Source organism: Streptomyces sp. NPDC093111 (assembly GCF_040683955.1).
Taxonomy (GTDB): domain Bacteria; phylum Actinomycetota; class Actinomycetes; order Streptomycetales; family Streptomycetaceae; genus Streptomyces.
Genome location: NZ_JBFBNW010000010.1, coordinates 115344 through 172272 on the forward strand (window position 1 = coordinate 115344; position 56929 = coordinate 172272).

The window sequence follows — 56929 nt, forward strand, 5'->3', positions numbered from 1 at the left end:
CGGCCGCCCTCCGCAAGGAGCTCGCCGACTGCGAGCAGAACGGCCCGGGGGACACCCCCGACGACCACGCCATGTGGGGCGTCCTGCGGTACGTACCCGGCAGCGAGGACGAGCCCGGGGACACTCCCTAACCTCCCACCGGCGGGTGGCCGGCGTCCGAGGTGCCGAAGGCGTCGAGGTAGCCGGCGAGGCCGTCGCCGCCGGTGCCCGCCCAGCCCACGTAGCCGTCCGGGCGGATCAGGAACAGGCCCGTTCCGTACGGCTCGTACGCGGCGAGGTGGGCCGTGCGCACGGTGTCGTCCGTCAGGGGCGGCAGCGGGACGCCGACCGCGAGCAGCGTGAAGTGCGGGCCCCGGAAGACGTCGAAGAGCCGGCCGGCGCCGTACGGGCCGTCGGGAGCGCGGTCGCCCGCGCGCAGGGCGCCGTCGGCGAGCCCGGTCCTGGTCTCCCTGGTGAGCGGCGAGTCCCGGTAGCCGAGCCCCAGCTGCTGGACCTCCTCGCCGCGCTGGGTGTTCGCGCCCTCGGAGCTCGCCCGGTGCAGGCGGGTGCTGATGCCGAGGACGTCGGCGGCGACGGGCAGCCGCTCCGCCTCGTACGAGTCGAGCAGTGCGGCGGGCGCCCCGTGCCGCAGCACCCGGCCCAGCTTCCAGCCGAGGTTGTACGCGTCCTGGATGCTGGTGTTGAGTCCCTGCCCGCCCGCGGGGGAGTGCACATGCGCCGCGTCGCCCGCGAGGAGGACCCGGCCGTCCCGGAACCGGTCCGCCATCGCCGCGCGGGCCCGGAAGTCGGAGGCCCACACCACCTCGACCACGTCCGTCGCGGCGAGCGGAGTGCGGGCGGCGAGGAGCTCGCGCACCGCGCGGGGAGCGGTGTCCACGGTGGCGCCCTCGTCCTCGAAGGCCGCGATGAGCTGGAACTGGTCGCCGCCGGGCAGCGGACACAGGGCGACGGCTCCGCCCGGTGCCTTCGGCCAGACCTGCCAGTTGCCGCGGTCCACGATCGAGTCGGGGGAGAGCCGGACGTCCGCGACGAGCATCGGACGGGGGTCGACGGTCTCGCCCGTCATGCCGATGCCGAGGGCCTTGCGGACGGTGGAGCGTCCGCCGTCGGCCGCCACGAGGTAGGCCGCCCGCACCGTCTCGCCGGTGGACAGCTCCGCCTCGACGGCGTCCTCGGACTGGCGGAACCCGGTGAGCGCCGTCCCGAACCGGACGTCGCCGCCGAGCTCCCGCAGGCGGGCGTACAGCAGCTCCTGGGTGCGTGACTGGGGGATGAGCAGGATGGTGGCGTACGGCACCTGCTCGGTCGGCTCGGAGCGCGCCATCATGTCCCACTCGCCCTGCCGCTCGGCACCCTCCCAGGCGCGCATCCTCGGGTAGGGCGAGCCCGCCGCGAGGATCCCCGGCAGGGCCCCGAGGTCGTCGAGCACCTCCTGGCTGCGCGGCTGGATCCCCTTGCCGCGCGAGCCGGGGAACAGCCGGTCCGCCTTCTCCACGAGCGTCGCGCGCACGCCCCGGCGGGCCAGGTCGATCGCGAGCACCAGCCCGGTCGGTCCCGCCCCGACGATGACGACGTCCGTCCCCACGGTCTCGCTCCCTGCCATACCGCCGCCTCCGCGCCCGAGTCCTTAACGCCGTTAAATTCCGACATCGAAAGCATCTCCTTAACGTCGTTAAGCTGTCAAGGGGATACCGTGACGGAGTGGCGACCAAGAAGACGAACCGGCTGGACCCCGCGTCGGTGGCGGAGACCGCCCTGAGCCTGCTCAACGAGCGCGGCCTCGACGGGCTGACGCTGCGGGCGATCGCCCAGGAGCTGAACGTCCAGGCGCCCGCGCTCTACTGGCACTTCAAGAACAAGCAGGCGCTGCTCGACGAGATGGCGACCGTGATGTACCGGCGGATGGTCGAGGACCCCGACACGCGCCCGCCCGGCGACCTCGCCTGGCAGGACCGGATCCTCGCGGTCAACCGGGGTCTTCGCGCCGGGCTGCTGCGCTACCGCGACGGCGCCAAGGTCTACAGCGGGGCCCGCTTCACCGGGACCGACTTCGCTGCCGACATGGAGCTCCAGCTGGGCTCGCTCGTCGACGCGGGTTTCTCGCTGCACCAGGCGGTGCGGGCCAGCACCACGGCGTACATGTACACCCTCGGCTTCGTCACCGAGGAGCAGGGCACCGAGCCGGTCCAGGGGCAGCCCCGTGAGGGCTTCGACGTGGAGCGGCGCGCCGAGTGGCTCGCGGACTACCCGCTCGCGGCGGCGGCCGGCGCGGAGCTCTTCGCCGACTACGACGACGGCTTCGAGGAAGGGCTGCGCCTGATCGTCGCCGGGATCGAGGCCGTCTACGCCCCCACTGCGCCGCACCCGTCGTAACCGGAGCGAGCCGAGAAAACCGAGCCGAGAGAACCGAGCCGAGCAAGCCGAGAAGGCCGAGCAAGCCGAGAAAGCCCCCTCTCCCGCGCGATGGCACGGGACAGGGGGCTTTCTGTGCTTCCGGGGGCGGGCCTAGCCGATCGGGCCCGCCACGACCTCCACCGGCTTCTCCAGCGGAGTGCCCGAGCCGTCGCGGCGCGGGTCCGGGTCCGGGAGCTCGGACGGCATGCCGTTCTTCTGGGCGGCGTGGGCCGGGACGGCGCCCGCCCAGGCCAGGACGAGGACGTCCTCGCCCTTCAGGAAGCGCTGGCAGCGCACACCGCCCGTCGCGCGGCCCTTGCGCGGGTACTGGTCGAACGGCGTCAGCTTCGCCGACGTGCCGGCCGAGGCGTCCAGCGTGCCCGTGGAGCCGGCGACCGTGAAGACCACCGCGTCCGCCGCAGGGTCCACGGCGGCGAAGGAGATGACCTCGGCGCCCGCCGTCAGCTTGATGCCGGCCATGCCGCCCGCGGGGCGGCCCTGCGGGCGCACCTGCGAGGCCGGGTAGCGCAGCAGCTGGGCGTCGGAGGTGATGAAGACGAGGTCTTCCTCGCCGGTCCGCAGTTCCGTCGCGCCGACGATCCGGTCGCCGTCCTTGAGGCCGATGACCTCCAGCTCGTCCTTGTTGGCCGGATAGTCCGGGACCACGCGCTTGACCACGCCCTGCAGCGTGCCGATCGCGAGGCCGGGGGAGGTCTCGGCGAGCGTGGTGAGGCAGACCACCGTCTCGTCGGCCTCCAGGGAGAGGAACTCGGTGAGCGGCGCTCCGCCCGACAGGTTCGGCGCGGCGGCCGTGTCGGGGAGCTGCGGAAGGTCGATCACCGCGATCCGCAGCAGCCGTCCGGTCGAGGTCACCGCGCCGACCTCGCCGCGCTGGGTGGTGGCGACCGAGGAGACGATCGCGTCGTGCTTGACGCGCTTGGCCTCCGGATCGGCCGGTGCGACCTCCGCCGTGGCCGTACGGGCGAGCAGGCCCGTCGAGGACAGCAGCACCCGGCACGGGTCGTCCGCGACCTGGAGGGCGACGGTCGCGACGGGGGCGCCCGCGGACTCGAGCAGGACGGTGCGCCGGTCGGTGGCGAACTTCTTCGCGACCGCCGCCAGTTCCGCCGAGACCAGCTTGCGCAGCTCGGTGTCGGAATCCAGGATCCCGGTCAGCTCGTCGATCTCGCCGGTGAGCCGGTCGCGCTCGGTCTCCAGCTCCAGCCGGTCGAACTTGGTGAGCCGGCGCAGCGGGGTGTCCAGGATGTACTGCGTCTGGATCTCGCTCAGGGAGAAGCGCTCGATCAGGCGCTGCTTGGCCTCCGCCGAGTTCTCGCTCTCCCGGATCAGCCGGATGACCTCGTCGATGTCGAGGAGCGCGACGAGCAGGCCCTCGACCAGGTGCAGCCGGTCGCGCTTCTTGCCGCGGCGGAACTCGGAGCGGCGCCGGACCACCTCGAAGCGGTGGTCGAGGTAGACCTCCAGGAGCTCCTTGAGGCCGAGGGTGAGCGGCTGGCCGTCGACCAGGGCCACGTTGTTGATGCCGAAGGACTCCTCCATCGGCGTCAGCTTGTACAGCTGCTCCAGGACCGCCTCCGGCACGAAGCCGTTCTTGATCTCGATCACCAGGCGCAGGCCGTGGTTGCGGTCGGTGAGGTCCTTGACGTCGGCGATGCCCTGCAGCTTCTTGGAGCCGACCAGGTCCTTGATCTTGGAGATCACCTTCTCCGGGCCGACGGTGAAGGGCAGTTCGGTGACGACGATGCCCTTGCGGCGGGCCGTGACCGTCTCGACGCTGGTCGTCGCGCGGATCTTGAAGGTGCCGCGGCCGGTCTGGTACGCGTCCTTGACGCCGGACAGGCCGACGATCCGGCCGCCGGTCGGCAGGTCGGGACCCGGCACGAAGCGCATCAGCGCCTCCAGGTCCGCGTTCGGGTAGCGGATCAGGTGCCGGGCGGCGGCGATGACCTCGCCCAGGTTGTGCGGCGGCATGTTGGTCGCCATGCCGACCGCGATGCCGGAGGCGCCGTTGACCAGCAGGTTCGGATAGGCGGCGGGGAGCGCGACCGGCTCCTGCTCCTGACCGTCGTAGTTCGGCGTGAAGTCGACGGTGTCCTCGTCGATGGACTCCGTCATGAGGAGCGCGGCCGGCGCCATCCGCGACTCCGTGTACCGCATGGCGGCCGGCGGGTCGTCGTTGCCGAGGGAGCCGAAGTTGCCGTGGCCGTCGACCAGGGGGAGGCGCATGGAGAAGGGCTGCGCCATGCGCACCATCGCGTCGTAGATCGACGCGTCGCCGTGGGGGTGCAGCTTGCCCATGACCTCGCCGACGACGCGGGCGCACTTGACGAACCCGCGCTCCGGTCGCAGGCCCATCTCGCCCATCTGGTAGACGATCCGGCGCTGCACGGGCTTCATGCCGTCGCGGGCGTCGGGCAGCGCGCGGGAGTAGATCACCGAGTACGCGTACTCGAGGAACGAGCCCTGCATCTCGTCGACTACGTCGATGTCAAGGATTCGCTCTTCGAACGCGTCGTCCGGCGGCGGTGTCTTCGTGCTGCGGCGGGCCATCGCGGCTGCGGCTCCTTCACCAACAAGGTTGATCTGACGCGGACCATTGTGGACCGTCCCACTGACAAGCGGGACCGCGACCCGGGTCTGACGACCTGCGGGGTCACCTGCGCGCCCCGGTCACGACCCGGAAGAGGGACGTCGGGACGGGACGGGAACTTCGCGAGGTGTCGGCGCGCTTGCATACAGTGGCAGGACTTTTCCACATCGCGATCGAAGGGACGTACATGCCCATGGGTCACACGGCCACGGCCGAGGCCGGCTCCGGCGGCCTGACAGCGACCGAGCACCGGCTGGCCAACGGCCTGCGCGTGGTGCTCTCGGAGGACCACCTGACCCCGGTCGCCGCGGTCTGCCTCTGGTACGACGTCGGCTCGCGCCACGAGGTCGCGGGCCGCACCGGTCTCGCCCACCTCTTCGAGCACCTGATGTTCCAGGGCTCGAAGCAGGTCCACGGGAACGGCCACTTCGAGCTGGTGCAGGGCGCCGGCGGCTCGCTCAACGGCACCACCAGCTTCGAGCGCACCAACTACTTCGAGACCATGCCGGCCCACCAGCTGGAGCTCGCGCTCTGGCTGGAGGCCGACCGCATGGGCTCGCTGCTCGCCGCCCTGGACGACGAGTCCATGGAGAACCAGCGCGACGTCGTCAAGAACGAGCGCCGCCAGCGGTACGACAACGTGCCCTACGGCACCGCCTTCGAGCGCCTCACGGCCCTCGCGTACCCCGAGGGCCACCCGTACCACCACACCCCGATCGGCTCCATGGCCGACCTGGACGCCGCCACCCTGGAGGACGCGCGGAACTTCTTCCGCACGTACTACGCGCCGAACAACGCGGTGCTCTCGGTCGTCGGCGACATCGACCCCGAGAAGACGCTCGCCTGGGTCGAGAAGTACTTCGGCTCCATCCCGGGGCACGACGGCAAGCCCGAGCCGCGCTCCGGCGAGCTGCCCGAGGTGATCGGCGAGCAGCTGCGCGAGGTCATCGAGGAGGAGGTCCCGGCCCGTGCGCTGATGGCCGCCTACCGGCTGCCGCACGACGGCACGCGCGCGTGCGACGCCGCCGACCTGGCCCTCACGATCCTCGGCGGCGGCGAGTCCTCCCGTCTCCACAACCGGCTGGTCCGCCGCGACCGCACCGCCGTCGCGGCGGGCTTCGGGCTGCTGCGGCTGGCCGGCGCGCCCTCGCTGGGCTGGCTGGACGTCAAGACCTCCGGCGGCGTCGAGGTGCCGCAGATCGAGTCGGCCGTCGACGACGAGCTGGCCCGCTTCGCCGCCGAGGGCCCGACGCCCGAGGAGATGGAGCGCGCGCAGGCGCAGTTGGAGCGCGAGTGGCTCGACCGCCTCGGCACGGTCGCGGGCCGCGCCGACGAACTGTGCCGGTTCGCGGTGCTGTTCGGCGACCCGCAGCTCGCGCTGACCGCCGTGCACAGGGTCCTCGACATCAGCGCCGAGGAGGTGCAGGAGGTCGCCAAGGCCACGCTGCGCCCGGACAACCGCGCCGTGCTGGTCTACGAACCGGTGGGCGCCGACGCCGACAGCGACGAGGAAGAGGGAGCGGACCAGTGACCGACACGGCCGCGTCTTTGACGAGCATGACCTTCCATCCGCAGCCCCAGCCGGGCGAGGCCAAGCCCTGGGCCTTCCCCGCCCCGGAACGCGGCGCCCTGGACAACGGGCTGACCGTGCTGCGCTGCCACCGCCCCGGCCAGCAGGTGGTGGCCGTCGAGATCTCCCTCGACGCGCCGCTGGACGCCGAGCCCGAGGGCCTGGACGGCGTGGCCACGATCATGGCCCGTGCCCTGTCCGAGGGCACCGACCAGCACTCCGCCGAGGAGTTCGCCGCCGAACTGGAGCGCTGCGGCGCCACCCTCGACGCGGCGGCCGACCACCCGGGCGTACGGGTCTCCCTGGAGGTCCCGGTCTCCCGGCTCCCCAAGGCGCTCGGCCTGCTCTCCGAGGCGCTGATCGCCCCGGCGTTCGACGAGTCCGAGGTCGAGCGGCTGGTGCGCAACCGGCTGGATGAGATCCCGCACGAGTCGGCCAACCCGGCCCGCCGCGCGGCCAAGCAGCTCTCCAAGGAGCTGTTCCCGGCCTCCGCGCGCGTCTCCCGGCCGCGTCAGGGCACCGAGGAGACCGTCGCCGCGATCGACGCCACCGCGGTCCGCGCCTTCTTCGACGCGCACGTGCGGCCCGCCACGGCCACCGCCGTGGTCGTCGGCGACCTCACCGACGTCGACCTCGACAAGGTGCTCGCCGAGACGCTGGGCGCCTGGACGGGCACCGCGGCCGACCGGCGGCGCATGCCGGCCTTCTCGGCCGACGACACCGGCCGGGTCGTCATCGTGGACCGCCCCGGCGCCGTCCAGACGCAGCTGCTCATCGGCCGCGTCGGCGCCGACCGCCACGACCGCGTGTGGCCGGCCCAGGTGCTCGGCACGTACTGCCTCGGCGGCACCCTCACCTCCCGTCTGGACCGCGTCCTGCGTGAGGAGAAGGGCTACACGTACGGCGTGCGCTCCTTCGGCCAGGTGCTGCGCTCCGACAGCGAGGGCAACGGGGCGTCGCTGCTCGCCATCAGCGGCTCGGTCGACACCCCGAACACGGGCCCGGCACTTGACGACCTGTGGAAGGTGCTGCGCACCCTCGCCGCCGACGGTCTGACGGACGCCGAGCGCGATGTGGCCGTGCAGAACCTGGTGGGCGTCGCGCCGCTCAAGTACGAGACGGCGGCCTCCGTCGCGGGCACGCTCGCCGACCAGGTCGAGCAGCACCTCGCGGACGACTACCAGGCACAGTTGTACGCGCGGCTCGCCGAGACCGGCACCGTGGAGGCGACCGCGGCCGTGGTCAACGCCTTCCCGGTGGACCGGCTCGTCACCGTGCTCGTCGGTGACGCGGCGCAGATCGAGGAGCTGGTGCGCGCCCTCGGCATCGGTGAAGTGACGGTCGTGACCGGCTGATTGAGCCGCTGTCACACCGACTCGGGGACCCCGACGACCTGGTTCGTCGGGGTCCTCCCGTTTGTCCGTATTGTTGAGAAGTGTGGTCTTCTGCCCTGTGGCATGTCTTACAAAAAGGCGTGTCTGTTTGGCGATTGACAGAAGATCGGCCTAGCTTCGATCCGACTGTTCGTCCGTAGTACGACGCCGCATCCGCGGCAACGGGCAGTCATCGCCGAGTCCCCGTAAGGCGCGAGCCTGGGGAGCCGGGGACCCAACGCAGTCCCTGGGGTGAATCGGACGCCTTCGCTCAGCGAGCGGAGGGGCCCGTAGGAGACCTTCCTGCTCCGAACCCGTCAGCTAACCCGGTAGGCGAGAGGGAAGGAAAGGATCAGCCACTACATGGCGTTCACCCGTGCCACCGGGAAGCATCGTGGACCGAGCCGTCTGGCGCGCCGCGGAGTGGGCATCGCCGGTGTGGCGACCCTCGCGACCACCGGCGTCATCGGCACCCTGGCCTCCCCGGCGTTCGCCGCCGACACGGAGCCCGTCTCCCCCGAGGACACCGGCCTCACCCAGGTGATCACCGCCGAGTCCCTCGCCGACCGGGTCGACGCCCAGGCCGCCGCCCAGGAGAAGGAGGCGGTCGAGACCGCCGCCCGGGCCAAGGCCGCCGCCGAGGCGAAGCGCAAGGCCGAGGCCCGTGCCAAGGAGCTCCGCGCCGCCAAGGAGCGCGCCGCCCGTGAGGCCGAGCGCAAGCGCCTGAGCTCCTTCCAGCTCCCCGTCTCCGGCTCGTACGTGAGCACCGGCTACAAGACCGGCGGCTCGCTCTGGTCCTCCGGCCACCACTCCGGCATCGACTTCCACGCCTCCTACGGCTCGCAGGTCGTCTCCGTGGGCTCGGGCACCGTCGTCGAGGCCGGCTGGGGCGGCGCCTACGGCAACAACATCGTCATCAAGATGAACGACGGCACGTACACCCAGTACGGTCACCTCTCCTCGATCGGCGTCTCCGTCGGCCAGACGGTCACCCCCGGCGAGCAGATCGGCATCTCCGGCTCCTCCGGCAACTCGACCGGCCCGCACCTCCACTTCGAGGCCCGCACGAGCGCCGAGTACGGATCGGACATCAACCCGATCACCTACCTCCGTGCCCGCGGGGTCCACGTCTGACGTGTGAATTCTGTGAAGAAGCCCCGGCTCGAACGAGCCGGGGCTTCTTTTTTGTGGCCGAATTACCGGGCGGCATCGGAAATTCCGACGTCCTGCAATAGAGTTCGCGAGAGTCGCGGGACGGGCGCCACTCGACGGGGTTTCGCGCGGATCACATTACGGAGGTCGGCCATGCGTGTTCCCGCGCACTCGGTATGCACGGCGATCCGGGACGACATCGTCTCCGGCGTCTTCGAGCGGGGCGCCCGGCTGACCGAGGAGCAACTCGCCCGCCGCTACGGCGTCTCCCGCGTCCCGGTCCGCGAGGCACTGCGCACCCTGGAGTCCGAGGGCTTCGTGGTCACCCGCCGGCACGCCGGCGCCCATGTCGCCGAGCCCACCGAGCAGGAGGCGGCCGACCTGCTCGACGTCCGGACCCTCCTGGAGCCGCTGGGGGCCGCCCGCGCCGCCCAGCGCCGCACCGAGGCGCACCTCAAGGTGCTGCGCGGGCTGGTCAGGCTGGGGCAGGAGCGGGCCAGGCGCGGCCAGGGCGACGACCTGGGCTCCCTCGGCGCCTGGTTCCACGAGACGCTGGCCCAGGCGTCCGGCAGCCCGCCGCTCACCGCGCTCCTCACCCAGCTGCGGCACAAGATCGCGTGGATGTACGCGGTCGAGCCCGCCGAGCGGCCCGTGGAGGCATGGGCCGAGCACGGCGCCATCGTCGACGCCGTCGCGCGCGGGGACGCCGAACGGGCCCGCGCCCTGACCGCCCTGCACGTGGAGCGCGCCCTGCCGCTGCACCGGCCGCGCCGTCCGGAGCGGGCGCGTGTGAGGGTTTCGCAACATGTCGTCAACACCGCGGGTCCGCGGAATTAACACCGACGCCGTATACAAGGGGAAGGAAATGCGGACGGCCGATCGGTTCGGGCCGCCCTATTCCGGATTCCTGATGCGCGCTGCCCGGTTCCGTAAAGGAAAAGCGGCCGGCCGTAATGCAGAAAAGGCCGCGCCCGCCGGAATTCCGGCAGGTGCGGCCCTTCGCGATCCGTCGTCGGGGAGGAGACGGGTCAGACGGTCTCGGGGAGCTCCTCGAGACCCTCGGCGACCAGCTTCGCGAGGCGGTCGAGCGCGGCCTCGGCGCCATCGGCGTCCGAAGCGAGCACGATCTCCTCGCCGCCCTGGGCACCCAGGCCGAGCACCGCGAGCATGGACGCGGCGTTGACCGGGTTGCCGTCGGCCTTGGCGATCGTCACGGGGACGCCGGCGGCCGTGGCGGCACGGACGAAGATGGAGGCGGGGCGGGCGTGCAGGCCCTCGGCCCAGCCGACGTTGACGCGGCGCTCAGCCATGGTGGTTGCCCTTCAACTTTCAGCGGTTGTCTAGACCAGTCTCTCACGGGCGGCGTCGTGCTCGTACCGACCTTCGGCCCCTTTGGGGGCGGCCGTTAGGCCCTCCCTACCTTGCACGGCGGGCACCCGCCGCGCGACCGGTGCCGCTGTCGGACCCCGGCCGTACGCTTGCCCCATGCAGAGCGCGTCGGAACAGTCCGAACAGCCGGAACACGCGTATCCCGACCACTGGGAAGCGGACGTGGTCCTCCGTGACGGCGGCACCGCGCGCATCCGGCCCATCACCACCGACGACGCCGAGCGGCTGGTCAGCTTCTACGAGCAGGTCTCGGACGAGTCGAAGTACTACCGCTTCTTCGCGCCGTACCCCCGGCTGTCCGCCAAGGACGTGCACCGCTTCACCCACCACGACTTCGTCGACCGGGTGGGGCTCGCCGCCACGGTGGGCGGGGACTTCATCGCCACCGTGCGCTACGACCGCATCAACGCCCTGGGCCGCCCCGCCTCCGCCCCGGCCGACGAGGCCGAGGTCGCCTTCCTCGTCCAGGACGCCCACCAGGGGCGCGGGGTCGCGTCCGCGCTCCTGGAGCACGTCGCGGCCGTCGCGCGGGAGCGGGGCATCCGGCGGTTCGTCGCCGAGGTGCTGCCCGCCAACACCAAGATGATCAAGGTGTTCACGGACGCCGGCTACACCCAGAAGCGCAGCTTCGAGGACGGCTCCGTCCGCCTCCACCTCGACCTGGAGCCCACCGACCGCTCCCTCGCCGTCCAGCGCGCCCGCGAACAGCGCGCCGAGGCCCGGTCCGTGCAGCGCCTCCTCGCGCCCGGCTCGGTCGCCGTGGTCGGCGTGGGCCGCGCCCCCGGCGGAGTCGGCAGGGCCGTGCTCCGCAACCTCCTCGCCGCCGGCTACACCGGGCGGGTCCACGCCGTGAACAGCGCCCTGGGGGAGGGGCGGCACGAACTGGAGGGCGTTCCCGCCTTCCGGAGCGTCGCCGCCATCGGCGAGCACGTCGACCTCGCCGTCCTCGCCGTCCCGGCCGAGCGGGTCCCCGAGGCCGTCGCCGACTGCGGCGAGCACGGGGTGCGGGGCCTCGTCGTCCTCTCCGCCGGATACGCGGAGAGCGGGCCCGAGGGCCGCGAGCGCCAGCGCGCGCTGGTGCGCCAGGCCCGCTCGTACGGCATGCGGATCATCGGCCCCAACGCCTTCGGGATCATCAATACGGCCGAGTCCGTCCGGCTGAACGCCTCGCTGGCCCCCCAGATGCCGGCCGCCGGCCGCATCGGGCTCTTCACCCAGTCCGGCGCCATCGGCATCGCCCTCCTCGCCGGGCTGCACCGGCGCGGCGCCGGGCTCTCCACCTTCCTCTCCGCGGGCAACCGGGCGGACGTCTCCGGCAACGACCTCCTCCAGCACTGGTACGACGACCCGGCGACCGACGTCGTCCTCCTCTACCTGGAGTCGATCGGCAACCCCCGGAAGTTCACCCGGCTCGCCCGCCGCACCGCCGCCGTCAAGCCGGTCGTGGTCGTCAAGGGCGCCCGGCACAGCGGCAGCGCCCCGCCCGGCCACCGCGTCCCCGTCACCCGCATCCCGCACGCCACCGTCTCCGAGCTGCTGCGGCAGGCCGGCGTCATCCGCGTCGACACCGTCACCGAACTCGTCGACGCGGGCCTCCTCCTCGCGGACCAGCCCCTGCCGGCAGGCCCCCGCGTCGCCATCCTCGGCAACTCGGAATCCCTCGGACTGCTCACCTACGATGCCTGCCTCACCGAGGGACTGCGCCCGCTGCGCCCCCTCGACCTCACGACCGGCGCCACCCCCGCCGACTTCCGCGCCGCCCTCGCCGCCGCCCTCGCGGACGACGCCTGCGACGCCGTGGTCGTCACCGCGATCCCCTGGGTCGGGGAGAACGGGGCGACCGAGTCCGGCGACGGCGAGGTCCTGGCCGCCGCCCTCCGCTCCGCCGTCGCCGACGCCCCGGGCGCGGCCAAGCCGGTCGTCGTCGTCCACGTCGAGATGGGCGCCCTGGCCGAGGCCCTCGCGGAGGCGACCCGCACCCGCCCGGCGCCCCGGACCGCGCCGCCGTCCGGGGCCCCCGGAGCCACGCGCCCGACCCTGCCCGAGGCCCCGGCCTCCGCACCGCGGGAACCGGCCGCCCCGGACGCGCCGCGGACCGGGCCGGGCGAGGATCCGCCCGCCGCCCGGGCCATCCCCTCCTACCCCGCCGCCGAGCGGGCCGTGCGGGCCCTCGCGGAGTCCGTGCGGTACGCGCAGTGGCGCCGGCAGGCCGCCGCCGACCCCGGACGGGTGCCCGAGTTCGACACCATCGACGAGACCGGGGCCGCCGGCCTCATCGCGCGGGTGCTCGGCGAGGAGGGCACCGACCCGCGCGGGGTGACCCTCGGCGCCGAGGAGACGGGCGAGCTCCTCGGGCGGTACGGGATCGGCGTCCTGCCCACCCTGCCCGCGCCCACCCCCGACGACGCGGTCCGCGCCGCCGCCCGGCTCGGCTTCCCCGTCGCCCTCAAGACCACGGCACCGCACCTGCGCCACCGCCCCGACCTCGGCGGCGTACGGCTCGACCTGGCGACCGAGGAGCAGCTGCGCACCGCGTACGCCGAGCTCACCGAGACCCTCGGCAAGCCCGAGGAGCTCCAGCCGGTCGTCCAGGCCATGGTCCCGCGCGGCGTCGACACCGTGGTGCGCGCCGCGATCGACCCCGCCGTCGGCGCCGTCCTCTCCTTCGGCCTCGCCGGAGCCGCCTCCGAACTGCTCGGCGACATGTCCCACCGGCTCGTCCCCGCCACCGACCGGGACGCCGCCGACCTCGTCCGCTCGATCCGCACCGCCCCGCTCCTGTTCGGCTGGCGCGGCTCCGCACCCGTCGACACCCCCGCCCTCGAAGAGCTGCTGCTGCGGGTCTCCCGGCTGGTCGACGACCACCCCGAGGTCGTCGCCATCTCCCTCGAACCCGTCGTCGTCGCCCCGCGCGGCGTCTCCGTCCTCGGCGCCACCGTCCGCCTCGCCCCGCCCCCGCCCCGCACCGACCTCGGCCCGCGGCGCCTCCCGAGCTACCAGTGACATGAGCGAGCCCACGAGCCCCGCGGGAGGGCGGGAAGGGGGCCCACCGCCCCGTAGGATGGAGTCCATGGCTAAGACCGGTACGACGACCCAGGGGCTGCGCGCGGCGATCGAGCGCAGCGGCTACTACCCGGCCCTCGTGGCCGAGGCGGTGGAGTCCGCCGTCGGCGGCGAGGCGGTCTCGTCGTACGTGGTCCACCAGGAGACCACGTTCGACGCGAACGAGGTCCGCCGCCACGTCACCGTCCTCGTCCTGACGGCCAAGCGCTTCATCGTCAGCCACACCGACGAGCAGGCCGCCGACACCAGCTCCCCGACGCCGTACGCGACGACGTCCACCGAGTCGGTCAAGCTGGAGCGGATCTCCTCGATCGTCCTCAGCCGGGTCGTCGCCAACCCGGAGTCGTACACCCCGGGGACCCTGCCCCGCGAGGTCGTGCTGACCATCGGCTGGGGCGCCGTCTCCCGCATCGACCTGGAGCCCGCCGCCTGCGGCGACCCCAACTGCGACGCCGACCACGGCTACACCGGCAACTCCACCGCCGACGACCTCAGCCTGCGCGTCAGCGACGCCGGCGACGGCCCGGACACCGTCCGCCAGACGCTCGCCTTCGCGCAGGCGCTCTCCGAAGCCACCGCGGACACCGCGGTCAGCCGCTGATGGTCCAGCCCACCGCCGTCGCCCAGGGGTGGCCGGACGACCCCGTCCCGCTCGACCCCGCCACCGCCCCGCTCCCCGAGTACGGCAGCGGCTCCCTCGCCGACCTGCTGCCCACGCTCGTCTCGGGACAGGGCGTGCCCGGCTGCGAGCCCCGGATCGCCGAGCTCGCCCCCGCCGACCGCAACTGCGTCTTCCTCATCGACGGACTCGGCTGGGAGCAGATCAAGGCGCACCCGGACGAGGCCCCGTACCTCACCTCGCTGCTCGGCAGCTCGCGCGGCGGCACCGGCCGCCCGCTCACCGCGGGATTCCCGGCCACCACGGCGACCTCGCTCGCCTCGGTCGGCACCGGCCGCTTCCCCGGCGAGCACGGCCTGCCCGGCTACACCGTGCGCAACCCGGACACCGGCGAGCTGATGAACCAGCTCCGCTGGAAGCCCTGGACCCCGCCGCGCGTCTGGCAGCCGTACCCCACAGTCTTCCGGCTCGCCCACGAGGCCGGGATCCACACCGCCCAGGTCTCCTCGCCGATATTCCAGGACACCCCGCTCACCAAGATCGCGCTGAGCGGCGGCACGTTCCACGGCAGGCTCTCCGGCGAGGAGCGGATGGACTTCGCCGCCGGGCAGCTGGCCGCCGGCGACCGGTCCCTCGTCTACACGTACTACAGCGAGCTCGACGGCGCCGGACACCGCTTCGGCATCGACTCCGACGCCTGGCGCGGCCAGCTGATGTTCGTCGACCGGCTCGTCCAGCGCCTCGCCGAGCAGCTCCCGCCGCGCTCCGCGCTCTATGTCACCGCCGACCACGGCATGGTCGACATCCCCTTCGACGAGGACCACCGGATCGACTTCGACGAGGACTGGGAGCTGCGCGCCGGCGTCGCCCTCCTCGGCGGCGAGGGCCGTGCCCGGCACGTCTACGCCGTCCCGGGGGCCGAGTCCGACGTCCTCACCTGCTGGAGCGAGGTCCTCGGCGACCGGTTCTGGGTGGCGAGCCGGGACGAGGCCATCGCGCTCGGCTGGTTCGGCGACCAGGTCGACGAGCGGGTCCACGGGCGCATCGGCGACGTGGTCGCCGCGGCCCAGGACGCCCTCGCCATCACGGCCTCCGTCAACGAGCCGAACGAGTCCGCCATGGTGGGCATGCACGGTTCGATGACGGCGGCGGAGCAACTCGTGCCGCTGCTGGAAGTACGCTCCTGAGGCCTCGGCCACGCGCCTTCCGCCCCCTGCCCTCGCCCGCCCCGCCCGCACCCGTCACCTCCCGACCGCGACCCTGACCCGAAAGGTCCCCGACCTCCCATGCCCGAGCTGGTGTTCTTCTCCGGAACGATGGACTGCGGAAAGAGCACCCTCGCTCTTCAGATCGAGCACAACAGGTCCGCCCGCGGACTCCAGGGCATGATCTTCACCCGGGACGACCGGGCGGGCGAGGGCAAGCTGTCCTCCCGGCTCGGTCTGGTCACCGACGCCGTCGAGGCGGCCGAGGGCTTCGACTTCTACGGGTACCTCGTCGCCCACCTGTCGAAGGGCGGGCGGTGCGACTACGTGATCGCCGACGAGGCGCAGTTCCTCGCGCCCGAGCAGATCGACCAGCTCGCCCGGGTCGTCGACGACCTCGAACTCGACGTCTTCGCCTTCGGTATCACCACCGACTTCCGGTCGAAGCTCTTCCCGGGCTCCCAGCGGCTCGTCGAGCTCGCCGACCGGGTGGAGGTCCTCCAGGTCGAGGCCCTGTGCTGGTGCGGCGCCCGCGCCACCCACAACGCGCGCACCGTCGGCGGCGAGATGGTCGTCGAGGGCGCCCAGGTCGTGGTCGGCGACGTCAACGCGGGCGACCAGGTCGGCTACGAGGTGCTGTGCCGCCGGCACCACCGGCGCCGCATGACGGCCTCCTCGGCCCGCGCCGCCGCCCTCTCCCCGGACGTCCTGCCGGTCCCGCAGGGCTGAGGCGCCGGACGGCTCACTCGGGGACGGCCCGGAAGCGGCGCCGGTACTCCATGGGCGTCGTGTCGAGGCGCCGGCGGAACGCCCGGATCAGGGTGTCCGTCGTACCGAACCCGCACAGGGTCGTGATCCGTTCCAGGGTGGCGTCGGTCGACTCCAGCTGATGCCGTGCCCGCTCCACCCGCGCCGACTCGACGTACGCGCTCGGGGTCGTGCCCAGCTCGGCCTTGAAGATCCGGGTGAGCTGCCGCTCGCTGATGTGGGCGGTCTCGGCGAGGTCCGCGAGGGTGAGCGGCTCGCCCAGGTTGCGCGTGATGTGGTGGCGCAGGTCCTCGATCCGGCGGGTGGTCGAGACGGGTTCGAGGGGGACGCTGAACTGGCTCTGCCCGCTGGGCCGCTTCAGGTACATCACGAGCTGTCGGGCGACCCGCAGGGCCATGGTCTCGCCGAAGTCGTCGGCGACGAGGGCGAGCGCCAGGTCGAGGCAGGAGCTGATCCCCGCGCCGGTCCACACGTCGCCGTCGCGGATGAAGATCGGGTCGGCGTCGACCTCGACCGCCGGGTGGTCGGAGGCCAGCTGCCGCGCGGTCGACCAGTGGGTGGTGGCGCGCTTGCCGTCCAGGAGCCCGGCGGCGGCGAGGAGGTGCGCCCCGACGCACACGGAGGTCACCCGCCGGGTCCGCTCCGCGAGCTGCCGGACCCGTTCGACGACGGCCGGGTCGACCAGGGCGCGGACCCGGCGCAGCTCGTCGACCTCGACCGCACCGGGCACCAGGAGGGTGTCGATGGCGCGCGCGGCCACCTCCTCGAAGGTGATGTCCGGGAGAACTCGCACCCCTGCGGAGGTGGTGACGGGGTCCATCGTCTCGGCGGCGAGGAGCACCTGATAGCCCGTCGCGTCGTCCGCCGTCTCGCGCCGCAGCAGGGCGAACACCTCGGGCGGCCCCGTGACGTCGAGCAGGTCGACGCCCTCGAAGAGAACGATGACGATGAGCCGTCCGGCGGCACTCATGGGGGACTCCGTCCGGTGTGCGGGGCAAGGTGATGTCCGGATCTGCATGTTAGGGCACGTCACCGACATGAGGAGGGGGCCCGTGCCACGCGTGCCGGGGGAGGCCGGCGGCGGGCACCCGCTGTTCACCTGAGATGTGCCCGGGGACCTCCTCCCGCTCGGTCGGGGGTCGTGCGCCTCGGCGGTAATGCGTCTCTACGACGATCAGTTCTACGACGATCAGCCCGGCCGAACCGCCCCTGGAGGACGTGTGCCACCCGCTGCCGAGACCGAGCCCTCCCCGTCCCGGCCGAGGCTCCGGGCGGCGGCCGGTGCCGGTCTCCTCACCGGCCTGCTCTTCTGCCTCGCCGGAGCGCTCGCGGGCAGCTACCCCTTCGGCGCCAGAACCCGCAACATCGTCGACCTGGGGCAGCAGTACCTGCCGTTCCACGCGTACTGGCGGAAGCTGCTCCTCGGTCAGACCGAGGGCGACCTGTTCCTCAACTGGTCGTCGGGCTTTGGATCCAATTTCCTCGGTGACTTCGGCACCTATCTGAGCAGCCCCTTCGACCTGCTCGTCCTCCTCTTCCCGGCAGACCGGCCCGAACTCGCCCTGTACGTCATCACCGCCGCCAAGATCGCCACCGCGGGGGCGGGCATGGCGGCCCTGCTCCTCACCCTTCGCCGAGGCCCCTGGCCGGTGGCGGCGGTGCTCGGCACCGCCTACGCGCTCTCCGGCTGGACCTTCAACTACGGCGCCACCGTGCCGATGTGGCTGGACGGGCTCGTGGCCTTCCCGCTGCTCTGCCTGGTGGGGGAGTGGGCCCGACGCGGACGTCGGCCGGTGCTCGGGCCGCTCGTCGTGGCCGTCGCCTGGTTCGCCAACTTCTACACCGCGTACATGGCGACCATCGGCGCCGCCGTCGTCCTGGCCGTACGCCTCCTGACGGCCGACGACACCGCGACTGGCCCGGTGGACGAGACCACGACCGGCCGGGTAGGCGACACCCGCCCGGTAGGCGACACCGGCCGGGTGAGCGACACCGGCCCGGCAACCGGCACCGGCACCGATGGCGTCTCCGAAACCGGCTCCCGCGCCCGCGCGCGGGGTGCCGTCGCCCGGCGCCCGCGGCTCGCCGCCCTGCTGAGGGCCGCCCGCAGCGTCCTCATCGGCATCGGGCTCGCCGCCCCGCTCGTCGTCGTCATCTTCCTCGCCACCCGCGTCGCCGACCCGACCCCGCCCACCGCCTTCGCCCCCGCGCCCTGGACGGACGTCCTGGCCCGGCTGCTGCCGGCGACGGCGAGCGTGGCCACCCCGGCGCTGTTCATCGGCACGCCCGCCCTGGCGCTCGCCCTCACCCTGCCCTTCAACGGCGCGGTCGCCGCCCGCGCGCGGATCGGGTGGACGGCCGCGATCGTCCTGGTCACGCTGTCCCTCCAGTGGGAGCCGACCCATCTGCTCTGGCACGCCGGAGCTTCGCCCAACGGCATCCCGTATCGCCAGACCTTCGTCCTCTGCGGCCTGCTGCTGATCGGCGCCTGGCTGTCGACGGCCCAGGGGCTGCCCCGGCCCGCGGCGCTCCTGGGCGGCGGCCTGCTGCTCGCGGGCGCCGCCTGGGCCTCCCGCGGCAGCGTCGACATCGACCGCTGGACCTACCCCGCAGCCGCCGGAGCCGCCGTCCTGGGGCTGCTCGCCGCCACGGCCGCCCTGTTCGCCGGCCGCCGCACCGGAAGGGTCCTCCCGGTCCTCGCCGTCGTGCTGCTGCTCGCCGCCCAGGCGGGCGAGACCCTGGTCACCGGCAAGCGCATCGAGGAACAGCAGCTCGCCAAGGTGTCCTGGGCGCCGCGGGTGGGCCCCTGGCACACCGACATGAGCCGCGCCGTGGCCGAGAAGGAGGCCTGGCCGCGCCACCGCACCGACCCCGGAGAGGTCCCCGGCGGCAACGACGTCCTCCTCGTCGGCGGCGAGGGCGCCGACTACTACAGCAGCCTCACTGCCGACACGTACTCCCGCACCCTCGCCGGCCTCGGCTTCGGCTACTACGCCAAGGGCCGGCACCCCGTCAGCCTCGACAACCCCGTCACCGACGCGATCTTCTCCGTCGGCACCCGGATGCGCTCGACCCCCGACGCCCCGCTCGCCGTCGACCGGCTCCCCAGGGCCACGATCACCGTCACCGACACCCCCGTACCGCCGCTCGTCACCGTCCATCCGGAGACACCCCCGAAGGAGGAGGGCGCCGACTCCGCCTTCGCGCGCCAGGAGCGCCTCCTCGGGCACACCGTGTACGACGTGCCGGAGACGCGGCGCGACGGCGGCACGCTCATCGCCCGGTGCCCCGCGGGCTCCCAGGTGTGGCTCTGGGCCCCGGAGTTCCAGGGCGGCGCCGCCCTGGACGGCCGCCCGCCCGTCGACTTCGCCGGCAAGCTGCCCTCCGTCCTCGCCCCCATGCAGGCGCTCGGCACCGTCCCGGACACCGGCGAGGTCCGCGTCGACCTGACGCCCAAGGCCAAGGCCGGGCCCCGGCCGAAGCTGCCCGCGTACCCCGTCGGCTGCCTCGTCCGGGAACGCCTCACCACCGCCGTACGGCAGCTCACGGCCACCGGCGCGACGGAGGTCCGCACCACAGGCCACACCCTCACCGCCGACCTGCCGTCCGGCAGCACCGGCACCGCCGTCCTCGCCGTGCCCCGCGTGTCCGGCTGGCGCTGCGCCGCCGGTGACGCGCCCCTGACGCCCGCCCGCGGCCGCCTGGGCCTCGTCGCCGTACCCCTGGACGGCCGGGCCGCCTCCGTGACCTGCTCCTTCCGGCCGCCCGGGCTCAAGCTGGGCGGCGCGGTCGGCGCGGCGGCCCTCGCCGCCCTCCTGGCCACCGCCTGGCTGCATCGCCGCCGCACCCGCGAACCGGCAGGACGGCAAGAGTTCACCGCCCGTGCACACGAGGCTCGTCCAGCGGAGAAAAGCGCTGTCTAATCTGCCCGCCAGTACCTGTACGCGAGTACGCGAGTTGGGGATCTCCGAGTGCCGAAACTGTCCGTCGTCGTGCCCTTCCACAATGTCGGGCCCTATGCCCCCGACACCCTGCGCAGTCTCGCGGACAATGCGGATGCCGACACCGAATTCCTGCTGGTCGACGACCATTCCACGGACGAGACGCCCGACCTCCTCGACCGCTGGAAGGACCGCATTCCGCAGGCCAGGGTGATCCGCCACGAGACGAACCTCGGCGTCGCCCAGGCCCGGAACACCGGAATCGACGCGGCCACCGGCGACTACCTCACCTTCCTCGACGGCGACGACTGGTACGCCCCCGGCCACCTGGCCGCCATGACGGCCGGAATCCACCGCCTGGGCTGCGACTTCGCCCGCACCGACCACGTCCTGTCGACCGCGCGCAACCGCCAGATCCGCTACGCCCCGGCGAAGGTGCGCGACGCCGTCATGGACCCCCGGGACGGAATCGCGCCTTCCAGCATGGTGACGATGGTCGACTATCCGTTCGTCCCGTTCGGCATTTACAGCGCCCGTCTGTTCGAAAACGGCGCCTCGCGATTCGAGACGAAACTGCGGACGGCCGAGGACCGCCTCTGGATCTGGCGGCTGCACCTCACCGCCCGCACCTATGCGGCTCTTTCCCTGCACGGCGTCTTCTACCGGCGCGGAGTCACCACCTCGCTCACCCAGATCACCGACAACCGGCAACTGGACTTCATTCCCTCCTACGACCTCCTCCTCGAAGAGGTCTCCCGCGACCGCGACGCCGACCGCTTCCTCCCGAAGGCCGTCCGCACGTACTGCGCGATGATCGCCTTCCACATGGCGAAGTCCGACCAGTACGAGTCGGCCGTCGCCAAGCGGCTCCGGCGCGACGTGACCGACGCCCTGCGCCGGATGCCGCAGCAGGTCCTCGACGAGACCCTCGCGACCATGGACACGACCCGCAGCACCCTCCTGAGGAGCCTGCGCGACACCGGAAAGGCCGCCTGACCATGGCGATCACCGATCGGATCCAGATCTTCCAGGTGTCGACGCTGTACGGGGCCGCCACGGTGGCCGCCGCGATCGACGCCGGGCAGTTCGGCGCCCCGGGCGACGCCCGCCGCCTCCTGCTCGTCTCGAACAACGCCGAGATCCCCGAGACCGCCCTCCGGCTCGACGCCATGACGGGCTACGAGCGGATCGCCACCCGCTTCGACGAGGCCGTCGACTGGAACGAGGCGATCCACCCGCACCACCCCAGCTCCTGGTCACCCCGGCCCGAGGAGTCCCCCCTCTGGCAGCGCGTGTTCCGCACCGCCTGGGGGCTCGGCACCGCCACCGTCGAGCTCGTCGTCGAGTCGATCCAGGTCAACCCCGCCAAGGCGCTCGCCGCCGTGTTCGCCGAGAGCACCGTGCAGGTCTACGCCGACGGACTCATGAGCTACGGCCCGACCCGCGACGAACTGCCCCAGTCGATCGCCTGCCGCATCCAGCGCGTCCTCCACCTCGACCTGGTGCCCGGACTGCGCCCCCTGCTCCTCACGGAGTACGGGGTCGGAGCCGAGCTGGTCCCCGACGGGGCCTTCCGCGCGGTCCTGCGCGAGATCGCCGAGGCCGCCGGGGACGACGCCCGCCTCGCCGCCGCGGCCACCGCCGGGCCCACCGCCCTGCTCCTCGGCCAGTACCTCGCCGTCCTCGGTATCCTCACCGCCGACGAGGAGGAGGAGTTGCACGGGCGCATGCTGCGCGGCGCCGCTGCCGCCGGGCACCGCAGCGTGGTCTTCAAGCCGCACCCGACCGCCCCCGCGCGCCACTCCCAGGCCCTGCACGAGGAGGCCGCCCGCGCGGGCGTCACCCTCACCGTCCTGGACGGACCCCTGCTCGCCGAGACCTTCTACGAGCGCTGCCGGCCCGAGCTCGTCGTCGGCTGCTTCTCCACCGCGATGCTGACCGCCGCCGTCTACTACGACGTCCCCGTCGCCCGCGTCGGCACCGAGACCGTCCTCGCCCGGCTCACCCCGTACGAGAACAGCAACCGCATCCCCCTGACCGTCGTCGACCACCTCGTCCCCGACCTGGAGGGCGCCGCCGAACCCCGCGTCCCCGGCGCCGCACCCGACACCCTCGCCCCCCTGGTCCGCGCCGTCGGCTACTGCATGCGCCCGACCGCGCACCCGGGGCTGCGCGCCGAGGCGTTCCGGTACGTGGAGGGCCGGGGAGAGGAGCTCCACTTCCCGGCGGAGCGGCTCGCGGAGCTGGAGCTGAGGGTGCCGGTCGGACGGTAGGACCTGGAGGCGAATGCTGGATATCGGATATCCGATATGGGATATGGGATTTTGGATCCGATATCCGGTCGGCCGCCCGCCCCTCAGTGCCCGCCCGTCGACCGCACCAGCGTGAACACCGCCCCCTCCGGGTCGGTCACCAGGGCCAGCCGTCCCGCCGTGCCCTCGCGGGGCGGGCGCAGCAGCTGGCCGCCCAGTTCGGTGACGAGCCGGGCGGAGGCGTCGACGTCGTCGACCTCGAAGTACGTCATCCAGTGCGCGCCCCGGTCGCGGGGCAGGGCCGAGCCCACGCCGTGCAGGGAGGCGACGGGGCGGCCGTCGAGGTGGAGGGTGAGGTAGTCGAAGTCGGCCGAGACGACGGGCTCGACCTCGTACCCGAAGATCGTCTGGTAGAACTTGCCGACCGAGCCCGTCTCGTACGTCAGGAGCTCGTTCCAGACGGGTGTCCCGGGCGGTCCCGCCGTCGCCGTCCCGTGGTGGGCCTCGGCCTGCCACACGCCGAAGACCGCGCCGGCCGGGTCGGAGCAGAGCGCCAGACGCCCGGCCTCGCCCGCGTCCAGCGGACCCACGGCGACGGTGCCGCCGCAGCAGCGGATGCTCTCCGCGGTCTCGTCGGCGTCGTCGGTGGCCAGGTACGTGGTCCAGGCGATCGGGAGATGCCGGTCCGGGGGCAGCTGGCCGATCCCGGCCACCTCCCGGCCGTCGAGCAGCGCGCGCACGTAGGGGCCGAGCTGCTGGGGGCCGGGGACGAACTCCCAGCCGAACAGTGCTCCGTAGAACTCCTGCGTCGCGTCAAGTCCGTGCACCATCAAGCTCACCCAACAGGGTGTACCGGGAGTGCGCCGAGTCGCCTCGGTCATCGTCTTCGTCTCCTCGCCAGTGGCCGTACGAGGTGGGGCCGGCAGGCCGCACAGTGGCTCCCCCCGGCGGGTCCTGCCCGCCGTCCGCCCGTCGTACACGCGGACCGGTCGGGCGTTCCGTGCCGATCGTTGCACCACGGGGCGGGCCGCGCGCCTCGGCGGATTCGGAGCGAGGGACGTGCTCAGGAGGTGGGCTGCGCGAGGATGGCACCCATGAAGCCCATCATCTCCGCAAGCGAACTCGTGAGCGAGTCGGCCGGGGCGCGGCCCCCGGTCCTCCTGGACGTCCGCTGGACCCTCGGCGGCCCGCCCGGACGCCCCGAGTACGAGGCCGGCCACCTCCCCGGCGCCGTGTACGTGGACCTGGACGCCGAGCTCGCGGGCCCGCCCGGGAGCGGCGGCCGGCACCCGCTGCCCGACGTCGCCGCCTTCGGTGCCGTGATGCGCCGGGCGGGTGTCTCGGCGGACCGCCCGGTCGTCGTCTACGACGGTGGCCTCGGCTGGGGCGCGGCCCGTGCCTGGTGGCTGCTGCGGTGGGCGGGCCACCCGGGCGTCCGGGTCCTGGACGGCGGCCTGGCCGCGTGGACGGGGGAGCTGTCGAAGGACCTGCCCGTCCCCGGGGAGGGCGATTTCGTGCCCGTGCCGGGTGCCCTCGGCCTGCTCGACGCGGACGCCGCCGCCTCCCTGGCCCGCTCCGGCCTGCTCCTGGACGCCCGCGCCGCGGAGCGCTACCGGGGCGACGTCGAGCCCATCGACCGGGTCGGCGGGCACATCCCGGGCGCGGTCTCGGCCCCGACGACGGAGAACGTCGCCGCCGACGGGCTCTTCCTGGCCGCGGACGCCCTGGCGGACCGGTTCGCCGCCCTCGGGGCCGCCGACGCCCCCGAGGTCGCCGTGTACTGCGGTTCGGGCGTGTCCGGCGCCCACCAGGTGCTCGCGCTGGAGCTCGCGGGCATCCCCGCCGCGCTCTACGCGGGCTCCTGGTCCGAGTGGTCCTCCGACCCGGCCCGGCCGGTGGCGACGGGCCCGGACCCGCAGTAGCCGACGGCCTCAGGACATGTCGAAGGGGCCCGCGCCACCGCGGTGGCGCGGGCCCCTTCGACGTACGGGAAACGTCAGTCCTGCTTCTTCCTGCGCGTGCCGAAGACGATCTCGTCCCAGCTCGGGACCGCGGCGCGGCGGCCCGGGCGGACGCCGTCCGCCTCGGCCTGACGGTCGGTGGTGCCGGTGAGACGGTCGCGGTGACCCGACACCGCGCGGGGCATCAGGACGTCGGCGTAGGCGGCGCCCGCGCCCGCGGATGCCGCCGGAGCCGGGGGCTCCCCGGCCTCGACCTCGTCGGAGGGCTCGGTGCTGTCCACCGGCTCGGGGACGATCATGTCGCCGCGGAAGCTGGGGACCGCCTCCAGGAGGCTCGTCAGGGAATCGCGCTCCTCCTCCGGCTCGGGCGCCGGCACGGGCGTCCGCTCCAGCTGGCGGTCGAGCGCGCGGTCCAGCGGCCTGTCCCGGGGCAGCCGGGCGATCCGAGGGACGAAGGGGAAGCTGGGCTCCGGCACGGCGGCGAGGGTGTCGTCGGTCTCGCCGATCAGCGCCCGCGCCTCGTCGTCGACGGCCTGGACGAGCCGCCTGGGCGGGTCGTACGTCCAGCTCGCCGTGTGTACCTCTCCGGCGACCCGGTAGACGAGCAGCACCTCCCAGGTGCCGTCGTCGCGGCGCCAGGAGTCCCACTGCACGGTGTCCTTGTCGGCGCCGCGCAGCAGCAGCCGCTCCTGCACCGCCTCGCCGAGCTGGGGGCCGGTGTTCTCGCCGGGACGGCGTACGGGGGTCTTGCGGGCCCGCTCGGCCATGAACGCGCGTTCGGCGAGCACCGGGCCCTCGAAGCGCCGGACCCGGTCGACGGGGATCCCGGCGAGCTGTGCGACCTCCTCCGCGGACGCACCCGCACGTATCCGTGCCTGGATGTCGCGGGGGCGGAGGTGGCTCTCCACCTCGATCTCGATCTGGCCGAGGCGCGCGCGGTCGTTGCGCACGGCGGCTCGCAGCCGTTCGTCGATCGGAAGTGTGTACTCCGTGCTGTCAGCAGCCTTCAGCACCAGTCGTGTGCCGTCGTTCGAGACGGCCACGACACGCAGTTCGGGCATGGGAACCTCCCGGGTGGTGCCTGCCGACGTCACGTGCGTCGCTGCTTCCGCTAGTCGAGTGTGGCCTGCCCGGGTGCAGCCTGCCACAACCCTGCCGAGTTGCCCGGCGTGTCGGGCCTGGACCCTGGAACGCCGTTATGGCACGGTTACCCTTTTGCGACCCAGAGTGACCGAGCGTCACGCTGTGTCGCGGGTGTCCGTGCGGTGCCGTGGCGCCGTCGGTGCGAGTGCCACCTGCGGCCCCCTTCCGTCGATTCCGGACGCCCATGGGGGAATCCGGACCCAGGGTTCGCCACAGTACTCCATTCGGGCCACCTGGGTGGACCGGCGCGCCGCCCAACTTCTCGGGGGGTACGGGAGTTGAGTCTCCGCGATCTTCGGACATGCGTGTCCCTCTTCACAGAAGCGCCAGAAACGGAACTAATCACTTCGTTCATTTGTCCCTTCTGGGTGCACGGTGGAACGAATGAACAAGCAGGGGTTGGACATGCTTCACAGGCCGGATCCCGGCGCGGAGGCCGCGGAAGAGAAGAAACGGTTCGACCTGAGCGTGCCTCAGGTCGCGGGAAGTGCCGTGGCGGCGGTGGTCGCCGCCAAACTGGCGTCCACGCTGGGCGTCTACGGAACGATCCTCGGCGCCGGTGTGATCAGCGTCATCGCCACCTGCGGCGGCCCGCTCCTCCAGCACCTCTTCAAGCGCACCGGCGAGCAGATGCACGCCGCGACGGCCGCGACCCGGCCGAAGGGGGAGCAGGCGCCCCCGCCGTACGGCGGGGAGCCACACCACCAGGAGGCGCCCGGCGCGGAGCCGTACGACGAGGAGTTCGGCGCGCCCACCACGCACGGCACCCGGATGCGTGGCTGGAAGCGCTCCGCCGCCGGCGCCGCCGCGGTCTTCCTCCTCGCGATGGGCGGCATCACCGCGTACGAGCTGACCTCGGGTCAGGACCTCAGCGGCACCAAGGGCACCACGACCTTCAGCTCCGTGGTGCGCGGCGGCGGCACCCCGAAGGAGGAGCAGTCCGACCGGGGCGTCACCCCCTCCCCGACGCCCGACGGCGACGGGCGGCAGGAGCAGAAGGGCGGCGGAACCCCCACCCCGGGTGACACCCCGTCGGCTCCGGTCACCCCGGACACCACGCCCACCCCCACGCCGACGCCCCCGAACCCGACCGGACCCACCGAGGGGGAGACGACCCCGCCCCCGACGACGCCGCCGACCACCCCGCCGCCGGCCCCGCCGACCGCCGAGGCCCCGACGGCCGGCGCCACCGAGTGACGGTCAGTCGCCCAGGACGCGGCGCAGGTAGTCGTTGGCGAACCGCCGCTCAGGGTCGAGCCGGTCGCGCAGCGCCGTGAACTCGGCGAACCGCGGATAGACCTTCTCGAAGTAGGCGGCGTCCCGGGTGTGCACCTTGCCCCAGTGCGGGCGCCCGCCGTGCGCGGTCATGATGCGCTCCACCGCGGTGAAGTACGCGCGGTGGGGCGTCCCCTTGTAGAGGTGGACGGCGATGTACGCCGACTCCCGGCCCGAGGCGGTCGAGAGCGCGATGTCGTCGGCGGGCGCCGTCCGCACCTCCACCGGGAAGCTCACCTTCAGCGGCGAACGCTCCACCATCGCCTTCAGCTCGCGCAGCGCGGCCACGGCCGCCTCGCGCGGCAGGGCGTACTCCATCTCCAGGAAGCGCACCCGGCGCGGCGAGGTGAACACCTTGTAGGGGATGTCGGTGTACGTACGAGCCGACAGGGCCCGGCTGGAGACCTTCGCGATCGACGGGACGAGCGGCGGTACGGCGCGGCCGACCGCGCAGGCGACCTGGAAGATCCCGTTGGAGAGCAGCTCGTCCTCGATCCAGCCGCTCACCTTCCCGGGCGGGGCCGCGGGGCCCGCGCTGCGGTTGTTGCGCTTGGTGTTGCAGTTGTCCGTGTGGGGGAACCAGTAGAACTCGAAGTGCTCGTTCTCCGCGTGGAGCGCGTCGAACTCCGAGGTCACCCGGTCGAAGGACATGGGCTCCTCCCGCGCGGTGAGCAGGAAGACCGGCTCGACGGCGAAGGTGAGGGCGGTGACCACGCCGAGCGCGCCGAGGCCGATCCTGGCGGCGGCGAAGACCTCGGGGTTCTCCGTGGGGGAGCAGGCCATCAGGCGCCCGTCGGCGGTGACCAGTTCGAGGGCGCGGATCTGCGCGGCGATCGAGGCCGAGTCGCGTCCGGTGCCGTGGGTGCCCGTGGAGGTGGCCCCGGCGACCGTCTGCTCCATGATGTCGCCCATGTTGGTGAGCGACAGGCCCTCCCGGGCGAGCGCCACGTTGAGCCGCTTCAGCGGGGTGCCGGACTCCACGGTGACGGTCATCGCCTCGCGGTCGATCCGGCGGATCCCGGTGAGCAGATGCGGCCGGACGAGCACGCCGTCCGTCGCCGCGATCGCGGTGAAGGAGTGGCCGGTGCCGACCGTCTTCACCCGCAGCCCGTCCTCGGCGGCCTTGCGCACGGCGTCGGCGAGCTCCTCGGCGGAGGCCGGGCTCACCTCCCGTACCGGACGGGAGGTGACGTTCCCCGCCCAGTTACGCCATGTGTCGCTCGTCGTCCCGCTGTTCCCCCACCGCTGGTTCGTGCTCTCGCCCACTCTGCCCCTCCCGCGTCGGCGCCGGCCTGCGCAGCCGGCGGTGGCCCAGGAGCGCCACCGCGACCGCGAGCGCACCCGAGGCGACGGGCACCACGTACCCCGCCTCCGCCCCGGAGGCGTCGACCACCCAGCCGGCGGCCGAGGAGCCGAGCGCCACGCCGATCGCGAGGCCGGTCCCGGTCCAGGTCATGCCCTCGGTCAGCTGGGTGCGCGGTACGTGCGCTTCGACGAGGCCCATGGTGGTCACCATCGTCGGTGCGATGGAGAGGCCCGCGACAAAGAGCGCCACGGCCAGCAACGGCAGGTTCCCGGCCAGTAGGAGGGGGATCATACTCACGGCCATCGCGCAGACGCCCACGAGCCAGCGCACGGACGGCTCGCCCTTGAGGTGGAGCAGTCCGAAGACGGCGCCGGCGACGCAGGAGCCCAGCGCGTAGACGGCCAGGACCAGGCTCGCGGCGGCCTTGTGGCCCTGCTCGTCGGCGAAGGCGACCGTGACGACGTCGACCGAGCCGAAGACCGCTCCGGTGGCGACGAAGGCCAGCGTCAGGACCTGCAGCCCGGGGGAGCGCAGCGCGGAGCCGCCGCTCTGGGCCGTGCGGGGATGCGGGGCCGGCTCGGTCGCGCGCTGCGCGGTGAGCCAGAAGACGCCGATGGCGAGGAAGGCGCCGGCGAGCAGCGGACCGGCCTCCGGGAACCAGATCGTCGACAGACCGATCGAGATGATCGGGCCGAAGATGAAGCACACCTCGTCGACGATCGACTCCCAGGAGTACGCCGTGTGGAGCCGCTGCGCCTCGCCGCGGTAGATGTTCGCCCACCGGGCCCGGGTCATCGCGCCGAGGCTGGGCACGCAGCCGATGAACGCGGTGAACACGAACAGGGTCCAGTCCGGGGCCTCCTGCTGGACGCAGAGCAGCAGCCCGGAGGCGGCCACGAGCGAGATCAGGGTGGCCGGGCGCAGCACCCGCCGCTGGCCGTAGCGGTCGACCAGCCGGGAGATCTGCGGGCCGAGGACCGCGGCGGAGGCCGCGAGGGTCGCGGACAGCGCGCCGGCGAGCCCGTACCGGCCGGTGACCTGCGAGATCATGGTGACGATGCCGATGCCCATCATGGACAGCGGCATCCGGCCGAGGAAGCCGGCGATGGAGAACAAGGTGCTGCCGGGGGCCGCGAAGATCGCGCGATAGGGACTGGGCAAGAGGATCTCCGGGCTTCCGTGCGGGGCGGCGACTCCACACGTGTCGGCGCAACACGTGTAATTAATAGCTAAAGCCTACGGTGTTGAACTGGTCCGGTCACCCACTTTTTCGGTCGGGGCGCGACTTCGGCCGTCCGAGGCGGGTGGGAGGATCGGTGCCATGTCCGACGAGCTCGATCCCGCCCCGTACGACGCCCTGCTGCTGCTCTCCTTCGGTGGCCCGGAGGGCCCGGACGACGTGGTCCCGTTCCTGGAGAACGTGACCCGCGGCCGAGGCATCCCCAAGGAACGGCTGAAGGAAGTGGGGCAGCACTACTTCCTCTTCGACGGCGTCAGCCCCATCAACCAGCAGAACCGCGCCCTGCTCGACGCCCTGCGCGCGGACTTCGACGAGGCCGGCCTCGACCTGCCGGTCTACTGGGGCAACCGGAACTGGGCGCCGTACCTCACCGACACCCTGCGCGAGATGGTCACCGACGGCCGGCGCCACATCGCCGTCCTCGCCACCAGCGCCTACGCCTCGTACTCCGGCTGCCGCCAGTACCGGGAGAACCTGGCCGACTCCCTCGCCGAGCTGGAGGCGGAGGGCCTCCCGCTGCCCCGGGTCGACAAGCTGCGGCACTACTTCAACCACCCCGGCTTCGTCCGCCCCATGGTCGAGGGCGTGCTCGCCTCGCTCGACGAGCTCGACCCGTCCGTACGGGCCGGGGCGCACCTCGCCTTCACCACGCACTCCATCCCCGACTCCGCCGCCGACAGCTCGGGCCCCGTCACCGACCACGGCGACGGCGGCGCCTACGTCAAGCAGCACCTGGACGTGGCCCGGCTGGTCGTCGACGCCGTCCGCGAGGAGACCGGCGTCGAGCACCCCTGGGAGCTCGTGTACCAGTCGCGCAGCGGAGCCCCGCACATCCCCTGGCTGGAACCCGACATCTGCGAGCACCTGGAGGCGCTGCACGGGGCCGGGGCTCCCGCGGCCGTCATGGTGCCCATCGGCTTCGTCTCCGACCACATGGAGGTCCTCTACGACCTCGACACGGAGGCCACCGCCAAGGCCGCCGAGCTGGGCCTCCCGGTCCGGCGCTCGGCGACCGTCGGTGCCGACCCGCGGTTCGCGGCGGCCGTGCGCGAGCTCGTCCTGGAGCGCGGGGCGGCCGAGCGCGGGCAGCGCGCCGAGCGCTGCGCCCTGGGCGCGCTGGGACCCTCGCACGACCTCTGCCCGATCGGCTGCTGCCCCGCGCGCGCGGAGCGCCCCGCGGCGGCCGGCGCCGACAGCCCGTACGCCTGAGGAGCGCCCTCCCGTGACCGATTCCCCCGATTCCCACGTTTCCCCCGTGACCGACCCGCTGCTGCGGGAGCTGCTCGACCTGGCCCTGGAGGCCGGGCGCCGCGCCGGCGCGCTGCTGCGCGACGGGCGGCCCGACGACCTGACCGTGGCGAAGACCAAGACCAGCCCCATCGACGTCGTCACCGAGATGGACATCGCCGCCGAGAAGCTGATCACCGGCTTCCTCGCCGAGCACCGCCCGCACGACGGCTTCCTCGGCGAGGAGGGCGCCGCCAGCCCCGGCACCAGCGGGATCCGCTGGGTGATCGACCCGCTGGACGGCACCGTGAACTATCTCTACGGCCTGCCGACCTGGGCCGTCTCCATCGCCGCCGAGCGCGACGGGGAGAGCGTCGTCGGCGTCGTCGAGGTCCCGCTGCGCGGCGAGACCTTCCACGCCGTCCTCGGCGGCGGCGCCTGGCTGGGTGACCGGCGCCTCGCCGTCCGCCCCTCCCCGGAGCTGGACCAGGCCCTCGTGGGCACCGGCTTCGCGTACGTCCAGACCCGCCGCGCCCGCCAGGCGGACGTCGCCCAGGAGCTCATCCCGCGCGTCCGCGACATCCGCCGCGGCGGCTCCGCGGCGATCGACCTCTGCGACGTCGCCGCGGGCCGCCTCGACGCGTACTACGAGCGCGGCCTCAACCCCTGGGACCTGGCCGCGGGCGACCTCATCGCCCGTGAGGCGGGCGCGCTGACGGGCGGCCGCCCGGGTGAGCGCGCGTCGGGGGAGCTGGTCCTGGCGGCCTCCGAGGGCGTCTTCGGGCCCTTGCAGGAATTCCTGGAGGAAGCCGGGGCCTGGCACGACTGAGCGGCCCCGCGCCGACAGCGGACATGGGTGGGCCCCCGGAGCCGACGGCTCCGGGGGCCCACCCATGTCCGGGGGGTCAGGCGCGGGCCGCGCCGACCTCCACACCGTGTTCGGCGGCCAGGCGGTGCAGGTCGTCCAGCTCGGCCTGCTCGACGTCCGCGAGGAAGTCGTCGCCCGTCTCACGAGCGCGCGTGAGGTCGGACTGAGCGGCCTTGATCCGGTGGAGCAGGCCTGCGGTGAAAGCGTCCATCGTGCGCCCCCTCGTCGTGGGTCGGTGGCACGGGGAGTGCCGGGGGTGGGCGGACCACACACTGCTACCTCTGGGGGACAGAGAGCGGTAGGTGGCGTGCCACCTACAGGGTGTGATCGCGGGGTGTGCAGTCGTCCTCCCCAGCGCGTTCCGCGCAGAAACCTCAACTGGCGCGCGAATCAGGTGAATTCTTCCCGACCGGGCACGAGTGGACCACGCCGTGGGGGCGCCGGACCGCCGTCTTACGGCCGGTTTACGCGCGTTCGGGGCAGGATGGACACGCACAGTCAGTGCGCAGACCCGCCCCGTCCGCGGTCCGGAACGGGGCGTCAGGAAAGGACTTACAGACGTGCGTGTACTCGTCGTCGAGGACGAGCAGCTGCTCGCCGATGCGGTGGCCACCGGACTGCGCCGGGAGGCCATGGCCGTCGACGTCGTGTACGACGGCGCCGCGGCCCTGGAGCGGGTCGGGGTCAACGACTACGACGTCGTCGTGCTCGACCGGGACCTCCCGCTCGTCCACGGTGACGACGTGTGCCGCAAGATCGTCGAGCTCGGCATGCCCACCCGCGTCCTGATGCTCACCGCCGCCGGCGACGTCAGCGACCGCGTCGAGGGCCTGGAGCTGGGCGCCGACGACTACCTCCCGAAGCCCTTCGCCTTCACCGAGCTCACCGCCCGCGTGCGGGCCCTGGGCCGCCGCACCACCGTGCCGCTGCCGCCCGTCCTGGAGCGGGCCGGCATCAAGCTGGACCCCAACCGCCGCGAGGTCTTCCGCGAGGGCAAGGAGGTCCAGCTGGCACCCAAGGAGTTCGCCGTCCTGGAGGTCCTGATGCGGAGCGAGGGAGCCGTCGTCTCGGCCGAGCAGCTCCTGGAGAAGGCCTGGGACGAGAACACCGACCCGTTCACCAACGTGGTCCGGGTCACCGTCATGACCCTGCGCCGGAAGCTGGGCGAGCCGCCCGTCATCGTCACGGTCCCCGGCTCCGGCTACCGGATCTGAGCCGATGGCCCAGACCCCGGCGCCCCTGAACGCGCCCCCGAAGCCGACCTGGGACCCCCGTGACCCGGTCCGGCCGCTGCTGCGTCCGACGATCCGGATAAGACTCACGCTGCTGTACGGCGGGATGTTCCTGATCGCGGGCATCCTGCTGCTGGCGATCATCTACCTGTTCACCGCGCAGGCCCTGCGGGACAGCACCTCCCAGCTGCCCTTCAAGGTGGTCAGCGGCACGATCACGCCGACCTCCGACTGGTGCCAGCTGCCCAAGGAGTCCAACACCGAGACGCTCAGCAACGCCGCCACGATGTGTCTGCGCCACCAGAGCGACCTCGCCCTGGACGACCTGCTGCGCCGCTCCCTCTTCGCCCTGCTCGGGCTGAGCATCATCGCCTTCGCGTTCGGTTTCGCGATGGCGGGCCGGGTGCTCTCCCCGCTGGGCCGGATCACCCGGACCGCCCGCCAGGTGGCCGGATCCGATCTCTCCCGCCGGATCGAGCTGGACGGCCCGGACGACGAGCTGAAGGAGCTCGCGGACACCTTCGACGAGATGCTGGAGCGCCTGGAGCGGGCCTTCAGCGCCCAGCAGCGCTTCGTCGCGAACGCCTCGCACGAGCTGCGCACGCCGCTCGCGATCAACCGCACCCTGCTGGAGGTCCAGCTCTCCGATCCGGAGGCCCCGGTGGAGCTCCAGCAGCTCGGCAAGACGCTGCTGGCCACCAACGAGCGCAGCGAGCAGCTGGTCGAGGGCCTGCTGCTGCTGGCCCGCAGCGACAACCAGATGATCGAGCGCAAGCCCGTGGACCTCGCGGAGGTGGCCTCACGCGCCGTCGACCAGGTGCACGCGGAGGCCGTGGCCAAGGGCGTGGAGCTCCGGGGCGAGCGCGCCCTGGCGGTCGTCCAGGGCAACGGGGTCCTGCTGGAGCGGATCGCCCTGAACCTGGTGCAGAACGGCGTCCGGTACAACCTCCCGGAGGGAGGTTGGGTGGACGTCACCACCGAGACCCAGAACGGCCTGGCGGTCCTGTCGGTGACGAACACGGGCCCAGTGGTCCCCGCGTACGAGATCGACAACATTTTCGAGCCATTCCGGCGCCTCCGGCAGGAGCGCACCGGCAGCGACAAGGGCGTCGGTCTCGGCCTGTCGATCGCGCGCTCCGTCGCGCGCGCCCACGGCGGCCGTATCATCGCGGAGCCCCGCGAGGGCGGTGGCCTCGTGATGCGTGTCACTCTGCCGATCTGACACACTTGACGAGCCGACCGGATCTGTTCGCTTTGCGCGGAATTTCCGGTCCCCACTCCTGAGACGATCCTGTGTGATCGATCACAGGGGTGGGTGTCCGAACCTCCACTCTCCGTGATCGCGAATACCCTCAAAAAACCCGGAAAAGTCCGGGTTTCCAGGGGGTTGATTGACGGGAAGTACACGGGGTGGCACCCGAGAGGGACGGCCGTCGGACCGTGTACGGTCCGGTTCGCCACCCAAAGCCGCTCACTCATGAGAGGGCGGATTGGGTGTCGATTGAGTAACAGACCTTGATGTGAGGCAAAATCTCCGCCTCGGGTCGGGCACAAGTCCGGCCTCTCACGCGTTACGTGCGCTGGAGACACCGCAACCACCCAGAGGGGGAGAGCGACATGGCAACGGATTACGACACCCCACGCAAGACCGACGACGACGTCGACTCGGACAGCCTTGAAGAACTGAAGGCCCGCCGGAACGACAAGTCGACCTCGACCGTCGACGTCGACGAGTTCGAGGCCGCCGAAGGCCTGGAGCTTCCCGGCGCCGACCTCTCGAACGAGGAGCTGGCCGTCCGGGTCCTGCCCAAGCAGGCCGACGAGTTCACCTGCATGAGCTGCTTCCTCGTGCACCACCGGAGCCAGCTGGCCCGGGAGAAGAACGGTCAGCCGATCTGCCGCGACTGCGACTGAGATCGGTCGACCGTGGCAGGCGACACACCGTCTTGGAAACGGCGGCTCCGGCTTCCTGGCAGGCCGGGGGCGTACCGGGGCGGCTCAGGCCCGGTGGAGGACGTCCAGCAGGGCTCCTCGGCCGAGCACTCCGCCCCCCTGCCCATTTCTGGCGCACGTGACGACGGGCGAGGCCCCACGGCCTCGCTCGAAGCAGCGGAGGCGCCGCACCAGGGCGACCGGCCCCCCGTGCCGCCCGACCAGGGCGACGCGGCCAAGCGCGGCGCTCTGCGGCGCGTCACCGACCCGGCGCGCCTGCGACTGGAACGCGTCAAGCCGGACAGCGCCCGCATCGAAGCCGTACGGCGCGGTGTGAAGCGCGGCGGCCAGGGCGCCAAGGCCGGCGTCGGCTACCTCGCCGACCGCGTCATCGAGCTCGCGCCCCGGGTCCCCGTCCGGGACCTGGCGACGCTGCGCAGACATTTCCCCGGGCTCGGCCCGGAGGAGATCGCCGACAAGCTGGTCGCCGGCGCCTCCCACGCCAGCGCCACCGTCGGCGCCGGCATCGGCGCCGCGGCCATGCTGCCGGTGCCGCCCGCGATGCCCGCCGAGCTCGCCGCCGAGATCACCGGCGTGGCCGCCATCGAGCTGAAGCTCATCGCCGAGCTGCACGAGGTCTACGGCCTGCGCCCGCCCGGCACGCTCACCCAGCGCTCGACCGCCTACCTCACCTCCTGGGCAGAGGAGCGCGGCATCGACCCCACCAAGCCCACCACCGTCAACGCGGCACTCGGCGGGCAGCTCAAGCGCGAACTGCGCCAGCAGATCACCAAGCGCCTGGTGCGCAACCTGCCGAACCTCACCCCGTTCATGGTGGGCGCGGCCGTCGGCGCCGTCATGAACCGGCGCGACACCAGAAAGCTCGCCGCGCACATCCGCAAGGACCTGCGCGGCCGACAGATCCCCTGGGACGCCCTCCCGGCCCTGCCCCCACTGGAGCGGCCGGAGAACCCCAAGGAGATCGACTTCTAGGCCTCCTGGGGCTCCTGCGCCCCAGGGGCCTCCTCGGCCTCCCCGGCCTCGCCACGAGCGGCTTCCAGGGCCGCCACGAGGCCCTCGGGGTCACGGCTGGACAGGTAGACGTACGGCGTCGGGTCCGCCGGGTCCGTGACCTCGATCCGCACCGCCGTCCCCACGTAGCTGCGCATCAGCATGAAGGCCCGGGGGTCCGCCTTGTGCGTGCGCCAGGCGCGCGCCTCCTCGACGTCCAGGACCTCGGGCGTCCCCAGCGCCGACACCGGGATGCGCGCGTCCCCCGCGACCAGCGAGCCGGCCACCACCCGGATCCGGGCCGAGCCGTACGAGGAGACCGCCACCGCGGCCAGCGCACCCGCCGCGATCAGACCGCCGAGCGTCGCGACCGTACCCAGGGGGAACGTGATCAGACCGCCGGAGACGCCCAGCAGGGCGACGATGACCCACCAGGAACGGGGCGCGGTGAGGCGCTCGTCGAAGCTGGGTGCGGGGGAGTGTGCGGAAGGCTGCATGCCTATCAGCTTGGCACGGCGCGACCGGCGCCCGGCCGCGCGGGTAAGGTCTGCGCCTGTGACTGGAACATCTGCCGCTCTCACCCCGCCGGCCGACGCCATACCGCCGGTACGCCACCCGGACGCGCCCGCCCCCGGCGAGCTGCTCGGCGCGCACTACGCGCAGTGCTTCGGCTGCGGCGGCGGACAGCCCCACGGCCTCCACCTGGAGGCGCGGGCGGGCGAGGGCGTGACCGTCACGGCCGAGTTCACGGTGACCCCCGACCACCAGGGCGCCCCCGGTCTCGCGCACGGCGGCGTGCTCGCCACCGCGCTCGACGAGACCCTCGGCTCCCTGAACTGGCTGCTGCGGGTCATCGCGGTCACCGGCCGGCTGGAGACCGACTTCGCGCGGCCCGTCCCGGTCGGCACCGTGCTCCACCTGGCGGCCGAGGTCACCGCGGTGCGCGGCCGCAAGATCTACTCGACCGCCGTCGGCCGGATCGGCGGCCCCGAGGGCCCCGTCGCGGTCCGCGCCGACGCCCTCTTCATCGAGGTGAAGGTCGACCACTTCATCGACAACGGCCGCCCGGAGGAGATCCAGGCCGCCATGTCCGACCCCGACCAGGTCCGGCGCGCCCGCGCCTTCGAGGTGAACCCCTGATGCGCAATCCCGTCGACGTACTCATCCGCCGTGTGGACCCCGAGGTGCCGATCCCGGCCTACGGGCACCCCGGCGACGCCGGAGCCGATCTGGTGACCACCGAGGCCGCTGTGCTGGCCCCGGGCGAGCGGGCCGTGCTGCCCACCGGAGTCTCCATCGCGCTGCCCGACGGCTACGCCGCCTTCGTCCACCCCCGCTCCGGCCTCGCCGCACGCTGCGGCGTCGCGCTCGTGAATGCCCCGGGGACGGTCGATGCCGGGTACCGTGGAGAGATCAAAGTGATCGTGGTCAATCTCGACCCGCGCGAGAGCGTGCGGTTCGAGCGATTCGACCGGATTGCCCAACTGGTCGTCCAGCAGGTCGAGAAGGTGCGCTTCCACGAGGTGGCGGAGCTTCCCGGCTCGGCGCGGGCCGAGGGGGGCTTCGGGTCCACCGGCGGTCACGCCGCCGTGGACGGCACCACGGGTGGGAATCGATACGCTTCGGTCGTATCCGACCGGGAAGGACAGTGACGTGTTCGGACGTCGCAAGAAGAGCGGTGCCGCTGAGGACGCAGCGGGCGAGGCCGAGCAGGTCGTCGACGCGGTGGACGGCGAGGACGCGGCCGCGCCGCGCCGGGTGAACCTTCCGCCGGCGCCCCGGCCCGACGGTCCCTGGGACATCACCGAGGTCACCACGCCCGAAGAGGGCCGGGTCGACCTGGGCGGCATCTTCGTGCCCGGAGTCGAGGGCATGGAGCTGCGCGTGGAGGTGGCGGGCGACGCGATCGTCGCCGCCACCGTGGTCCTGCGCGACAGCGCCGTGCAGCTCCAGGCGTTCGCCGCCCCGAAGAACGAAGGCATCTGGGGCGAGGTCCGCGACGAGATCGCCGGCGGCATCACCCAGCAGGGCGGTGTCATCGACGAGGTCGAGGGCCCGCTGGGCTGGGAGCTGCGCGCCCAGGTCCCCGTACAGCTCCCGGACGGCAACCGCGGCGTGCAGCTCGTGCGCTTCGTGGGTGTCGACGGACCGCGCTGGTTCCTGCGCGGCGTGATCTCCGGCCAGGGCGCGGTGCAGCCCGAGGCCGCCGGTCTGCTGGAGCAGATCGTCCGGGACACCGTGGTCGTCCGCGGTGAGGGCCCGATGGCCCCGCGCGACCCGATCGTCCTCAAGCTGCCGAACGACGCGCAGATGGTGCCGGACGGCGTGCAGCAGGACGAGCAGGCCGGCTCCCGGTTCTCCGGCGGCATGGGCCAGCTGCAGCGCGGCCCGGAGATCTCCGAGATCCGCTGACCGGCCGAAGTTGCCGCAGCTGCCGCAGCGGCGGCAGCTTTCAGGAATGCCATGGGTGGGCCGTGCCTTCCCTTCCCCGCTCACGCCGGGAAGGGAAGGCACGGCCCACTCGTCTTGATCCCCCGTCCGCCGCGGCCTGCCCGGTTCGCCCGAGGTTGTCCACAGGTAGTTGTCCACAGGCCTGGCCCCCGCCCCCGTGCTCGGCCCATACTGACGGCGCACACGTTCGATCGAGGGGGGCACCACGGTGAGTGAGAGCAACGCGCGGACCGGCACGGCCGTGATCGAGGACCCGGCGGGCACGCCGATGGTCCGGATCGAGAACCTGAAGCGGTCGTACGGCACGGGCGCCGCCGCCGTGCACGCCTTGCGCGGGGTCTCCTTCGACATCCCGCGCGGCGAGCTGGTCGCCCTCAAGGGCCGCTCCGGCTCCGGCAAGACCACCCTGCTCAACCTCGTCGGCGGTCTCGACAGCGCGGACGAGGGCCGCATCGTCATCGACGGCACCGACCTCGCCGGGCTCGGCGAGGAAGGGCTCCTGGAGCTGCGCCGCGACAGCATCGGATTCATCTTCCAGTCCTTCGGCCTCATACCGATCCTGACCGCCGCCGAGAACGTGGGCGTCCCGATGCGGCTGCGCAAGGCCGACCCCAAGGAGCGCGAGGAGCGGGTCGCCCTGCTGCTCGCCCTGGTGGGGCTCGGCGACCACGCGGCCCAGCGCCCCGGGGAGCTCTCCGGCGGACAGCAGCAGCGCGTCGCCATCGCCCGCGCCCTGGCCAACCGGCCGGCCCTGCTGATCGCCGACGAGCCGACCGGGCAGCTCGACGCCGAGACCGGCCTCGCGGTCATGGAGCTGCTGCGGGCCGTCGTGCGCAGCGAGGGCTGCACGGCCCTGGTCGCCACCCACGACTCCCAGCTGCTCGGCCTGGCCGACCGGGTGCTGGAGCTCCGCGACGGCGAGATCATCGAGCACTGAGGGGCGTCAGGATCACGTCAATACGGCGCTGACCTCCCACGGCCGTGCGGAATGTCCGTTTGGCTGGACGTAAGGTCGAGCCATGGGACGCGGCAAGCTACGGATCTACCTGGGCGCGGCACCGGGCGTCGGGAAGACGTACGCGATGCTCTCCGAGGGGCACCGCCGCGTGGACCGCGGCACGGACTGCGTCGTCGCCTTCGTGGAGCACCACGACCGGCCGCGCACCGAGGTGATGCTCCACGGCCTGGAGCAGGTGCCGCGCCAGGAGATCGAGTACCGGGGAGCCACCTTCCCGGAGATGGACATAGACGCCGTCCTCACGCGCAGGCCGGCCGTCGCCCTGGTGGACGAGCTCGCCCACACCAACGTGCCCGGCTCCCGCAACCCCAAGCGGTGGCAGGACGTGGAGGAGCTCCTGGCGGCGGGCATCGACGTGGTGTCCACCGTCAACATCCAGCACCTGGAGTCGCTCGGCGACGTGGTCGAGTCGATCACCGGCGTGCGGCAGCGGGAGACCGTGCCGGACGAGGTGGTGCGGCGCGCCGACCAGATAGAGCTGGTCGACATGTCGCCGCAGGCGCTGCGTCGACGCATGGCGCACGGCAACGTCTACAAGCCGGACAAGGTCGACGCGGCCCTGTCGAACTACTTCCGGCCGGGCAACCTGACGGCGCTGCGCGAGCTGGCCCTGCTGTGGACCGCCGACCGCGTCGACGAGTACCTGCGCCAGTACCGCGGCGAGCACAACATCCAGTCCACCTGGCAGGCCCGCGAGCGGATCGTCGTCGGCCTCACCGGCGGACCCGAGGGACGCACCCTGATCCGGCGGGCCACCCGCCTCGCGGAGAAGGGCGCCGGTGGTGAGGTCCTCGCCGTGTACATCTCCCGCAGCGACGGCCTGACCTCCGCCTCGCCGAAGGAGCTCGCGGTCCAGCGCACCCTCGTCGAGGACCTGGGCGGCACCTTCCACCACGTCATAGGCGACGACATCCCCTCGGCGCTGCTGTCGTTCGCGCGGGGCGTCAACGCCACCCAGATCGTGCTCGGCTCCAGCCGTCGCCGCTCCTGGCAGTACGTCTTCGGCCCCGGCGTCGGCCAGACCGTCGCCCGGGACTCCGGCCCCGACCTCGACGTCCACATCGTCACCCACGAGAGCGCCGCCCAGGGCCGCGGCCTGCCCGTCGCCCGCGGCACCCGGCTCGGCCGCGCCCGGATCGTCTGGGGCTGGCTCGTCGGAGTCGGCGGACCCCTGCTCCTCGCCCTCCTGCTCACCCATGTCGACGCGGACCTCGGCCTCGCCAACGACATGCTGCTCTTCCTGGCGCTGACCGTGGCCGCCGCCCTGCTCGGCGGACTCTTCCCCGCCCTCGCCTCCGCGGCCCTGGGGTCCCTGCTCCTCAACTGGTTCTTCACCCCGCCCCTGCACCGGCTGACCATCGCCGACCCCAAGAACATCGTGGCCATCGCCGTCTTCTTCGGCGTCGGCGTGTCCGTCGCCTCCGTGGTCGACCTGGCCGCCCGCCGCACCCACCAGGCCGCCCGGCTGCGCGCCGAGTCCGAGGTCCTCTCGTACCTCGCCGGCAGCGTCCTGCGGGGCGAGACCAGCCTGGAGGCGCTGCTGGAACGGGTCCGCGAGACCTTCTCCATGGAGTCCGTCGCCCTCCTGGAGCGCACCGGCGACCTCGAACCGTGGACCTGCGCCGCCAAGGTCGGCGCGCGCCCGGTCGCCCGGCCCGAGGACGCGGACGTCGACATGCCGGTCGGCGACCACCTCGCCCTCGCCCTCACCGGCCGGGTGCTGCCCGCCGAGGACCGGCGGGTGCTCGGCGCCTTCGCCGCCCAGGCCGCCGTCGTCCTCGACCGCCAGCGCCTCGTCGACCAGGCGGAGGAGGCCCGCAAGCTGGCCGAGGGCAACAAGATCCGCACCTCGCTGCTCGCCGCCGTCAGCCACGACCTGCGCACCCCGCTCGCCGGCATCAAGGCATCGGTCTCCTCGCTGCGCTCCGACGACGTCGAGTGGTCCGAGGAGGACCAGGCCCTGCTCCTGGAGGGCATCGAGGAGGGCGCCGACCGCCTCGACCACCTGGTCGGCAACCTCCTGGACATGTCCCGGCTCCAGACCGGCACGGTCACCCCGCTCATCCGCTCCACCGACCTCGACGAGGTCGTGCCGATGGCCCTCGGCGGCGTCCCCGACGGCAGCGTCGAGCTCGACATCCCCGAGACCCTCCCGATGGTCGCCGTCGACCGCGGCCTCCTGGAGCGGGCCGTGGCCAACATCGTCGAGAACGCGGTCAAGTACAGCCCCGACGGCATCCCGGTCGCCGTCGGCGCCAGCGTCCTCGGCGAGCGCCTCGAACTGCGCGTGACCGACCGCGGCCCCGGCGTTCCGGACGAGGCCAAGGACGGCATATTCGAGCCCTTCCAGCGCTTCGGCGACGCCCCGCGCGGCGCGGGCGTCGGCCTCGGCCTCGCGGTCGCCCGCGGCTTCGTCGAGGCCATGGGCGGCACCATCACCGCCGAGGACACCCCCGGCGGCGGACTGACCATGGTCCTCACCCTGAGGACCGCGGGACCCCCGCCCCCGGACACCGCCGCCCCCACCCTGCCGGCGCACGTCATGACGTGACCGCAGGGGGCCGGGACGCGCCGGGGACGCGGCCTGGACGAGCCCGGACGAGCCCCGGACGAGAGCCCGGACAGGGACGTGCACCTCCACCCCGTACGCCCACCGCAGCCCCCGCAGCCCCGCCCCGTAAGCCCGCCGCAGCCCCCGCCGCGCCCTCCCCGGAGGGTCCTGCCCGTCCCCGTCCCCGTACCTCCCTCTCCCTCCCCTCCCGCTCCCCGCACTCCCTCCGTACCAACGACAAGGAAGGCACCCCTTCATGACCCGGGTCCTGGTGGTCGACGACGAGCCTCAGATCGTCCGCGCCCTGGTGATCAACCTCAAGGCGCGCAAGTACGAGGTCGACGCCGCCCCCGACGGCGCCACCGCCCTCCGGCTCGCCGCCGAGCGTCACCCCGACGTCGTCGTCCTCGACCTCGGACTGCCCGACATGGACGGCGTCGAGGTCATCAAGGGCCTGCGCGGCTGGACCCGGGTGCCGATCCTGGTGCTCTCCGCCCGCCAGACCTCCGACGAGAAGGTCGAGGCGCTCGACGCGGGCGCCGACGACTACGTCACCAAGCCCTTCGGCATGGACGAGCTGCTCGCCAGGCTGCGCGCGGCCGTCCGCAGGGCCGAGCCGGTCGGCGGCGCGGGCGAGGACGGCGTCGTGGTCGTCGAGACCCAGGGCTTCACGGTCGACCTCGCCGCCAAGAAGGTGCACCGCGACGGCAAGGACGTCCGGCTCACCCCCACCGAGTGGCACCTCCTGGAGGTCCTGGTCCGCAACAGCGGGCGCCTGGTCAGCCAGAAGCAGCTGCTCCAGGAGGTCTGGGGGCCCTCGTACGGCACCGAGACGAACTATCTGCGGGTCTACATGGCCCAGCTGCGCCGCAAGCTGGAGCAGGACCCCTCGCACCCGCGGCACTTCGTCACCGAACCGGGCATGGGTTACCGCTTCGAACACTGAGTTCGGTGTCGGCAGGGGCCGGTACGCTTTCTGTATGAGTGCTGCACCGCGTACAGAGAAGCCGGCCGGACGGTTCCGCCGGATGCTCGACCGCCTGTCCACCTCCCAGGAGGAGCTGGAGTCGGTGGAGCTCCAGGAGGACTCCGCAGCCTCGGGGTGCACGCGTATCTGCGACTGCTCCGACCGCCAGATAGTCAAGGTGACTGGTACGTTGCGGACGGTCACCCTGCGCCCCCGGGCCGGTGTGCCCGCGCTGGAGGCCGAGCTGTTCGACGGCACGGCGCCACTGGACGTGGTGTGGCTGGGCCGCCGTTCCATCGTGGGCATCGAGCCGGGTCGTAAGTTGATCGCCTCCGGCCGGATCTCCATGAGCCACGGCCGGCGGGTCCTCTTCAACCCCAAATACGAGCTCCGACCGCTCGGACAGGAGTAGCCGGTGACGTCAGTCGACAAGCCGACCACCGAGAAGCCCACGCCCGACCAGGACGCCCGGACCGACAAGGCGGTGACCGAGGCCGCCCTCTTCGAGGCGTTCGGCGGCGTGCGCGGCATGGTGGAGACGGTCCTGCCCGGCCTGCTCTTCGTCACGATCTACACGATCAACAAGGACCTGCGTTCCTCGGCCATCGCCGCGGTCGCGGTCTCGCTCGTCCTCGTCGCGGTCCGGCTGGTCCGCCGCGACACCGTGAAGCACGCCTTCAGCGGCGTCTTCGGCGTCGCCTTCGGCGTGGTCTTCGCGATGATGACGGGCAACGCCAAGGACTTCTACCTGCCGGGCATGCTCTACACGCTCGGCCTCGCCCTCGCGTACATCGTCACGGCCGTCGCCGGCGTGCCGCTGATCGGCCTCATCCTCGGCCCGGTCTTCAAGGAGAACCTCTCCTGGCGCACCCGCAACCCGGGCCGCAAGAAGGCGTACACCAAGGCCAGCTGGGCCTGGGGGCTGATCCTGCTCGCCAAGTGCGCGATTCTCTTCCCGCTGTACTGGTGGGCCGACACCACGCAGCTCGGCTGGATCCTGGTCGCCCTGAAGATCCCGCCGTTCCTGCTCGCGGTCTACCTGACCTGGGTGTTCCTCGCGAAGGCGCCGCCGCCGATCGACGTCTTCGCCGAGATGGAGGCCGAGGAGAAGGCCGAGAAGGCCGAGAAGGCCCGCAAGGCCGCTGCCCAGGGGCACCCTGAGGCGTAGGACCGGGACGCGGAGCGCGGATCTTCCGTTCGGACCGACACCGACGTACGGGAAGGGGCCCGGGACCTGTCACAGGTCCCGGGCCCCTTCCCGTACGTCCACCGCGTCCCGGCGTCCCCGTAAGTCCACCGCGTCCGGCGGCTCAGGACTCCGAGGGATCCCGCCGCACCGACAGCAGGTCCTCCAGCTGCTCCTCGCGCGCCTGGGTGGCCACGAACAGGAGCTCGTCGCCCGCCTCCAGGGTCTCCTCCGCGCTCGGCGTGAGGACCCGCGAGCCGCGGATGATGGTGACCAGCGAGGTGTCCGGCGGCCAGGCGACATCGCCCACCGCGGTGCCCGCGATGGCCGACTCCGGCGGCAGCGTCAGCTCGACCAGGTTGGCGTCGCCGTGGCTGAAGCGCAGCAGCCGGACCAGGTCGCCGACGCTCACCGCCTCCTCGACCAGGGCCGACATCAGGCGCGGCGTCGAGACGGCGACGTCCACGCCCCACGCCTCGGTGAACAGCCACTCGTTCTTCGGGTTGTTGACCCGGGCGACCACGCGCGGCACGCCGTACTCGGTCTTGGCGAGCAGCGAGACGACCAGGTTCACCTTGTCGTCGCCGGTCGCCGCGATGACGACGTTGCAGCGCTGAAGGGCCGCCTCGTCGAGCGAGGTGATCTCGCAGGCGTCGGCCAGCAGCCACTCGGCCTGCGGCACCCGCTCCACCGAGATGGCGGTCGGGGCCTTGTCGACGAGGAGGACCTCGTGCCCGTTCTCCAGGAGCTCGCCCGCGATGGAACGGCCCACGGCGCCGGCTCCGGCAATAGCGACACGCATCAGTGACCGCCCTCCTCGGGACCCTCGGCGAAGGCCGCCTCGACCTTGTCGATCTCGTCCGTCCGCATCATCACGTGCACGAGGTCGCCCTCCTGCAGCACCGTCTGCGAGGTCGGAAGAATCGCTTCGCCCAGCCGGGTGAGAAATGCCACGCGTACGCCGGTCTCCTCCTGGAGGAGGCTGACCTTGTGCCCGATCCACGCGGGGGAGGTGTGCACCTCCGCGAGCTGCACTCCACCGCTCGGGTCACGCCAGAGCGGCTCGGCGCCGGACGGCAGCAGCCGCCGCAGCATCTGGTCGGCGGTCCAGCGGACCGTGGCGACGGTCGGGATGCCCAGGCGCTGGTAGACCTCGGCGCGCCGCGGGTCGTAGATCCGGGCGGCGACGTTCTCGATGCCGAACATCTCGCGCGCGACCCGCGCGGCGATGATGTTCGAGTTGTCGCCGCTGCTCACCGCGGCGAAGGCACCGGCCTCCTCGATCCCCGCCTCGCGGAGCGTGTCCTGGTCGAAGCCCACGCCCGTGACGCGGCGGCCGCCGAAGCCGGAGCCCAGACGGCGGAAAGCCGTCGGGTCCTGGTCCACGACCGCGACGGTGTGGCCCTGCTGCTCCAGGGTCTGCGCGAGGGCGGCTCCGACGCGCCCGCAGCCCATGATGACGATGTGCACGTCCCCTTACCCCGCACTCCTGATCGCCCTGCTGACCTGCGAAAACACGCTTCTCACAACTTTCCTGGCCCATTCGGCCACGTATGTCGACCACGTAGGGCGCCCCTTCGGGCGCCCGTACCCGGCCCGGTCGACCCGGGCCGTGGCGGACAGGCACACGCGTACCGTCCGGTCCGAGCTTATGCGGCAACGATGGCCGGGACCTCACGCAGCCCTCGTTAGGAACGCGTCAAGACGCCAGGAACGCGTCAAGACCCCGTCAGGGCCGCGTCAGCACCGGGAGCCGGGACTCGCCCAGGTCACCGTGGAGGTGGTATCCAGGGAGATTCCGTGCCGATCGGGGGTGCTGGTCGGCGAGGCTCATTTCGAACGCTTACGATCCTCTGCGTGTCCAAACTGACCGACGTGCCCAAACGGATCCTGATCGGGCGGGCCCTGCGCAGCGACAAGCTGGGCGAGACCCTGCTCCCGAAGCGCATCGCCCTCCCCGTCTTCGCCTCCGACCCGCTGTCCTCGGTGGCGTACGCCCCGGGCGAGGTCCTCCTGGTCCTCTCCGTCGCGGGCCTGTCGGCGTACCACTTCAGCCCGTGGATCGCGCTGGCCGTCGTGGTCCTGATGTTCACGGTCGTCGCCTCGTACCGGCAGAACGTGCACGCGTACCCGAGCGGCGGCGGCGACTACGAGGTCGCGACCACCAACCTCGGACCGAAGGCGGGACTCACCGTCGCGAGCGCGCTGCTCGTCGACTACGTCCTGACCGTCGCCGTCTCGATCTCCTCCGGCATCGAGAACCTCGGCTCCGCCGTGCCGTTCGTCGTCGAGCACAAGGTCATCTCCGCCGTCGCGGTGATCGTGCTGCTGACCCTGATGAACCTGCGCGGCGTCAAGGAGTCCGGCGGCCTCTTCGCCATCCCGACGTACGTCTTCGTCTTCGGCGTCTTCGCCATGATCATCTGGGGTGCCTGGCGCGGTCTCGTCCTCGACGAGACCATGACCGCCCCCACCGCCGGCTTCGAGATCAAACCCGAGCACCAGGGTCTGGCCGGATTCGCGCTGGTCTTCCTGCTGCTGCGGGCCTTCTCCTCAGGATGTGCGGCGCTCACCGGCGTCGAGGCCATCTCCAACGGCGTGCCCGCCTTCCGCAAGCCCAAGTCGAAGAACGCGGCCTCCACCCTCGCGCTCATGGGCGGCCTCGCCGTCACCATGTTCTGCGGCATCATCTTCCTGGCCATGGCCACCGACGTCCGGATGGCCGAGAACCCCGCCCACGACCTGCTCAAGAACGGCCAGCCGGTCGGCGAGGGCTACGTCCAGGACCCGGTCATCTCGCAGGTCGCCGCCGCCGTCTTCGGCGACGGAACGTTCTTCTTCATCCTGCTCGCCGCCGCGACCGCGCTCGTCCTCTTCCTGGCCGCCAACACCGCGTACAACGGCTTCCCGCTCCTCGGCTCGATCCTCGCCCAGGACCGCTACCTCCCCCGCCAGCTGCACACCCGCGGCGACCGCCTCGCCTTCTCCAACGGCATCGTCCTGCTGGCCGGCGCGGCCGCCCTGCTCGTGGTCATCTACGGGGCCGACTCGACCCGGCTGATCCAGCTCTACATCGTCGGCGTCTTCGTCTCCTTCACCCTCAGCCAGATCGGCATGGTCCGGCACTGGAACCGGCACCTGCGCAGCGAGCGGGACCCCGCCAAGCGCCGCCGCATGATCCGCTCCCGCGCGATCAACGCCTTCGGCGCCTTCTTCACCGGCCTCGTCCTCGTCGTCGTCCTGGCCACCAAGTTCACCCACGGCGCCTGGGTCGCGCTGCTCGGCATGGTGATCTTCTACGTGACGATGACCGCGATCCGCCGGCACTACGACTCCGTGGCCGCCGAGATCGCCGCCGCCGAGGAGCGCCCCGACGAGTACGTGCGCCCCTCCCGGGTCCGTTCCGTCGTCCTCGTCTCCAAGCTGCACAAGCCCACGCTGCGCGCCCTCGCCTACGCCAAGCTGCTGCACGCCAACGAGCTGGAGGCGCTCACCGTCAACGTCGACGCGGCCGAGACGAAGGCGCTCAAGGAGGAGTGGGAGCGGCGCGGCATCAACGTGCCGCTGAAGATCCTCGACTCGCCCTACCGCGAGATCACCCGGCCGGTCATCGAGTACGTGAAGAACCTCCGCAAGGAGAGCCCGCGCGACGCCGTCTCGGTCTACATCCCCGAGTACGTCGTCGGCCACTGGTACGAGCACCTGCTGCACAACCAGAGCGCCCTGCGCCTCAAGGGCCGGCTGCTGTTCACGCCGGGCGTGATGGTGACCTCGGTCCCGTACCAGCTCCAGTCCTCCGAGGCCGCCAAGAAGCGGGCGCGGAAGCGGCAGGAGTGGAACGCCCCCGGATCGGTCCGACGCGGACCGGTCGAGAAGGGCGGCGCGAAGGTCCCGGCCGAAAAGAGCAACTAGACTGGTGGGCTGCCGTCCCGAACGGCAGCCCACCGCTCTCTTCCTCTTGGAGTCCCCCCGTCATGCAGAACGTGCCCGTTGCTTCGCTGGTCGGGGAAGAGTACGAGGTCGAGGTCGGACCGGTGGCCCACGGCGGCCACTGCATCGCCCGTACGGAGGCCGGCCGCGTCCTCTTCGTCCGCCACGCCCTGCCGGGCGAGCGCGTCCGCGCCCGGGTCACCGAGGGCGAGGAGACCTCCCGCTTCCTGCGCGCCGACGCGGTCGAGATCCTCGACCCGTCCAAGGACCGCATCGAGGCCCCCTGCCCCTTCGCCGGCCCCGGCAAGTGCGGCGGCTGCGACTGGCAGCACGCCAAGCCGGGCGCCCAGCGCCGCCTCAAGGGCGAGGTCATCGCCGAGCAGCTGCAGCGGCTCGCCGGCCTCACGCCCGAGGAGGCCGGCTGGGACGGCACCGTCCTGCCCGCCGAGGGCGACAAGCTGCCGGCCGGCGAGATCCCGAAGTGGCGCACCCGCGTCCAGTACGCGGTCGACGCCGAGGGCCACGCGGGCCTGCGCAAGCACCGCTCGCACGAGGTCGAGGTCATCGACCACTGCATGATCGCCGCCGAGGGCGTCTCGGAGCTCGGCATCGAGAAGCGCGACTGGGAGGGCATGGCCTCGGTCGAGGCCATCGCCGCCTCCGGCTCCCACGACCGCCAGGTCATCCTCACCCCCCGCCCCGGCGCCCGCCTCCCGCTCGTCGAGCTCGACAAGCCGGTCTCCGTCCTCCGCGTCGACGAGAAGGACGGCGGCGTCCACCGCGTCCACGGCCGCGCCTTCGTCCGCGAGCGTGCCGACGACCGCACCTACCGCGTCGGCAACGGCGGCTTCTGGCAGGTCCACCCGAAGGCCGCCCAGACCCTCATGCTCGCCGTCATGCAGGGCCTGACCCCCCGCAAGGGCGAGACCGCCCTCGACCTCTACTGCGGCGTCGGCCTCTTCGCGGGCGCCCTCGCCGACCGCGTCGGCGACCAGGGCGCCGTCCTCGGCATCGAGTCGGGCAAGCGCGCCGTGGAGGACGCCCGCCACAACCTGGCCGGCTTCCCGCGCGTCCGCATCGAGCAGGGCAAGGTCGAGTCGGTCCTCCCGCGCACGGGCATCACCGAGGTCGACCTCATCGTCCTCGACCCGCCCCGAGCCGGCGCCGGCAAGCAGACCGTCCAGCACCTCGCCGCCCTCGGCGCCCGCCGCATCGCCTACGTCGCCTGCGACCCGGCGGCCCTGGCCCGGGACCTGGGGTACTTCCGGGAGGGCGGGTACCGGGTGCGGACGCTGCGGGCGTTCGATCTGTTTCCTATGACGCATCATGTGGAGTGCGTGGCGATTCTGGAGCCGGTCAAGATGGACGCCTGACCTGCGGTTTTGCGGGGGTGCTTTATGGGCGGTGTGGGCGTTACGGGCGATATCTTGACGCTGAGATGACGCTCATTTGACGCTCGTTCCGATGGGGCGTCAGCCGATTGTCGGGGAGGGCCGGGCCGCGGCGCGCACCGATGAACAGACGCGCTGCGGCGAAAGCGACGGAGCACGGCGAGCGAGGCTCGTCGGCTCCGTTTCGCTCTTGTGCGCTCGATGAGGAAGCGTTGCCGACCATTGCCTGAGAAGGTAGTGCCTATCGCCTCGACGCGCGGCTAATATCCAGCTCTCAGGTACCGGCATGCGTCCGGCCTTTGGCCTGCTGCACGTCTGAAGGAGATCGGAAGCCCGGTGAGCAGTGCTCGTTCTGGTGGGCGGGTGCTGGCTGCCCACCCCGGTGACCCCAAGCGCGTCGGCCCCTACCGGATCATCGGGCGCCTCGGCTCAGGGGGCATGGGCACGGTGTTCGCCGGCCTCGACGCCGTCGGTCTGCGGGTCGCGGTCAAGGTCGTCCACCCTGCCCAGGCGGACGACGCGGAGTTCCGGGCGCGCTTCCGCCGAGAAGTCCAGCTCTCCGCCCGTGTCCAGGGCCCCTGCCTCATACCCCTGATCGCGGCTGACACCGAAGCACCGTCACCGTGGCTGGCCACTGCCTATGCCCCAGGGCTCACCCTCGATCGGTACATCGCCGCGCACGGGCCGCTGGCCGGTGGAACCCTCTATGCCTTCGCTACGGGCACAGCCCAGGCCCTCGCGGCCATTCACGCCGCGGGTGTCGTCCACAGGGACGTCAAGCCGCAGAACGTCATCCTGACCCCGGTCGGTCCCCGAGTCCTGGACTTCGGCATCGCTCATGCCGCCGACGGCACATCCGTGACGCGCACCGGCATTCTGATCGGAACCCCAGGATGGATCAGCCCCGAGCACTACCGCACCGGTACAACGGGTCCCGAGGGCGACATGTTCGTCTGGGGTGCCCTCGTAGCCTTCGCTGCCACCGGGTCGCGCGCCCTTCGGCGGGGGAGCCCCCGACGCGGTCGCCTACCGGGTCATGTCCGAGGATCCTGATCTGCGTGGCCTTCCTGGCGAACTCCACGCCATCGTGCGCAGCGCTCTCGCCAAGGAGCCGGGGGACCGAGCCACCGCGTGGGACGCTGCCGAGACATGTGCCGTCCTCCTCGCAGCACAGGCCACACAGGTTGCGCCGACGGGTGCGGAGCCGACACTGGTGGGCGATCTCGTCGCTGCCCATTGGGCCGTCCACACTCTGGACGACCCGAACTGGAGACGTCCTGCCCGTTCCAGCAGACGACTCGTCGGCATCGCGGCGGTGGTGGGCACTGTCATAGGTGGCCTGGCGGGTGGAGCGCTGGCCCTGCAGCCCGACAAGATGGAGACGGCTTCGACGAGTTCCCGTCCTCCCGCCAGTGCAGCCCCCAGCAAGACCGCCACCATGCCGGCTTCCGCTTCACCCGCAGCAAGCTCCCAGGCTGTGGTGGACGCCGCGTCATCCCCTACTCCTGCGAACGCGGACGAGGCGACGATCGCCACGTGGCGTGCAGCTCGTCGTGCCAAAGGAGAAGCGGAGATCGAGACCGAGGCCGCACTCGGGCACGACCTCAGCTACGGCATGGGCGAGGACTACAACTACAGCGGTCAGTACGACGTGGGCTACGCCCCGGCCCGGAGAGAGCTCTACATAGCCATCAGCGGCCCGACGGTGGAGCCACGCGTCGTGCAAGGAGTGGCCAAGAACGCCTGCCTCACCTTGCGCATGATGGCGGACATCTACAAGGCCCTTCCGTACGACGAGTACGTCCTGGTCGACAACACCACGTCCACTGCGCCGACGATCGTGTGGGAGGACGACTTCCGCGCCAACACCGGCTGCATCACGCAGACCATCGACCGCACCGCCGCCGACCCCGGGCAGGAGCCGAGCTGGCACCCCACCGAAGAAGGACTGGCCGCGGCCCAGATCCCCAGCATCGACAAGCGCGAAATCAGGGTGGCAACCGAGGCGGTCCACCAGCTGTTTGTCGACTGGAACGCCAACTCCCGTCTGTTCGAAGACCCCCGCTATATCAGCGACGGGAACACCAGCATCGGCTTCGCTCCGCACGAAGGCGTGATGTACGTGTGGGCCACGAAGCCCGAGTGGGACCAGAGCACGCGAGAGGGATGGACAGAGGCCGCCGCCGGCGTGGCCTGCCAGACTGTTCTCGCGGAATCTCGCGCGGGGCAGGGATGGGACTACGCGCAGTACGCCGTGGCGGTCCTTGACGGTGCTGGAGGTACGGAGTTCCTTCGCTGGGGCACGGCCGGCAGCTGCACGAGCTGATCTCCCCTCGGCCCTCCATGGTTGCGTCCGGTCGAGGTCAGCCGAACGCAGGACCTTGGGCCTGCCAGCCCAGCGAGTGCACCCCGCTGGGCTGGCATTGAGGTTTGGTGAGGTTCCAACTGGGGCCTTAAACGCCTTTGGCGTGCCGCGCAGCTTCGCTGCCGAGTGCTTAGAAGGCGCTTGATGGGTGGGGGGAGTGGGATGGCTCTGACCTGCACGGACGCTCCGTGTGGCCCAAGGGCGACGAAAATTTCGACTGTTTTCGGGACGACGGCAAGGGGGCTCTAGAGGCGATGGCGTCCCGGCCTCGGCTGCCCGCTGTGCTGGGATGCTCGGGGATTGTGCGGGGCATCTGGGCGTTGCTCGGCATCTTGTTGTGCCGGTCCCGCAGTGCCAGCGGAGGGCCGCCGTGAGGTCTCCAATAGACGCGTCAGATTCGAATGTAACTTGGCGGATGGCTGTGTACTCGGCAAATTTTTAGATCAGACCGGACACGGTTGAATCGGTAGTCGCGCGAGTAACATGTTCTTATGAGTCGGTGTACAGCCCCAGTTCGGGGTCATCAAACCGCTAGCGGACGTGCGGCGTGCCCTGCGTGTAGCAGTGGCGGCTACGGGTACTCGTCGCCGCGGTCCTACTACTCGCCGCCGGCCTACGCTCCGCGGAGCAGTGGCGGGGGTGGTGCGATCAGTAGCGGCAGCTCCGGTAGCAGGAAAAAGCGGGCGCCTTGGTCACCAAGCACCTCCTCCGTGATTTACACGCCTGGCGAGGTAAAGGATCTGGCCCCTGTACGCGATGCCGCCGTGTTGCGCGCGCATCAACAGCCCGACCTTCGCGATGTTTTCCTCTGCCACGCGTGGGATGATCGGCGCGGTGCTGCCACGGATCTGTGCAACCTGCTGGAAGCGGAGGGTGTGTCAGTCTGGTTCAGTGAGAAGGACATCGCGCTCGGCCTACCCTTTATGCGAGAAATCGACAAAGGGTTGGCGAGGTCGCGTACCGGTCTCGTCCTTGTAACCCCTGCGCTACTGATGCGACTGCAGCGTGGTGGCGTCTCCGACAAGGAACTATCGGAGCTTCTTGCGCGTAACGTACTGCTCCCTGTCATGCATGAGACGACCTACGGTGAACTCCGGAACATCAGCCCTCTACTTGCATCCCGAAACGGGTTGGACACGGCTGAGGATTCCATGGCAGTAGTTGCCATGAAGATCGCAGAGTTGGTGGCCGTTGAGGACGACAAGATGCCGGCGACCTAACTGGTTGTTTCAGAGTGGGTTGAGCTGCGGGTCTCATGTTTGATGCCCTGGCCGACAGGGTGTCCAAGGGCCTGCGGATCTTGTTCCTGACGAGCTGTAGGACGGGCGACCAGCTGCTGTCGCCCGCCTCCGAAGGGTGCCATCGCCACCGGGAGTCGGCTGCGCGTTCCCGGGAACAGCACTAGCGTTTCGTCCCCGTCACCAGCCGCGTACGGGACGGGGAGCTCAGTGTGTCGACCCGTGCCTCCACCGCCGCGAGTCGGCGCGCCGCCTCCGTGTGGAACATCCGGCGCTGTCGCCGCTGGTAGCGGTACGCGCACTCCATGGTTGTCCAGGACAGCCCGAAGCCCATGGCCCCGGCGGCCACGGGGGCTGCGTGCAGCCGCGCCCAGTCCCAGCCTTCGAGTCCGCCTCCGAGGGGGAGGGTCCAGGCGAGCGTGAGGGCGACGGTGAGCGCCAGCCAGAGGACGTACCCGCTGAAGACCCAGGGCTGCGCCTCGCGCAGCCACAGCAACCGTCCGCGTTCCGCTGCCCGTCCCTGAGCCGCCACCGCTTCCGCCAGTTCTCCGAGCGCGAACCGTGCCTGGTCCCGCTGCTCTCGCCGGATCGGCGCATTCCACCCTTGCGTACGCACGTCGAGCCGGGCGATCTCCCGCCGTACCACCGCCACCGGAGCCGCCGCGGGCATCGCCTCCGGCCACCGCACCCACCGTTCGCGGTCCTGTTTGAGGGAGCGCACGAAGCGGGCTGCCATCGGGCCGACAGCGATGCACGTGCCCAGCATCAGTACGACGGCGAAGCCGGGACTCCGCCCCCACGCTTGGATGACGACGACCGCCGCGAACAACAGGAGGAAGACCGGCACCGGATAGGTCGCCCGGAGGTAGTTCTCCTGTGTGGCGTCCTGCAGGTCACGCTCCCACGCCTGGACGGGGCGGCGCACGGGGCCGCAGGACAGCAGCACGGCGCCCAGGACGAGGCCCATCAGCCCGAGGGACGCGAGGGCCAACAGCAGGGCGGCTGGATCGTCGCCCGGTTCCGGGGCCGGCCCTCCGGCCGTCGCGGCCCACGGTACGAGGACGCAGAGCGCGGCGGAGAGGAGGCCGGTGGCCCAGCCGAGCAGTCGGCCGGGCCGTCGTGGCGGTCGTTCTTCGGAGGGGATCGGCACCCACTCCGGTGCTACCAGGGTCTCCAGCGTGGCGACCAACTCCTCTACGGCTTCGTCCCAGCCGTCCGCAGTGATGCGATGTGCCTGTCGCAGGGATAGATCGCGGATCGACGCGGGAAGTAGCTCGGGTGACGGCGGCTCCGCGGCGTCGAGGAGCAGGGGGATCACGGTCTTCCCGGCGGCGAGCGCCAGCTCGATCTCGTGCCGCACCCAGTCGCCCGCGCGGTCGAGGCATCGCTGGCCGGACGGGTCTCGTGCTTCCAGCCAGTCCTCTGGGATGGTGACGAGCAGAACCTCGCATTCGTGCACGCGGCGTCTGAGGTCGTCCGGGTAGCGGTTGCCCGGCAGCATCGACGACGTGTCGAGGAAGACCTGAGCGTCGCCGAAGTGGCGGCCGAGCCGTTCACGCAGGCGGTGCACCGCAGGTGTGGCGCGTGGGCTTCTGCGGTAGTTGATGAAGACGCCTCCCACGGCGGTGTCGCCCCTTCTCGTTCGTTCCTACTGCCAGGGTGGTAATGGGGGATTGCTCCGAAGAACTCCGGACCTCGAAGGAGAACGTCCATGCAACCGTGCCCGTTCTGTTCCATCGCGGTCGGCCGTGGACCGGCACGAATGATCTTTGAGGACAACCATGCCGTGGCGTTCTTCCCGATGGTCCCGGCGACCCTCGGCCACACACTTGTGGTACCCCGGACTCATGCGCCGGATCTCTGGGCCATGGCGTCGACGGAGGCAGAACGACTGCTCGCGACCGCACTCTGCGTCGGAGCCGCCTTGCGCGACCATCTCGCCCCCGAGGGCATGAACGTCATCCATTCCGCCGGATCCGCCGCCACTCAGACCGTGTTCCATGCCCATGTCCATCTCGTTCCACGGTGGCGGGGTGACGCCATGGGGCCTCTCTGGCCGGGAGACGGAGAAGGTGTGCGGGACGCGGCCGTGCTCGACGGACTGGCCGATGAGATGGCCGCCTTGCTGCGCCCGCCCGGGCCTCCGAGGACCTGATTCAGCGGGCCACAAGGACGACCACAAAATGGGCGATCAGCAAGGCGCCGTAGAACAGCACCAGTGTCTGGGAGAAGGCGGCCTTTGCCAGCGTCACCCTCGACAGGTACGGTCCGACGTTCATCGACAGCATCTCCACGGTGCTGTCGGGGGTCCGGGCGGCTTCGTACAGGGCCCGGAATAGCCGTTCTTGGCGCAGGAAGTACGAGTCGAGGAACCAGAAGCCCAACAGGGGGACAATTCCGCTCAGTGCGATCTGCCAACTGAGCCGGCCTGCCGAGAGTGCCAGGGTGGCGGCGGTGAGAGTCATCACCCAACCCTTGAGCAGAAACGAGTTGTTACCCAACCTGGTGACGATGGCCTGGATGAATTCCAGGTGTTTGATCCGGTCGGCGCTCAACGGAGTGCCGCTGGTGGTGGTCCTGACGTTCGCTTCGTCGCTGCTGATGCTCACCGACGCGGTCCCCCTCCTTCGGGCATGTCCACGGCGAGAGACTACCGTGGGGTCGGTGCTGCCGACCCCGTCTCGCCGATGGGGACCGGGCTTGGCTCCCCGCCTGCTCCCGCGTCCTGCGTAAGGCCCTGACCGCGTGCTCTGAGCCGGACGAGCTCGACGGCACTGAGGGTCACGGTGATAAGGAGACCCGCGAGCGCGAACGGGTCCTTGAGGTTGTCGGGCGTGGCGATGATCTTGCCGGAGAACCGGTCCATGACGATTGCACCCACTGTCACGAACGGTGCTGCGAGGGCGGGAAGGGTGGGGTGGGCGTTTGCTGCGTTGAAGATCGTGCCCGCGACGCTGAGAGGAGCGAAGAGGAGGAAGACCGCTGCGGGAAGCAGGACAAGGATCCCGGTGACGAGGCTTACGAATGCGTTGCCGTATTCCCCGATCGAGTTCATCGACCAGGCCACCACACCGGTTGTCGCGCCCGCCAGCGCTAGGACGGAGAGCGGGCCAGGAGTCGTGAACTCGTGGCCGTTGATGAGGAAGAGGCGAACCAGTCGGGGGCGGCGTCTGTCAGGCGGGACGGCAAGGACGTACACGCCTGCCAGGACAACGAGGACGATGCTCGTGACGATCGCCATCAGCCCGTACTTGACGATGACGGCGTCTACCCACCCGAAGAACCCGTCAGTGGCGAGCCCGTAGCGATACGCCAGGGTCAGCACGACGGCGGCGGTGACGATCGTGCGCGCGAGCGTGAACAGAGAAAAGGATGTCCGGAGGAACAGGGCCACGACGGTGAGGCCCACGAGCACCCACGTGCCCACGATCTGAATCAGCCAGAGCACCAAGGCCCCTAACATGCTGAGCATGGAGCACCCTCCTGCGAGTCGATTGCTTCGGCGACCGTATCGGAGTTGTCAGGCCGACGACCTGCTCTACCAGGGGCATGCGTGGGCACTGGGTGCGTAGCAGTGCGTTCGCGATCCTGGACGCCACTTTGCTGCCGATCGGCCGGATCGCTGCTGACACCGCGCACTGCTCGGTCAGGCGCATAGCGTCACGACATGGACATCCAGGTCGTCGCCGACTCGTTTGGCCGCCTGCTATAGGCTCCACCCGCGCCGCCTGCCTCCACGCACGACCTGACCGCCGCCCGCACACCGAGAATCGGGTTGCGCCTCTTGGCGGACTTCTCCTCGTGTGCTTCGGGCCGGTGGTTGCGCGGTAGCGTCCCCGTGCGAGACCGATCTCGGAAGGGGCGAACACCAGATGGTGCGCGGGAACAGCGTTGGTGGGGATAAGCAGATGGGATTGATCCTGGACTTCGCTGGGGTGCTCACCGCTAGCCCGATCGAGGTCCACCGGGCCTGGTGCGTGTCCGAGGGACTGGAGCCGGGGGCGTGGCGTGCCACCCTCAACGATCATCCCGAAGGCCGGCGGCTGTACGCGGCGCTGGAGATCGGGGAGATCGGGCAGGCCGAGTGGAACGAGGGCACAGCGGCGCTGCTGGGAGAGCACGTGGACCCCGTGAACCTGATGGGACGGGCTTGGGCCAATGTTCCTCCGGCGCGTCGGATGATCGCGCTCGGCCGTGCCGCGCGGGCCGCCGGCCACCGGCTCGCGCTGTTGTCGAACAGCTTCGGGCTCGATCCGTTCAACCCGTACGAGCACGTGGGTATCTGGGACCTCTTCGACGT

General features: G+C 71.7%; 51 protein-coding genes and 1 riboswitch (2 of these 52 only partly in view). Of the genes, 36 read left to right on the forward strand and 15 right to left on the reverse strand.

All coding sequences use genetic code 11. The annotated features are described in order from the left end of the window. Positions 1-131, forward strand: the 3' end of a protein-coding gene (locus AB0Q96_RS19065; protein ID WP_365326850.1) for a GTP-binding protein. Its footprint begins 940 nt before the window's first position; only the last 131 of its 1071 coding nucleotides appear in the window; its start codon lies beyond the left edge, outside the window; its stop codon occupies positions 129-131. Here AB0Q96_RS19065 and AB0Q96_RS19070 read toward each other — a convergent pair. Next, positions 128-1603 (reverse strand): FAD-dependent oxidoreductase, encoded by a 1476-nt coding sequence (locus AB0Q96_RS19070; protein ID WP_365326852.1) that lies wholly within the window; start codon positions 1601-1603, stop codon positions 128-130. The genes AB0Q96_RS19065 and AB0Q96_RS19070 overlap by 4 nt on opposite strands. A gap of 98 nt (positions 1604-1701) precedes the next feature. On the opposite strand from AB0Q96_RS19070, the gene AB0Q96_RS19075 reads away from it, so the two are divergent. Continuing rightward, the gene (locus tag AB0Q96_RS19075) at positions 1702-2373 is read left to right on the forward strand and encodes a TetR/AcrR family transcriptional regulator C-terminal domain-containing protein (protein ID WP_365326854.1); all 672 of its coding nucleotides are present in this window, start codon (positions 1702-1704) and stop codon (positions 2371-2373) included. A gap of 132 nt (positions 2374-2505) precedes the next feature. Here AB0Q96_RS19075 and AB0Q96_RS19080 read toward each other — a convergent pair whose 3' ends face one another. Beyond that, complete coding sequence (locus AB0Q96_RS19080) at positions 2506-4965, reverse strand: DNA topoisomerase IV subunit A (protein WP_365326856.1); 2460 nt, start codon at positions 4963-4965, stop codon at positions 2506-2508. A gap of 227 nt (positions 4966-5192) precedes the next feature. On the opposite strand from AB0Q96_RS19080, the gene AB0Q96_RS19085 reads away from it, so the two are divergent. The 4 genes from AB0Q96_RS19085 to AB0Q96_RS19100 all read left to right on the forward strand — a co-directional run bounded on the left by AB0Q96_RS19085 (position 5193) and on the right by AB0Q96_RS19100 (position 9937). Further along, positions 5193-6536 (forward strand): pitrilysin family protein, encoded by a 1344-nt coding sequence (locus tag AB0Q96_RS19085; protein ID WP_365326858.1) that lies wholly within the window; start codon positions 5193-5195, stop codon positions 6534-6536. A 26-nt stretch (positions 6537-6562) separates the two neighbouring features. After that, the gene (locus AB0Q96_RS19090) at positions 6563-7930 is read left to right on the forward strand and encodes a pitrilysin family protein (RefSeq protein ID WP_365327192.1); all 1368 of its coding nucleotides are present in this window, start codon (positions 6563-6565) and stop codon (positions 7928-7930) included. A 202-nt stretch (positions 7931-8132) separates the two neighbouring features. Further along, positions 8133-8299, forward strand: a riboswitch (cyclic di-AMP (ydaO/yuaA leader). Positions 8300-8311: 12 nt separating this feature from the next. Then, entirely contained in the window at positions 8312-9082 is a 771-nt protein-coding gene (locus AB0Q96_RS19095; protein WP_365326860.1) for a M23 family metallopeptidase, read from the forward strand. A gap of 171 nt (positions 9083-9253) precedes the next feature. Next, positions 9254-9937 (forward strand): GntR family transcriptional regulator, encoded by a 684-nt coding sequence (locus tag AB0Q96_RS19100; protein ID WP_365326861.1) that lies wholly within the window; start codon positions 9254-9256, stop codon positions 9935-9937. Between the two features lie 191 nt (positions 9938-10128). Here AB0Q96_RS19100 and AB0Q96_RS19105 read toward each other — a convergent pair whose 3' ends face one another. After that, entirely contained in the window at positions 10129-10410 is a 282-nt protein-coding gene (locus tag AB0Q96_RS19105) for an HPr family phosphocarrier protein (protein WP_046910823.1), read from the reverse strand. Between the two features lie 175 nt (positions 10411-10585). On the opposite strand from AB0Q96_RS19105, the gene AB0Q96_RS19110 reads away from it, so the two are divergent. From AB0Q96_RS19110 to AB0Q96_RS19125, 4 genes are all read left to right on the forward strand, one after another. Then, positions 10586-13492, forward strand: coding sequence for a GNAT family N-acetyltransferase (locus AB0Q96_RS19110; RefSeq protein WP_365326863.1), 2907 nt, complete (start codon positions 10586-10588; stop codon positions 13490-13492). Between the two features lie 67 nt (positions 13493-13559). Next, a complete protein-coding gene (locus AB0Q96_RS19115) occupies positions 13560-14153 on the forward strand; it encodes a DUF5998 family protein (RefSeq protein ID WP_365326865.1) in 594 nt (197 codons plus the stop codon). Then, positions 14153-15358 (forward strand): nucleotide pyrophosphatase/phosphodiesterase family protein, encoded by a 1206-nt coding sequence (locus AB0Q96_RS19120; RefSeq protein WP_365326867.1) that lies wholly within the window; start codon positions 14153-14155, stop codon positions 15356-15358. The genes AB0Q96_RS19115 and AB0Q96_RS19120 overlap by 1 nt, the downstream gene beginning before the upstream one ends. A gap of 99 nt (positions 15359-15457) precedes the next feature. Further along, positions 15458-16105, forward strand: coding sequence for a thymidine kinase (locus AB0Q96_RS19125; RefSeq protein WP_365326869.1), 648 nt, complete (start codon positions 15458-15460; stop codon positions 16103-16105). A gap of 13 nt (positions 16106-16118) precedes the next feature. Here AB0Q96_RS19125 and AB0Q96_RS19130 read toward each other — a convergent pair whose 3' ends face one another. After that, positions 16119-17114, reverse strand: a complete 996-nt coding sequence (locus tag AB0Q96_RS19130) for a DJ-1/PfpI family protein (RefSeq protein ID WP_365326871.1) — start codon at positions 17112-17114, stop codon at positions 16119-16121. Between the two features lie 250 nt (positions 17115-17364). On the opposite strand from AB0Q96_RS19130, the gene AB0Q96_RS19135 reads away from it, so the two are divergent. From AB0Q96_RS19135 to AB0Q96_RS19145, 3 genes are read left to right on the forward strand one after another with little or no spacing between them, the layout of a single operon-like run. Continuing rightward, the gene (locus AB0Q96_RS19135) at positions 17365-20067 is read left to right on the forward strand and encodes a YfhO family protein (RefSeq protein ID WP_365326873.1); all 2703 of its coding nucleotides are present in this window, start codon (positions 17365-17367) and stop codon (positions 20065-20067) included. 48 nt (positions 20068-20115) lie between these two features. Then, entirely contained in the window at positions 20116-21081 is a 966-nt protein-coding gene (locus tag AB0Q96_RS19140; RefSeq protein ID WP_365326875.1) for a glycosyltransferase family 2 protein, read from the forward strand. A gap of 2 nt (positions 21082-21083) precedes the next feature. Continuing rightward, entirely contained in the window at positions 21084-22358 is a 1275-nt protein-coding gene (locus tag AB0Q96_RS19145; protein WP_365326877.1) for a polysialyltransferase family glycosyltransferase, read from the forward strand. An 83-nt stretch (positions 22359-22441) separates the two neighbouring features. Here AB0Q96_RS19145 and AB0Q96_RS19150 read toward each other — a convergent pair whose 3' ends face one another. Continuing rightward, positions 22442-23218, reverse strand: coding sequence for a VOC family protein (locus AB0Q96_RS19150; RefSeq protein WP_365326879.1), 777 nt, complete (start codon positions 23216-23218; stop codon positions 22442-22444). A gap of 213 nt (positions 23219-23431) precedes the next feature. On the opposite strand from AB0Q96_RS19150, the gene AB0Q96_RS19155 reads away from it, so the two are divergent. After that, on the forward strand, positions 23432-24259 hold the full coding sequence (locus AB0Q96_RS19155; RefSeq protein ID WP_365326881.1) for a sulfurtransferase: 828 nt from the start codon (positions 23432-23434) through the stop codon (positions 24257-24259). 74 nt (positions 24260-24333) lie between these two features. On the opposite strand, the gene sepH is transcribed toward AB0Q96_RS19155, so the two are convergent. Next, entirely contained in the window at positions 24334-25392 is a 1059-nt protein-coding gene (sepH, locus tag AB0Q96_RS19160; protein ID WP_365326883.1) for a septation protein SepH, read from the reverse strand. A 454-nt stretch (positions 25393-25846) separates the two neighbouring features. Here sepH and AB0Q96_RS19165 point away from each other — a divergent pair, with 454 nt between their 5' ends. After that, positions 25847-26638, forward strand: a complete 792-nt coding sequence (locus tag AB0Q96_RS19165; RefSeq protein ID WP_365326885.1) for a hypothetical protein — start codon at positions 25847-25849, stop codon at positions 26636-26638. 3 nt (positions 26639-26641) lie between these two features. Here the strand turns inward: AB0Q96_RS19165 and AB0Q96_RS19170 are convergent, their stop codons facing one another. Together AB0Q96_RS19170 and AB0Q96_RS19175 are read right to left on the reverse strand one after the other, a co-directional pair. Beyond that, positions 26642-27982 (reverse strand): D-arabinono-1,4-lactone oxidase, encoded by a 1341-nt coding sequence (locus tag AB0Q96_RS19170; protein ID WP_365326887.1) that lies wholly within the window; start codon positions 27980-27982, stop codon positions 26642-26644. Next, positions 27921-29183, reverse strand: coding sequence for an MFS transporter (locus AB0Q96_RS19175; protein WP_365326889.1), 1263 nt, complete (start codon positions 29181-29183; stop codon positions 27921-27923). Before AB0Q96_RS19175 ends, AB0Q96_RS19170 begins: the two co-directional genes overlap by 62 nt. A 160-nt stretch (positions 29184-29343) precedes the next feature. On the opposite strand from AB0Q96_RS19175, the gene AB0Q96_RS19180 reads away from it, so the two are divergent. Together AB0Q96_RS19180 and AB0Q96_RS19185 are read left to right on the forward strand one after the other, a co-directional pair. Next, positions 29344-30471: a ferrochelatase gene (locus AB0Q96_RS19180; RefSeq protein ID WP_365326891.1), complete on the forward strand. Its 1128-nt coding sequence runs from the start codon at positions 29344-29346 to the stop codon at positions 30469-30471. 46 nt (positions 30472-30517) lie between these two features. Beyond that, on the forward strand, positions 30518-31318 hold the full coding sequence (locus AB0Q96_RS19185; RefSeq protein ID WP_365326892.1) for an inositol monophosphatase family protein: 801 nt from the start codon (positions 30518-30520) through the stop codon (positions 31316-31318). A 76-nt stretch (positions 31319-31394) separates the two neighbouring features. Here the strand turns inward: AB0Q96_RS19185 and AB0Q96_RS19190 are convergent, their stop codons facing one another. After that, complete coding sequence (locus AB0Q96_RS19190) at positions 31395-31568, reverse strand: hypothetical protein (protein WP_365326894.1); 174 nt, start codon at positions 31566-31568, stop codon at positions 31395-31397. Positions 31569-31917: 349 nt separating this feature from the next. Here AB0Q96_RS19190 and AB0Q96_RS19195 point away from each other — a divergent pair, with 349 nt between their 5' ends. The 4 genes from AB0Q96_RS19195 to AB0Q96_RS19210 all read left to right on the forward strand — a co-directional run bounded on the left by AB0Q96_RS19195 (position 31918) and on the right by AB0Q96_RS19210 (position 35514). Beyond that, entirely contained in the window at positions 31918-32571 is a 654-nt protein-coding gene (locus AB0Q96_RS19195) for a response regulator transcription factor (RefSeq protein WP_315893449.1), read from the forward strand. A 4-nt stretch (positions 32572-32575) separates the two neighbouring features. After that, positions 32576-33811 carry a HAMP domain-containing sensor histidine kinase gene (locus tag AB0Q96_RS19200; RefSeq protein WP_365326896.1) on the forward strand — a complete coding sequence of 412 codons (1236 nt, stop codon included), beginning with the start codon at positions 32576-32578 and terminating at the stop codon, positions 33809-33811. Positions 33812-34206: 395 nt separating this feature from the next. Then, complete coding sequence (locus AB0Q96_RS19205; protein ID WP_003955561.1) at positions 34207-34503, forward strand: DUF4193 domain-containing protein; 297 nt, start codon at positions 34207-34209, stop codon at positions 34501-34503. A 12-nt stretch (positions 34504-34515) separates the two neighbouring features. Beyond that, positions 34516-35514 (forward strand): hypothetical protein, encoded by a 999-nt coding sequence (locus AB0Q96_RS19210; protein ID WP_365326898.1) that lies wholly within the window; start codon positions 34516-34518, stop codon positions 35512-35514. Here AB0Q96_RS19210 and AB0Q96_RS19215 read toward each other — a convergent pair. Continuing rightward, complete coding sequence (locus tag AB0Q96_RS19215; protein WP_365326900.1) at positions 35511-36029, reverse strand: DUF3093 domain-containing protein; 519 nt, start codon at positions 36027-36029, stop codon at positions 35511-35513. The genes AB0Q96_RS19210 and AB0Q96_RS19215 overlap by 4 nt on opposite strands. 58 nt (positions 36030-36087) lie before the next feature. Between AB0Q96_RS19215 and AB0Q96_RS19220 the strand changes: the two genes are divergently transcribed. The 8 genes from AB0Q96_RS19220 (at position 36088) to AB0Q96_RS19255 (ending at position 43687) form a co-directional block, all read left to right on the forward strand. Then, positions 36088-36672 (forward strand): PaaI family thioesterase, encoded by a 585-nt coding sequence (locus AB0Q96_RS19220; protein ID WP_329424985.1) that lies wholly within the window; start codon positions 36088-36090, stop codon positions 36670-36672. Continuing rightward, positions 36672-37184: a dUTP diphosphatase gene (gene dut, locus AB0Q96_RS19225; RefSeq protein WP_017237679.1), complete on the forward strand. Its 513-nt coding sequence runs from the start codon at positions 36672-36674 to the stop codon at positions 37182-37184. Before AB0Q96_RS19220 ends, dut begins: the two co-directional genes overlap by 1 nt. 1 nt (position 37185) lies before the next feature. After that, positions 37186-37944 (forward strand): DUF3710 domain-containing protein, encoded by a 759-nt coding sequence (locus tag AB0Q96_RS19230; RefSeq protein WP_365326902.1) that lies wholly within the window; start codon positions 37186-37188, stop codon positions 37942-37944. 307 nt (positions 37945-38251) lie between these two features. Next, positions 38252-38920: an ABC transporter ATP-binding protein gene (locus AB0Q96_RS19235; protein ID WP_365327194.1), complete on the forward strand. Its 669-nt coding sequence runs from the start codon at positions 38252-38254 to the stop codon at positions 38918-38920. 82 nt (positions 38921-39002) lie between these two features. Then, on the forward strand, positions 39003-41552 hold the full coding sequence (locus AB0Q96_RS19240) for a sensor histidine kinase KdpD (protein WP_365326904.1): 2550 nt from the start codon (positions 39003-39005) through the stop codon (positions 41550-41552). Positions 41553-41808: 256 nt separating this feature from the next. Then, a complete protein-coding gene (locus AB0Q96_RS19245) occupies positions 41809-42498 on the forward strand; it encodes a response regulator (protein WP_365326906.1) in 690 nt (229 codons plus the stop codon). A gap of 34 nt (positions 42499-42532) precedes the next feature. Further along, entirely contained in the window at positions 42533-42931 is a 399-nt protein-coding gene (locus tag AB0Q96_RS19250) for an OB-fold nucleic acid binding domain-containing protein (RefSeq protein ID WP_329424993.1), read from the forward strand. Positions 42932-42934: 3 nt separating this feature from the next. After that, positions 42935-43687: a DUF3159 domain-containing protein gene (locus AB0Q96_RS19255; protein WP_365326908.1), complete on the forward strand. Its 753-nt coding sequence runs from the start codon at positions 42935-42937 to the stop codon at positions 43685-43687. Positions 43688-43829: 142 nt separating this feature from the next. On the opposite strand, the gene AB0Q96_RS19260 is transcribed toward AB0Q96_RS19255, so the two are convergent. Both AB0Q96_RS19260 and AB0Q96_RS19265 read right to left on the reverse strand, forming a co-directional pair. Then, positions 43830-44507 carry a TrkA family potassium uptake protein gene (locus tag AB0Q96_RS19260; protein WP_365326910.1) on the reverse strand — a complete coding sequence of 226 codons (678 nt, stop codon included), beginning with the start codon at positions 44505-44507 and terminating at the stop codon, positions 43830-43832. After that, entirely contained in the window at positions 44507-45175 is a 669-nt protein-coding gene (locus AB0Q96_RS19265; RefSeq protein ID WP_329424999.1) for a TrkA family potassium uptake protein, read from the reverse strand. The genes AB0Q96_RS19260 and AB0Q96_RS19265 overlap by 1 nt, the downstream gene beginning before the upstream one ends. A gap of 387 nt (positions 45176-45562) precedes the next feature. On the opposite strand from AB0Q96_RS19265, the gene AB0Q96_RS19270 reads away from it, so the two are divergent. The 5 genes from AB0Q96_RS19270 to AB0Q96_RS19290 all read left to right on the forward strand — a co-directional run bounded on the left by AB0Q96_RS19270 (position 45563) and on the right by AB0Q96_RS19290 (position 52611). Beyond that, positions 45563-47617, forward strand: a complete 2055-nt coding sequence (locus AB0Q96_RS19270; RefSeq protein WP_365326912.1) for an APC family permease — start codon at positions 45563-45565, stop codon at positions 47615-47617. 62 nt (positions 47618-47679) lie between these two features. Next, a complete protein-coding gene (locus AB0Q96_RS19275) occupies positions 47680-49008 on the forward strand; it encodes a class I SAM-dependent RNA methyltransferase (protein WP_365326914.1) in 1329 nt (442 codons plus the stop codon). A 354-nt stretch (positions 49009-49362) separates the two neighbouring features. Further along, the gene (locus AB0Q96_RS19280) at positions 49363-50079 is read left to right on the forward strand and encodes a serine/threonine-protein kinase (RefSeq protein WP_365326916.1); all 717 of its coding nucleotides are present in this window, start codon (positions 49363-49365) and stop codon (positions 50077-50079) included. Next, positions 50063-51352: a hypothetical protein gene (locus tag AB0Q96_RS19285; RefSeq protein WP_365326918.1), complete on the forward strand. Its 1290-nt coding sequence runs from the start codon at positions 50063-50065 to the stop codon at positions 51350-51352. Before AB0Q96_RS19280 ends, AB0Q96_RS19285 begins: the two co-directional genes overlap by 17 nt. 749 nt (positions 51353-52101) lie before the next feature. Then, entirely contained in the window at positions 52102-52611 is a 510-nt protein-coding gene (locus tag AB0Q96_RS19290; RefSeq protein WP_365326920.1) for a toll/interleukin-1 receptor domain-containing protein, read from the forward strand. Positions 52612-52792: 181 nt separating this feature from the next. Here AB0Q96_RS19290 and AB0Q96_RS19295 read toward each other — a convergent pair whose 3' ends face one another. Next, positions 52793-54250 carry a toll/interleukin-1 receptor domain-containing protein gene (locus AB0Q96_RS19295; RefSeq protein WP_365326922.1) on the reverse strand — a complete coding sequence of 486 codons (1458 nt, stop codon included), beginning with the start codon at positions 54248-54250 and terminating at the stop codon, positions 52793-52795. Between the two features lie 141 nt (positions 54251-54391). On the opposite strand from AB0Q96_RS19295, the gene AB0Q96_RS19300 reads away from it, so the two are divergent. Continuing rightward, the gene (locus AB0Q96_RS19300; RefSeq protein WP_365326924.1) at positions 54392-54784 is read left to right on the forward strand and encodes an HIT family protein; all 393 of its coding nucleotides are present in this window, start codon (positions 54392-54394) and stop codon (positions 54782-54784) included. 1 nt (position 54785) lies between these two features. Here the strand turns inward: AB0Q96_RS19300 and AB0Q96_RS19305 are convergent, their stop codons facing one another. Further along, on the reverse strand, positions 54786-55238 hold the full coding sequence (locus AB0Q96_RS19305) for a hypothetical protein (RefSeq protein ID WP_365326926.1): 453 nt from the start codon (positions 55236-55238) through the stop codon (positions 54786-54788). A 41-nt stretch (positions 55239-55279) separates the two neighbouring features. After that, complete coding sequence (locus AB0Q96_RS19310; protein ID WP_365326927.1) at positions 55280-56101, reverse strand: hypothetical protein; 822 nt, start codon at positions 56099-56101, stop codon at positions 55280-55282. Positions 56102-56537: 436 nt separating this feature from the next. Here AB0Q96_RS19310 and AB0Q96_RS19315 point away from each other — a divergent pair, with 436 nt between their 5' ends. Next, positions 56538-56929, forward strand: partial view of an HAD-IA family hydrolase gene (locus tag AB0Q96_RS19315; protein WP_365326929.1) — the 5' portion only. Its footprint extends 232 nt past the window's final position; 392 of the gene's 624 nt are visible here — the first part of the coding sequence; the start codon lies at positions 56538-56540; its stop codon lies off the right edge, out of view.

Coding starts and splice junctions, on each gene's coding strand:
- AB0Q96_RS19070 (WP_365326852.1), bottom strand. CDS start 1,603: ATGGCAGGGAGCGAGACCGTGGGGACGGACGTCGTCATCGTCGGGGCG.
- AB0Q96_RS19080 (WP_365326856.1), bottom strand. CDS start 4,965: ATGGCCCGCCGCAGCACGAAGACACCGCCGCCGGACGACGCGTTCGAA.
- AB0Q96_RS19085 (WP_365326858.1), top strand. CDS start 5,193: ATGCCCATGGGTCACACGGCCACGGCCGAGGCCGGCTCCGGCGGCCTG.
- AB0Q96_RS19090 (WP_365327192.1), top strand. CDS start 6,563: ATGACCTTCCATCCGCAGCCCCAGCCGGGCGAGGCCAAGCCCTGGGCC.
- AB0Q96_RS19095 (WP_365326860.1), top strand. CDS start 8,312: ATGGCGTTCACCCGTGCCACCGGGAAGCATCGTGGACCGAGCCGTCTG.
- AB0Q96_RS19100 (WP_365326861.1), top strand. CDS start 9,254: ATGCGTGTTCCCGCGCACTCGGTATGCACGGCGATCCGGGACGACATC.
- AB0Q96_RS19105 (WP_046910823.1), bottom strand. CDS start 10,410: ATGGCTGAGCGCCGCGTCAACGTCGGCTGGGCCGAGGGCCTGCACGCC.
- AB0Q96_RS19110 (WP_365326863.1), top strand. CDS start 10,586: ATGCAGAGCGCGTCGGAACAGTCCGAACAGCCGGAACACGCGTATCCC.
- AB0Q96_RS19115 (WP_365326865.1), top strand. CDS start 13,560: ATGGCTAAGACCGGTACGACGACCCAGGGGCTGCGCGCGGCGATCGAG.
- AB0Q96_RS19120 (WP_365326867.1), top strand. CDS start 14,153: ATGGTCCAGCCCACCGCCGTCGCCCAGGGGTGGCCGGACGACCCCGTC.
- AB0Q96_RS19125 (WP_365326869.1), top strand. CDS start 15,458: ATGCCCGAGCTGGTGTTCTTCTCCGGAACGATGGACTGCGGAAAGAGC.
- AB0Q96_RS19130 (WP_365326871.1), bottom strand. CDS start 17,114: ATGAGTGCCGCCGGACGGCTCATCGTCATCGTTCTCTTCGAGGGCGTC.
- AB0Q96_RS19145 (WP_365326877.1), top strand. CDS start 21,084: ATGGCGATCACCGATCGGATCCAGATCTTCCAGGTGTCGACGCTGTAC.
- AB0Q96_RS19150 (WP_365326879.1), bottom strand. CDS start 23,218: ATGACCGAGGCGACTCGGCGCACTCCCGGTACACCCTGTTGGGTGAGC.
- AB0Q96_RS19155 (WP_365326881.1), top strand. CDS start 23,432: ATGAAGCCCATCATCTCCGCAAGCGAACTCGTGAGCGAGTCGGCCGGG.
- AB0Q96_RS19165 (WP_365326885.1), top strand. CDS start 25,847: ATGCTTCACAGGCCGGATCCCGGCGCGGAGGCCGCGGAAGAGAAGAAA.
- AB0Q96_RS19180 (WP_365326891.1), top strand. CDS start 29,344: ATGTCCGACGAGCTCGATCCCGCCCCGTACGACGCCCTGCTGCTGCTC.
- AB0Q96_RS19190 (WP_365326894.1), bottom strand. CDS start 31,568: ATGGACGCTTTCACCGCAGGCCTGCTCCACCGGATCAAGGCCGCTCAG.
- AB0Q96_RS19200 (WP_365326896.1), top strand. CDS start 32,576: ATGGCCCAGACCCCGGCGCCCCTGAACGCGCCCCCGAAGCCGACCTGG.
- AB0Q96_RS19205 (WP_003955561.1), top strand. CDS start 34,207: ATGGCAACGGATTACGACACCCCACGCAAGACCGACGACGACGTCGAC.
- AB0Q96_RS19215 (WP_365326900.1), bottom strand. CDS start 36,029: ATGCAGCCTTCCGCACACTCCCCCGCACCCAGCTTCGACGAGCGCCTC.
- dut (WP_017237679.1), top strand. CDS start 36,672: ATGCGCAATCCCGTCGACGTACTCATCCGCCGTGTGGACCCCGAGGTG.
- AB0Q96_RS19235 (WP_365327194.1), top strand. CDS start 38,252: ATGGTCCGGATCGAGAACCTGAAGCGGTCGTACGGCACGGGCGCCGCC.
- AB0Q96_RS19240 (WP_365326904.1), top strand. CDS start 39,003: ATGGGACGCGGCAAGCTACGGATCTACCTGGGCGCGGCACCGGGCGTC.
- AB0Q96_RS19245 (WP_365326906.1), top strand. CDS start 41,809: ATGACCCGGGTCCTGGTGGTCGACGACGAGCCTCAGATCGTCCGCGCC.
- AB0Q96_RS19250 (WP_329424993.1), top strand. CDS start 42,533: ATGAGTGCTGCACCGCGTACAGAGAAGCCGGCCGGACGGTTCCGCCGG.
- AB0Q96_RS19260 (WP_365326910.1), bottom strand. CDS start 44,507: ATGCGTGTCGCTATTGCCGGAGCCGGCGCCGTGGGCCGTTCCATCGCG.
- AB0Q96_RS19275 (WP_365326914.1), top strand. CDS start 47,680: ATGCAGAACGTGCCCGTTGCTTCGCTGGTCGGGGAAGAGTACGAGGTC.
- AB0Q96_RS19285 (WP_365326918.1), top strand. CDS start 50,063: ATGTCCGAGGATCCTGATCTGCGTGGCCTTCCTGGCGAACTCCACGCC.
- AB0Q96_RS19300 (WP_365326924.1), top strand. CDS start 54,392: ATGATCTTTGAGGACAACCATGCCGTGGCGTTCTTCCCGATGGTCCCG.
- AB0Q96_RS19310 (WP_365326927.1), bottom strand. CDS start 56,101: ATGCTCAGCATGTTAGGGGCCTTGGTGCTCTGGCTGATTCAGATCGTG.